Annotated in this window: 35 protein-coding genes (1 of these 35 running past the window's edge); 21 read left to right on the forward strand and 14 right to left on the reverse strand. The window is 72.9% G+C overall.

The annotated features are described in order from the left end of the window. The 3 genes in view from IEY86_RS24005 to IEY86_RS24015 are tightly spaced (each overlapping or abutting the next) and all read right to left on the reverse strand, a layout consistent with a single transcriptional unit that may run on beyond the window. Positions 1-226 carry the beginning of a phosphopantetheine-binding protein gene (locus IEY86_RS24005; protein WP_189133904.1) on the reverse strand. It extends 2,906 nt beyond the left edge of the window, so only the first 226 of its 3,132 coding nucleotides appear in the window; the start codon lies at positions 224-226; the stop codon falls past the left edge of the window. Beyond that, positions 223-1,632, reverse strand: coding sequence for a condensation domain-containing protein (locus IEY86_RS24010; RefSeq protein ID WP_189133905.1), 1,410 nt, complete (start codon positions 1,630-1,632; stop codon positions 223-225). The genes IEY86_RS24005 and IEY86_RS24010 overlap by 4 nt, the downstream gene beginning before the upstream one ends. After that, on the reverse strand, positions 1,629-2,723 hold the full coding sequence (locus IEY86_RS24015; protein WP_229698700.1) for a threonine aldolase family protein: 1,095 nt from the start codon (positions 2,721-2,723) through the stop codon (positions 1,629-1,631). The genes IEY86_RS24010 and IEY86_RS24015 overlap by 4 nt, the downstream gene beginning before the upstream one ends. Before the next feature lie 196 nt (positions 2,724-2,919). On the opposite strand from IEY86_RS24015, the gene IEY86_RS24020 reads away from it, so the two are divergent. Both IEY86_RS24020 and IEY86_RS24025 read left to right on the forward strand, forming a co-directional pair. Beyond that, complete coding sequence (locus tag IEY86_RS24020) at positions 2,920-3,126, forward strand: MbtH family protein (protein ID WP_189133906.1); 207 nt, start codon at positions 2,920-2,922, stop codon at positions 3,124-3,126. 10 nt (positions 3,127-3,136) lie between these two features. Then, the gene (locus IEY86_RS24025) at positions 3,137-6,355 is read left to right on the forward strand and encodes an amino acid adenylation domain-containing protein (RefSeq protein ID WP_189133907.1); all 3,219 of its coding nucleotides are present in this window, start codon (positions 3,137-3,139) and stop codon (positions 6,353-6,355) included. A gap of 88 nt (positions 6,356-6,443) precedes the next feature. Here the strand turns inward: IEY86_RS24025 and IEY86_RS24030 are convergent, their stop codons facing one another. Further along, on the reverse strand, positions 6,444-7,193 hold the full coding sequence (locus IEY86_RS24030; RefSeq protein ID WP_229698701.1) for a thioesterase II family protein: 750 nt from the start codon (positions 7,191-7,193) through the stop codon (positions 6,444-6,446). Between the two features lie 219 nt (positions 7,194-7,412). On the opposite strand from IEY86_RS24030, the gene IEY86_RS24035 reads away from it, so the two are divergent. From IEY86_RS24035 to IEY86_RS24060, 6 genes are read left to right on the forward strand one after another with little or no spacing between them, the layout of a single operon-like run. Then, entirely contained in the window at positions 7,413-8,735 is a 1,323-nt protein-coding gene (locus IEY86_RS24035; RefSeq protein ID WP_189133908.1) for a cytochrome P450, read from the forward strand. Next, complete coding sequence (locus IEY86_RS24040; RefSeq protein WP_189133909.1) at positions 8,732-12,079, forward strand: condensation domain-containing protein; 3,348 nt, start codon at positions 8,732-8,734, stop codon at positions 12,077-12,079. Before IEY86_RS24035 ends, IEY86_RS24040 begins: the two co-directional genes overlap by 4 nt. A gap of 1 nt (position 12,080) precedes the next feature. Then, positions 12,081-13,088: a GHMP family kinase ATP-binding protein gene (locus tag IEY86_RS24045; protein WP_189133910.1), complete on the forward strand. Its 1,008-nt coding sequence runs from the start codon at positions 12,081-12,083 to the stop codon at positions 13,086-13,088. Beyond that, positions 13,085-13,267, forward strand: coding sequence for a hypothetical protein (locus IEY86_RS24050; RefSeq protein ID WP_189133911.1), 183 nt, complete (start codon positions 13,085-13,087; stop codon positions 13,265-13,267). The genes IEY86_RS24045 and IEY86_RS24050 overlap by 4 nt, the downstream gene beginning before the upstream one ends. Then, the gene (locus tag IEY86_RS24055) at positions 13,264-14,442 is read left to right on the forward strand and encodes an SDR family oxidoreductase (RefSeq protein ID WP_189133912.1); all 1,179 of its coding nucleotides are present in this window, start codon (positions 13,264-13,266) and stop codon (positions 14,440-14,442) included. The genes IEY86_RS24050 and IEY86_RS24055 overlap by 4 nt, the downstream gene beginning before the upstream one ends. Positions 14,443-14,459: 17 nt before the next feature. Beyond that, on the forward strand, positions 14,460-15,194 hold the full coding sequence (locus IEY86_RS24060) for a class I SAM-dependent DNA methyltransferase (RefSeq protein WP_189133913.1): 735 nt from the start codon (positions 14,460-14,462) through the stop codon (positions 15,192-15,194). Between the two features lie 251 nt (positions 15,195-15,445). On the opposite strand, the gene IEY86_RS24065 is transcribed toward IEY86_RS24060, so the two are convergent. After that, positions 15,446-18,514 (reverse strand): non-ribosomal peptide synthetase, encoded by a 3,069-nt coding sequence (locus tag IEY86_RS24065; protein ID WP_189133914.1) that lies wholly within the window; start codon positions 18,512-18,514, stop codon positions 15,446-15,448. Between the two features lie 207 nt (positions 18,515-18,721). Here IEY86_RS24065 and IEY86_RS24070 point away from each other — a divergent pair, with 207 nt between their 5' ends. The 3 genes from IEY86_RS24070 (at position 18,722) to IEY86_RS24080 (ending at position 22,905) form a co-directional block, all read left to right on the forward strand. Continuing rightward, positions 18,722-19,876: a winged helix DNA-binding domain-containing protein gene (locus IEY86_RS24070; protein ID WP_189133915.1), complete on the forward strand. Its 1,155-nt coding sequence runs from the start codon at positions 18,722-18,724 to the stop codon at positions 19,874-19,876. Between the two features lie 288 nt (positions 19,877-20,164). Beyond that, on the forward strand, positions 20,165-21,664 hold the full coding sequence (locus tag IEY86_RS24075; RefSeq protein WP_189133916.1) for an alpha/beta hydrolase: 1,500 nt from the start codon (positions 20,165-20,167) through the stop codon (positions 21,662-21,664). Positions 21,665-21,678: 14 nt separating this feature from the next. Then, the gene (locus IEY86_RS24080; RefSeq protein ID WP_189133917.1) at positions 21,679-22,905 is read left to right on the forward strand and encodes a cytochrome P450 family protein; all 1,227 of its coding nucleotides are present in this window, start codon (positions 21,679-21,681) and stop codon (positions 22,903-22,905) included. A gap of 106 nt (positions 22,906-23,011) precedes the next feature. On the opposite strand, the gene IEY86_RS24085 is transcribed toward IEY86_RS24080, so the two are convergent. From IEY86_RS24085 to IEY86_RS24100, 4 genes are all read right to left on the reverse strand, one after another. Further along, complete coding sequence (locus IEY86_RS24085; protein WP_189133918.1) at positions 23,012-23,785, reverse strand: tryptophan 2,3-dioxygenase family protein; 774 nt, start codon at positions 23,783-23,785, stop codon at positions 23,012-23,014. A gap of 13 nt (positions 23,786-23,798) precedes the next feature. Further along, entirely contained in the window at positions 23,799-25,058 is a 1,260-nt protein-coding gene (locus IEY86_RS24090) for a pyridoxal phosphate-dependent aminotransferase (RefSeq protein WP_189133919.1), read from the reverse strand. 92 nt (positions 25,059-25,150) lie between these two features. Beyond that, positions 25,151-26,032, reverse strand: coding sequence for a class I SAM-dependent methyltransferase (locus IEY86_RS24095; protein ID WP_189133920.1), 882 nt, complete (start codon positions 26,030-26,032; stop codon positions 25,151-25,153). 58 nt (positions 26,033-26,090) lie between these two features. After that, positions 26,091-26,855 (reverse strand): SDR family NAD(P)-dependent oxidoreductase, encoded by a 765-nt coding sequence (locus IEY86_RS24100; protein ID WP_189133921.1) that lies wholly within the window; start codon positions 26,853-26,855, stop codon positions 26,091-26,093. 255 nt (positions 26,856-27,110) lie between these two features. Here IEY86_RS24100 and IEY86_RS24105 point away from each other — a divergent pair, with 255 nt between their 5' ends. From IEY86_RS24105 to IEY86_RS24140, 8 genes are all read left to right on the forward strand, one after another. After that, positions 27,111-28,925 carry a non-ribosomal peptide synthetase gene (locus IEY86_RS24105; RefSeq protein ID WP_189133922.1) on the forward strand — a complete coding sequence of 605 codons (1,815 nt, stop codon included), beginning with the start codon at positions 27,111-27,113 and terminating at the stop codon, positions 28,923-28,925. Next, on the forward strand, positions 28,925-30,178 hold the full coding sequence (locus IEY86_RS24110) for a cytochrome P450 (protein ID WP_189133923.1): 1,254 nt from the start codon (positions 28,925-28,927) through the stop codon (positions 30,176-30,178). Before IEY86_RS24105 ends, IEY86_RS24110 begins: the two co-directional genes overlap by 1 nt. Beyond that, positions 30,175-31,266 (forward strand): cysteine synthase family protein, encoded by a 1,092-nt coding sequence (locus tag IEY86_RS24115; protein ID WP_189133924.1) that lies wholly within the window; start codon positions 30,175-30,177, stop codon positions 31,264-31,266. Before IEY86_RS24110 ends, IEY86_RS24115 begins: the two co-directional genes overlap by 4 nt. Next, positions 31,263-32,489: an ATP-grasp domain-containing protein gene (locus IEY86_RS24120; RefSeq protein WP_189133925.1), complete on the forward strand. Its 1,227-nt coding sequence runs from the start codon at positions 31,263-31,265 to the stop codon at positions 32,487-32,489. The genes IEY86_RS24115 and IEY86_RS24120 overlap by 4 nt, the downstream gene beginning before the upstream one ends. Further along, positions 32,490-34,052, forward strand: a complete 1,563-nt coding sequence (locus tag IEY86_RS24125; protein WP_189133926.1) for a lyase family protein — start codon at positions 32,490-32,492, stop codon at positions 34,050-34,052. Further along, positions 34,049-34,816: a thioesterase II family protein gene (locus IEY86_RS24130; protein ID WP_189133927.1), complete on the forward strand. Its 768-nt coding sequence runs from the start codon at positions 34,049-34,051 to the stop codon at positions 34,814-34,816. The genes IEY86_RS24125 and IEY86_RS24130 overlap by 4 nt, the downstream gene beginning before the upstream one ends. A 61-nt stretch (positions 34,817-34,877) precedes the next feature. Then, the gene (locus IEY86_RS24135; protein ID WP_189133928.1) at positions 34,878-35,915 is read left to right on the forward strand and encodes an ATP-binding cassette domain-containing protein; all 1,038 of its coding nucleotides are present in this window, start codon (positions 34,878-34,880) and stop codon (positions 35,913-35,915) included. After that, positions 35,912-36,712: an ABC transporter permease gene (locus IEY86_RS24140; protein ID WP_189133929.1), complete on the forward strand. Its 801-nt coding sequence runs from the start codon at positions 35,912-35,914 to the stop codon at positions 36,710-36,712. Before IEY86_RS24135 ends, IEY86_RS24140 begins: the two co-directional genes overlap by 4 nt. Before the next feature lie 90 nt (positions 36,713-36,802). Here IEY86_RS24140 and IEY86_RS24145 read toward each other — a convergent pair whose 3' ends face one another. The 3 genes from IEY86_RS24145 to IEY86_RS24155 form a co-directional block, all read right to left on the reverse strand. After that, positions 36,803-38,041 carry a hypothetical protein gene (locus IEY86_RS24145; RefSeq protein WP_189133930.1) on the reverse strand — a complete coding sequence of 413 codons (1,239 nt, stop codon included), beginning with the start codon at positions 38,039-38,041 and terminating at the stop codon, positions 36,803-36,805. A 233-nt stretch (positions 38,042-38,274) separates the two neighbouring features. Next, positions 38,275-39,327 (reverse strand): trypsin-like serine peptidase, encoded by a 1,053-nt coding sequence (locus tag IEY86_RS24150; RefSeq protein ID WP_189133931.1) that lies wholly within the window; start codon positions 39,325-39,327, stop codon positions 38,275-38,277. A 216-nt stretch (positions 39,328-39,543) separates the two neighbouring features. Beyond that, positions 39,544-40,101, reverse strand: coding sequence for a hypothetical protein (locus tag IEY86_RS24155; RefSeq protein ID WP_229698702.1), 558 nt, complete (start codon positions 40,099-40,101; stop codon positions 39,544-39,546). 280 nt (positions 40,102-40,381) lie between these two features. Here IEY86_RS24155 and IEY86_RS24160 point away from each other — a divergent pair, with 280 nt between their 5' ends. Continuing rightward, positions 40,382-41,029: a ScbR family autoregulator-binding transcription factor gene (locus tag IEY86_RS24160; protein ID WP_189133932.1), complete on the forward strand. Its 648-nt coding sequence runs from the start codon at positions 40,382-40,384 to the stop codon at positions 41,027-41,029. Positions 41,030-41,056: 27 nt separating this feature from the next. Here IEY86_RS24160 and IEY86_RS24165 read toward each other — a convergent pair whose 3' ends face one another. Together IEY86_RS24165 and IEY86_RS24170 are read right to left on the reverse strand one after the other, a co-directional pair. Next, positions 41,057-42,040, reverse strand: a complete 984-nt coding sequence (locus tag IEY86_RS24165) for a CU044_5270 family protein (RefSeq protein WP_189133933.1) — start codon at positions 42,038-42,040, stop codon at positions 41,057-41,059. After that, positions 42,033-42,566, reverse strand: a complete 534-nt coding sequence (locus IEY86_RS24170) for an RNA polymerase sigma factor (protein WP_189133934.1) — start codon at positions 42,564-42,566, stop codon at positions 42,033-42,035. Before IEY86_RS24170 ends, IEY86_RS24165 begins: the two co-directional genes overlap by 8 nt. Before the next feature lie 104 nt (positions 42,567-42,670). On the opposite strand from IEY86_RS24170, the gene IEY86_RS24175 reads away from it, so the two are divergent. Next, the coding region (locus IEY86_RS24175; protein ID WP_189133935.1) for a cbb3-type cytochrome c oxidase subunit I at positions 42,671-43,182 on the forward strand (512 nt) is incomplete at its 3' end.

A 43,182-nucleotide genomic window follows, 5' to 3' on the forward strand; every position in this document is an offset into this window, starting at 1 on the left:
GCCTGCGTTCGCTCTCCATCACACCCGCCGTCGCCAGCCGCCCCAGGTCCGGCACCGCCGAGGCCGCCGTGAACAGCCACTCCTGCTCCAGCGTCAGCGGAACCTCGGCGCCGGAGGGCCGAGGCCCCACGAACTCCAGACCGGCGGCTTCACGCGCCCTGCGGTTGACCACGGAGCGCAGTGCCCTGCGCCGAGCGGCCGGGTCGAGGCCGCGCTGCCCGCTCACCGCCGGCCTCCCGAGGTGCCCGCGCCGCCGTTGAGCAGATCCAGGACCCCTCGCCGCTGCGCCGGGCTCATCCACGGGACGTCGGCGACCGCCCGGTCCGGCCGGGCGACCGCCCAGTCCAGGAAGACGCCCAGCCGGGCGGCGAAGCCCTCTCCGGTCGCGTCGTCGAAGATGGACCTGCTGTAGTCGATCTGGACCAGCGGGGACGACGGGTCGAGCACAAAGGTCGCGTTGATGTCGAACCTGCTCAACCCGTACTCGGGGGCGACGAGTTCGCACTCGATCCCGCCCAGCCGCACCGGCGGCGGCAGCCCGTCCACGGCCGAGCAGAACGCCCGGAAGAGCGGATTGCGGTCGCTGCGCCGATCGGGCCGTGCCCGGCGCACCAACTCCTCGAACGGCAGGGCCTGATGCGCCACCGCCCGGGCCAGCGTCCGGTGGGTGCGGCGCACCAGGTCGAGGAAGGACTCACGCGGCCGAACCGAGGCACGCAGGCACAGCGTATTGACGAAGCATCCGATCAGCGGCTCCAGCGACATGTCCGTGCGTCCGCTCACGGGCAGGCCCACCACGAAGTCCCGCTGCCCGCTGTACCGGCCGAGCACGGCGAAGTACGCGGCCAGGGCAACGGCGAACGGTGTCGCCCCCGCGCCGCGCGACACACTGCGCAGGCGCTCCCACGTGCCGGGGGACAGGGCATGGCGCACGGTCCCCATGGGCCCGCCCACGCCGTGTCCCGGCCGGTCGGCGGGCAGGTCCAGTTCCTCGGCGCCGTCCAGTTCCGCCAGCCAGTGCCGCAGCAGCTCCTCCCGCTCCCGTTCCAGGACCCGCCGCTCCCACCAGGCGTAGTCGCTGTACGACACCGGAAGCGGCTTGGCCTCGGCACCCGAGCACCCCTGGTCCAGTTCCTCCAGCAACAAGGCGGTGGACCAGCCGTCGAAAGCGAGATGGTGCAGGGTCAGCGCCAGCACCCACGCGTCGTCGGTGACGCGCGCCAGGCGCACCCGCAGCGGGGGTTCCCGTTCGAGATCGAAGACGGCGGCCAGTTCCTCGTCGGCGACCGCCACGGCCCGCGCCATGGTGTCGGCCCCCTCGGGAGCCGGCCGGCGGTCCACCGGTGGCCGCCGGCCGTCGAGTACGCGCTGCACGGGCAGGCCGTCCGGCCGGGGGGCGACGACCGTGCGCAGCGGCTCGTGCCGCTCCACCACGCGGTGGACGGACGCCAGGAGTGCCTCGGTGTCGGGCTCGCCGTGGAGCAGGAGCGCCACTTGGAGGTTGTACTCCGCCGTCGGCGGCCTGCTGCTGTGCACGAACCACAGCCGGGCCTGGGCGGTGGACAGCGGCGCGGGCCGCTCGGTGCCGGGTGTCACCGGGGGCCGCGCGGCGGTACCGGTCGGCCCGCTCACGCCCGTTCCCCCGCGGTGGCCAGGGGGGCGGCGAGCGTTTCGGGCGCGACCCGCGCGGCGGCGGCGACGGCCAGCTCCACCCCCGCGGAGTCGACGTCCCGGTGGGTCACAAAGCGCACCACGCCCGGGACGACCTCGGTCACCAGCACCCCGCGCTCGCGCAGGGCGGCGACGAACGGGGCGGCGCGCGGGCCGAGCCGCAGGGTCACGATGTTCGTGGAAGGCAGCGCGGGCGCGGCCCATTCGGGCAGCACATCGCGAAGACCGCGAGCGAGGCGGTGGGCGAGTTCGTGGTCCTCGGCCAGATGCTCGATCCCCTCCAGCGCGACCAGCCCGGCGGCGGCCATGGTGCCGATCTGCCGGAAGGTGCAGCCCAGTTGGCGCCGGGCCCGCGCGGCCGCGGTACGGACTTCCGCGCCGCAGCACAGCAGTGAGCCCATGGGCGCGCCCAGGCCCTTGTACAGGGAGAAGGTGACGGTGTCGCAGAGCGCGCCCACCTCATGGGCCGCGTAGCCGCCCGCCACGGCCGCGTTGAACAGCCGGGCTCCGTCGCAGTGCAGCGGCACCCCCGCGGCCCGGCACGCCGAGGCCACTTCCTCCAGGCGGTCCAGGGACCAGACCGAGCCGCCGCCGGCGCTGTGGGTGTTCTCCACGGCCACCATGCCCGTCTGCGGTGCCCGCCAGTCGTCGCGGGCCAGCAGCTCCTCCAGGTCGGCGGCGCCGAACATCCCGTCGGTGCCGTGCACGGCGGTCAGCTGCACTCCGGCCAGCCCGGCGACCGAGTGGGACTCCCAGCGCACCAGATCGGTGTCGGCCTCCGCGATCAACTCCCGTCCCCGGGGCACGAGCGCGAGGATCGCCACCAGGTTCGCCATGGTCCCGCTCACCACGAAGAGGGCGTCCTCGGTGCCCGCGAGTTCGGCCGCCCGCTCCTCCAGCGCGAGCACCGTGGGGTCCTCGCCGTAGAAGTCGTCGCCGACCCGCGCCGAGGCCATCGCCTCGAGCATCCGCCCGGTCGGCCGGGTCACCGTGTCGGACCGGAGATCGACCGGCGCCACGTCGCCCACAGATTCCTCCTCGCGCTCCAACACGCTTCGACCGTCGTGCCTGGCGGGGAAATAGTGGTACGGAATTGCATTCCGGAAAGGATTTCTGTCCCGAACCCGTCACCTCTTTCCGAAGTGTTTCGGCGCGGCTTCGCGACGGTGCCGGTCAGGACTACTTTGTGGACTCACCGCGCTGAATTCACACGGGAGAACCACGGGAACCACGGGAGAGGAGCCCCCGATGGACGAGCGGGAGGACGACCGCGAGTACAGCGTCGTGGTCAACGACGAGGAACAGTTCTCCATCTGGTTCGCCGACAGGCCGCTGCCCGACGGCTGGCGCGCCGAGGGGACCAGCGGGACCCGTCAGGAATGCCTGGACCACATCGAGCGGGTGTGGACCGACATGCGTCCGCGCAGCGTCCGCGAGCGCCTCGCGGCGGGCTGACGGCCGTCCCATGGGTGTGACCGCAACTCGGGCGCTGCCCGCGATCCAGGAGCGCCTGCGGCGCAGCGAGCGCTGGGCCCCCGGGCACGGCTCGCACACGGTCGCGGCGACCGTACCCCTGCCGCCGGGAGTCGGCCGCAGGGCCGTGGCCGCGGCTCTCGACGCGTGCACCGGCGCCCACCCGGCGCTGAGGACCCGCCTGGCCGGCGGTGACCAGGACGCGGTGCTGTCGTGGGACGGCCCCGGGCCGAGCCTCGAGCCGTTGGCGGCGGGGGAGGACGGGAGCGCTCTGACGGCGAAGCCGTTCGACCTCGAACGGGGGCCGCTCGTGCGCGCGGCACTGGTCGAGGGGAGTCCCTCGACGCTCCACCTGGCCGCACACCGCTGCGCACTGGACACCACGGCCCTGCGGCTGCTCGCCGCGGAGGTCGCGGCACGGGTGGAACCCGGGGCGCCCGGACCGTCCGGCCCGGGGCCCGCGCCGACGAGGCCGGCGACCGCACCGGCCGAAGCCGAAGCCGCCCCCGGCGCAAGCCGTGGGGCCGCAGCCCGTGAGTCCCGGGCGCCGCGGACGGCCGCGCGCACGCCTGCCGTAGCCCCCGGCGGCGGGTTCGTGCCTGCCGCGGCCCCCGACGCCCGGAACTCACCCATCACCGTGCCCGCGCGACCCCCCGCGCCCCTCACCGCGACAGCCGCCGAGGCGCAAGCCGCGCGGGAGGAGTTGGCGGGGGCGGCCGCCTTGCTGGACCTGCCGCTCGACGCGGCGCGCGGGGCCGGGGCCGCAGGGCCGGCGCGGACCGTCGCCGTGCCCGATCCGGACGGCGCACTCACCGGTCGTACCGAGCCGTCGGCCGTGCTCGCCGCCTACCTTGCCGTGCTTCACCGGTACACGGGCCGGGCCGATCTGCTCGTCGCCGTCGAGGTGGACCGGCGCCCCCACCCGGGTGCCATCGGCCAGTACACCGAACTGGTCCCCGTCCGCTTCCGGTTCGACGCCGCGGCCACCGCCTCCGACCTGCTGTCGGCCGTCGCCGACCGGCTGGCCGCGGTGAAGGGCGGCCCCGTGCTGCCCCACGACGTACTGGCGGAGCCCACGGAACAGCCGCCGCGCTTCTCGGCCGCGTTCGGGGTCCGCCGCCTCGGCCCCGCCGGGGTCACCGCTGTCCCTGCCGCGGCCGCGGAGTCCGAGCTGGCCCTCACCGTGGTGGAGGCCGCCGGCGGTCCCGGGCTGGAGCTCACCCATGACACCGAGCTGGTCGTCGAGGAGAGCGCCGACCGCATCGGCCGCCATGTCCTCACGATGCTCCGGCAGTTGCTCGACCATCCGGACACGGCCGTGGGCGACCTCGACTTCCTCGGGCCCGAGGACCACGAGCTGCTGCGCCGCTGGGGCCGGACCGACGACGTGGTCGATCGGCTCAGGACCGTTCCCGAACTGGTGGCGAGGCGGGCGCGGGTGACTCCGGACGCCGTCGCCGCCGTGCTCGGCGAGCGGACACTGACCTTCGCCGAGCTGGACCGGCGCGCCGACCGCCTCGCCCGTCACCTCGCCGCCGAGGGAATCGCACGGGGCGACGCGGTGGGGCTGTGCATGCCCCGCTGCCCCGAACTGCTGGTGGCCATGCTCGCGGTCCACCGGGCGGGCGCCGCCGCCCTGATGCTCGACCCCAAGGCGCCCGAGGCCTATCTGGGCCGGCTCCTCGCCCAGGCCGGGGTGTCGCTCGTGGTGACGACGGAACGCCTCCGGCGGGACTGGCCAGCCGAGGCCGCGCAGGTGCTCTGCCTGCTCGAATCGGGGGAGATCACCTCCGGCTCCGCCGACGCCGCCGACCCGCTGCCCGTCCCCGAACTCGACGACATCGCCTATCTGGTGCAGACCTCCGGCTCCACCGGCCTGCCCAAGCTCGTCGTCGTCACCCACCGCGGTGTCGCCCACTCCGCCCTCGCCCAGGTGCGCGCCCACCAAGTGCGGCGCGAGGAGCACGGCGGCTGGACCTTCCCCCCGCACACCAATGTCTCCGTCACCGTCGTCGTCTGGGCGTTCCTCGTGGTCGGCGCGCCGCTGCACATCGCCGCCGATGACGAACTGTCCTCGCCGGAACGGCTGCGGGACTGGCTCATCGACTCGGGTGTGACGCAGGTCTTCGTCGTGGCGCCGCTCGCCGAGGCGCTGGTGACCGCCGACTGGCCGGAGCGGGTGCCCCTGCGCAGCCTGCTGACCGGAAGCGACCGGGTCCGCCGCTGGGCCCCCGCCCACCTCCCGTTCGAGGTCGGCAACTGGTACGGCGCCAACGAGGTCAACATCGTCACCACCCCCCTCCTGCCGTGGGAGGAGAGGATCACCTCGCACACCGCCACGGAACGCGACCGGGGCACCCCGCCGCCGATCGGCCGCCCCTGGCCGGGCGTTCGGCTGCACATCCTGGACCACCGGATGCGCCCCGTCCCGCCGGGCGTGGTCGGGGAGCTCGCGGTCACCGGACCGGAGCAGACCCGCGGCTATCTGACGGCCGCCCAGACGGCGGAGCGCTTTGTGCCCGACCCGTTCGGCACCGAGCCGGGCGGACGGCTCTATCTGACCGGTGACCTGGTCAGATTCCGCCACGACGGGGCGCTGGAGCACCGCGGCAGGGCCGACCACCAGGTGAAGATCGCGGGTATGCGTGTGGAGGTCGCCGAGGTCGAGAACGCGCTCCTCGCCGCCCCCGGTGTGCGTGCGGCCGCGGTCACCGCACCCGACGACCCCTCGGGGACCCCGAGGCTCATCGCGTACCTCGTGGCCGACGACGGCCTGGACACGGCGGCGCTGCGCCGAGCGCTCGCCGGGCAGTTGCCGGACCACATGGTGCCCCAGGCGTTCATTCTCCTGGACGCGCTGCCGCTCAACTCCGGCGACAAGATCGACCGCCGTGCCCTTCCCGAGCCGGACTGGACGGCCCTGGCCTCGGCGTCCGCCCCGTCCTCCTCCGCCGACGGCGAAGAGGCGGTGGACAACGCTCCCCGTACCGAGCTCGAGGCCGCCCTCGTCAAGGTGTGGGAGGAGATCCTCGGCCTGTCCGACCTGGGGGTGCACGACAACTTCTTCCTGCTCGGCGGTGACTCCCTCAGCGCGAACAGGGCCGTGCGGCTCGTGGTCGAAAGGGTCGGCACACCGCTGAAAGTGCGCGACCTGATGCTCAACCCCACACCGGCGGAGCTGTCCGAGGTCCTGTCCGGGGGCGCCGTGTAGCCCCCGCACGACGGCGGGGCGCGCACCCCTGGTGCGCGCCCCCGTTCGCCCTCTCTGCCGGCCCGCTCCGCTCGGGCGGGGAATCGGTTCAGGCGGGGAAGTCGGCCGCGATGACGTCCTTCAGCGACTGCGGGCAGCTGAGGAAGTCCAGATGCTTGCCCTCCAGATGCTCGAAGCGGACCGGCGCGCACTCCTCCCATCCGGGCGGCACCGTGGCGGCGGGCACCACGTCGTCGTCCGACCACGACACCACCGTCACCGGGCAGGGCAGCCGCCGGCCGGCGTCGTAGCGGTAGGGGCGCTGCACCACCAGGTCCTCCTTGAGCACCCGGGCGGCTATCTCCGCCAGTTCGGGGGGTGGCTCGCCCTGCCCGGTGAGCAGGTACCGCTGCCGCACCTCGTGCACCAGATCGGCCGTGTCGAGGTCCACGAAGTTCAGCTCGCCGTAGAGCCCGCGGTGCGGCGCGCCCCAACTGGACGCGAACAGCCGCCGCGGCAACGGCAGTCCCCGGTCCTCCAGCGTCAGGATCGTCTCCAGGGCGAACGGCACCGCCCCGCAGTGCCCCGCGAACGCGAACGGCCGCTCCAGCAGTGGGGTGAGGAAGTCGACCAGGTCACGGGCGAAGGCCCCGTGGTCCGGATGCCCAGGTTCGCGGAAGCGGTTCTCCCGGCCCGGCGGTTGCAGCGCGCACACCGCGGTCCCGCCCGCCAGGGTCGGCGGCCAGTCCCGGTAGGACGACGCCCCGACTCCCGCGTAGGGGAAGCAGAACAGCAGCGAAGTGCTGTCCTGAGGCGGTTTTCTGAGCAGCCATTTTCCGGTCTGCGGAGTTGTTCTCATCCGTTTCACGGTAGTCGGCCGCACCGGCCCGGCAAGTGTTCACGCAGCTTCCGGAAAGACCTCGGAAAGACCCTTGAAAGATTGCGCGGCCGAGCCCGCTGCCGATTCCTTTCCGGGCGGCGAAAGAATGTTGCGCCGCTGTTCCGGGGACGAATAAATTCCGAACTGTGCGTCCGCCGCGCGAGGGGGCGCCAGGACGCAGGACGGGAGACCGCCGCGATGCTGATGACCGCCCCCGGGCCAGGCCAGCGGGTACCGCTGGACACGATCGACCTGTACGACCCGCGCCGTTTCCAGGAGTACCCGCAGCACGTCGCCTTCGCGACTTTGCGCGAGGAAGCACCGGTGTGGTCCCAGGAGGCGCCCAATGGCGCCCGGTTCTGGTCGGTGACCCGATACGCCGATGTGGTGCGCGTACTCAAGGACGTACGCCGCTACAGCTCCGAGCACGGAACCATCCTCGCCGTCACGGGCGGGGACAGCGCGGGCGGACGCACCATCAACCTGATGGACCGCCCCCGCCACACCTGGGTGCGTGTGCCCACCTTCCGCACCATGACCACCAACATCCTCCACCAGCGCGTCGACCGTGTGCGCGCCCATGTCCGCAGGATCATCGAGCCCTGCTTCGACGGCGGTGAGCACGACTTCGCACAGCTGATGTTCGATCTGCCGATGGCCGCGGTCGGGGAGATCCTGGGCATCCCGGAGCGCTACTGGCCCGACATCCCGCGCTGGACCATGGCCGGAGTCGCCCCGGACGACGAGGAGTTCACCAAGGGCGAGACCGCCGACACACTGCGGCAGGCGCACCACGACCTGTTCGCGATGTTCAGCGAGCTGATCGAGGCCCGCAGGGCCGAGCCCAAGGACGACCTGGTCTCGATGCTGGTCCACCTCGACTTCGGCGGGCAGCCGATGGAGGACAGCCAGATCCTGCTCAACTGCTACAGCTTCGTCATGGGCGCGACCACCACCACCCCGCACACCGCCTCGCACATGATGCTCGCGCTGATGGAGCGCCCCGATGTCTGGCAGGCGCTGCGCGACGCGCCGAACCGGGTCGGGGCCGCGATCCAGGAGTCCCTGCGCTGGTCCACCCCCACCAACCACCTCATGCGGCGCACCACCACCGATGTGGAGATCGCGGGCACCCGCATCGGGGCCGGAGAGCTCGTCGTCGCCTGGGTGGCCTCCGCCAACCGTGACGAGAAGGTCTTCCACGACCCGTACTCGTTCACTCTCGGCCGCTCGCCGAACCCCCACATCGCCTTCGGCACCGGCCCCCACTACTGCGTGGGCGGTCCGGCCGCACGCGTCGCGCTCACCGTCCTGCTCGAGGAACTGCTCGCCCGCTTCGACCGGTTCGAGCCCGCGGGCGACGCGGTGCACCTGCGGTCGAACTTCATCAACGGTCTGACCCGGCTGCCCGTCACGGCGCTACCGGCCTCCGGCCGCGGCCCGGCCGCCGCGGTGGGTGGGGCGGTGGGCGGCGCGGCGGCCGTGACGGCGGCCGTGGCCGCGAAGGAGGGGACCCGGTGACGAATGTGCCCCCGGCCGACCTGCTGCCGGCCGCGCCCGTGCAGGAGCAGATGTGGCTGGTCGACAAGCTCGACCCCGAGGCCGCCGTCTACAACGAGCACCTGGTCTTCCGCCTCACCGGCCCGCTGTCGGTCCCCGCGCTGGAAGCCGGATTCACCCTGCTGGTGAGCCGTCACACCGCGCTGCGCACCATCCTGCCGGTGCACCGGGGCGGCCTGCGCCAGTGCCTGGTCGACCCCTGGACCGTGCGGCTGGACGCCCCGCCCGACTTCTCCGGGCGCCTCGACGAGGCGGTCGAGTGGGCCCGCGCGCTCATCGAGGAGCCCTACAGCTCGACCGTCACCCCGCCGGTGCGCTTCGCCCTCGCCCGCCTGGGGCAGGACGACCATCTGCTCGTCCTCGGCTTCCACCACGCCGTCATGGACGCGGGCGCGGCCGCGCAACTCCTGGAGGAGCTCGCCGTCGCCATGCCCGCGATCCTGGAGGGCCGCGAGCCTCAACTGCCGCCCGTGACCGCCGACTACCTGGACTTCACCCGCTGGCACGGCAAGCTCCTGGACTCCGGTGAGCTGGACGGCGAACGGCACGCCTGGGTCGAGGAGCTGTCCGGCGCCCCGCACACCCTGCCGATACCCGAGGACCGGCCGCGCCCGGCCACCAAGGGCAGCAGGGGGAGCCTGGCCGTCCTGCCCTTCCCCGCCGGGATCGTGCCGCGGCTGCGCCGGTTCTCCGCGCGGCACCGGGTCACCCCGTTCCACACCCTGCTCGCCGCGGTCACCGCCGTGCTCCACCGGCACACCCGCGCCGACGACATGGTGGTGGGCATCTGCGGCGACGGGCGGCCGCAGGAGTACCGCGAGGTCGTCGGGCCGTTCTCCTGCATGATCCCGGTGCGGATGCGCGCCCCCGGCGACCTGCGCTTCGCCGATCTGCTGGCCGCGGCCAGGGATGTGACGCTCACCGCGTACGAGCGCCAGTTCATCCCCTTCCGCCAGGTGGTCAACGAGACGCTGGAGCGCCGTGACCCCAGCCGCAATCCGCTGGTGCAGGTGGTCTTCAACGCGCCTCCGCTGCACTTCCGCGAGGACACCCTGCCGGGGCTGGAGATGCGGACCGTGCATGTGCCGCGCGGGCGCTCCCGCTTCGACCTGCTGTTCAACCTCGAATGGCACGGCGACGACATCGTGGCGGCCGTCGAGTACGACAGCGAGATCTTCGAGGCCGGCACCGTACGGCGGTTCGTCGACCACTTCGTGTCCGCGATGGAGGCGGGCATGGCGGACCCCTCGGTGACTCTGGACGACATACGACTGACCGGCCGGGCGGACACCGGGCCGCCCCGCGTCACCGTGGAGGCGGCGGCCGCGGACGCCGCCCACCGGGTGCTGTCCACCCCGGCGGGCCCGGTCGTCCTGCGTGCCGACGACGGCGCGGGCGAGGACGGCGAGCGCGGCGAGGTGGTGTCCGTTCCCGCCCCGCCCGCGATCCGCGAGCCCAACGGAGCGGCGGCGCCACGCGGCCTGGAGGGCACCCTGTTCACCGGCCCGCACGAGGTGGCGCTGCCCGAGGGCGACGGCGCACTGCGGGTGCGGCTGATGGAGGACGGGCGCCTGCTGTGGCGGGTCCTGAACGAGCCCCAGGCGCGCGCGGGCGGTGCCGGGGCGTCGCGCAGCCCCGCGCTGGAGCGGCGGATCGTGGAGCTGTGCCGGGAACTGCTGGAGGACGACACCATCGTCGCCGAGGACGACTTCTTCGCCGTGGGCGGGCACTCGATGGTCGCGGCGCGGCTGGTGCAGACGCTCTCGGAGGAGTTCGAGGCCGAGATCCCGTTGCTCTTCGTCTTCGAGAACCCCGAACTGCACGAACTGAGCACGGCCATTGCCGGCCGCCACCCGGACGTCGCGGCAGCGCTGGAGGAGTTGGAGCGGCTCACCCCCGAGGAGCTGGCCGCGCTCGCCGAGGAGGAGCGGGAGCCCGAAGGCGCGGACGAGGACCCGGCGGCGCGGGACTCCTCGGCCGTGGACGGCCTCGGCGCCGCCGAGGAGCCGTTCTGGCTGATGGAGCAGTTCGCCCCGGGCAGCGCCGTCAACACCCTCACCCTCTCCTTCAGGATCGACGGACCGGTGGACCTGCCCTCGCTGGAATGGGCGCTCAACCAGGCCGTCGCCCGCCAGGAGATCCTGCGCACGACCTACCACCTCGGACCGGACCACACCCCGCACCGCGAGGTCCACGACGCCCACACCGTCACCGTCGAGGTGGCCGACCTGCGCGGTCTGGACCCCTCCGAGCGCACCGCCGCCCTGGAGCACCTGACCGCCGTACAGGCCGAGACCGGCTACGACGTCTCGGTGCTTCCGCTGATCAGAACGACCGTGGTCCGCCTCGCCGACGAGGAACAGCAGCTGCTGCTGTCCTGCCACCACCTGGTCATGGACTACTGGGCCGTCACCCGCGTGCTCTTCCCCGAGATCAGCGCCTTCTACCGGGTGCGCAGCACGGGGCAGGGGCAACCGCCGGACAAGGAGCCGGTGTCCTTCCGCGACGTGATGGCGGCGGAGCGGCGCTGGAGGGCGACCCCGGCCGCCGAGGCCCAGGAACGGTACTGGCGGCGCAGGCTCACGGGCCTGACCGAACTGACCCTGCCCACCGACTTCCCCCGCCCCGCGGCGCCCTCCTTCGACGGAGCCGCCGTCCACCGGCTGGCCCCCGAGGCGGTGCGGGACGCCGTGCACCGCTTCGCCGCAGAGCGGCGGGTCACCCCGTTCATCGTCGTGGCCACGGCCCTGTCCGCCGTGCTGCACCAGTGGTCGGGGCACGAGGACGTCCAACTGCTGACGCCGTGCGAGAACCGCCTGGACCTGGCGGCCGCGGACGTCATGGGCGCCATGGTCAATCTGCTCGTCCTGCGGCTGGACCTCGGCGAGGGCCGGGTGCGGACCTGGGCCGATCTGCTCGGCCAGGCCAGGGACGTCGTCGCCGGCGCCTACGCCAACCAGTCCTATCCGGCGGGCGAGGCGCTGCGGGCCGCGGGCCTGGACGCGCTGATCGCGAGCGGCCGCGGCTCGTACGTCACCCTCAACGTGTTCCAGGCCGACTCCGGGTTCACGCTCGAGGGATGCCGTGTCCACCAGGGGCGCATCGTCGCCGACCCGTCGGCGAGCACCGACCTGGAGGTGTCCACCCTCATCGTGGAGGACGGGCTGCTGTTCGATGTGAAGTACCGCACCGCGCTGTGGGAGCGGAGCACCGTCGAACGGTTCGCCGCCGCCTGCGAATCGGCCGTCACCGCCCTGATCACCGATCCCGACGCCGAGCTGCCCCGGGTGCGAGGGCTGCTCTGACATGGCGATGCCCGTCGGCTCCGGCGCCCCGGAGCAGCACTCCCGGCCGCATCCGGCGGCCGTCGGCGCCGTGGCCGTCCCCGCCCTGGAAACCGCCATCGCGCACCACGGCGAGCTGTTGCAGGGCGTCTTCGACCGGGGCGACGGGGAGCTGACCCACGCCGTGGTCTCCCTGCCCTACCCGTCGCTGCGCGCCTCGGCGGTGTTCGTGCCGAACGGCACACCGCGGGTGCGGGTCAGCCCGGCGTGGAAGGTCAAGGCAGGACGTGCGGCCGAGGAGACGCTGCACAGGCTGCGCGTCGGCGGGGGCGGCCTGCTGTCCGTACACAGCGCCATCCCCACCGAACGCGGCTTGGGCTCCTCCACCGCCGACGTGGTCAGCACCATCCGCGCCGTCGCCAGCGCCCACGGCCGCCGCCTGCCCGCCGAGGAGGTGGCCAGGATCGCCGTGCTGGCCGAAGGCGCCGCCGACGGCATCATGTTCGGCCACCGGGCCGTGCTCTACGCCAACCGGGACGGCACCGTCCTGGAGGACCTGGGCGGTCCGCTGCCCTCGCTGGAGGTGCTGGGCCTGGACGCGGGCGGACCCGGCGTCGACACCCTGGAACTGCCCGCTTTCGACTACTCCCCGGACCAGATCGAGTCCCTGCGGGTGCTGCGTGCGACCATGCGCCGCGCGGTGGCGGGCGGCGACTGCGCCCTGCTGGCCGAGGTCGCCACCGCCAGTGCCCGGATCAACCAGCGGTTCCTGCCCCAGGAGGGGCTGCCGCTCGTCGAGGCCGTGTGCCGGGACAGCGGAGGCGTCGGCGTCCAGGCCGCGCACAGCGGCCGGGTGCTCGCCGTGCTGTTCGACCCCGCCGCCCCCGGCCTGGAGAGCCGGATCGACCATGCCCGTGCCCGGCTGGCACGCAATGGAGTGGACCGAACCTGGCGGTTCCGGCTGGAGTCCCCGAACCCCCGGGGAACGACCGCGCCGCTGTGCCAAGAATGCTGCGAGGAGCCGCTGTGAGAACGCTGTTCCCTTCCCTGTTCACCCAGGACGACCTGGCCGTGCCGGCTCCGCGACCCGCCGAGCCCGCTCCCATCGGCTCGCCCGGCGCGGTCCCCGCCGCCGGTCCCGGCTCCGTCGCGGCGCCCGGTGACGACTGGGACGACGAGGGCACCTCACCGCTGTGGGTGTGGCGATGAGCGTCCCCGCGGAGGACCTGGTCCTGCCCGCCGACGTGCGCCCGCTCGACGGAGCCGCCGACGTCGACGCCCCCGCCCTGGTCACCGGAGCCTCCGGCTTCCTCGGCGCCGCCGTCGCCGCCGATCTGCTCGAACACACCGACGAGGACGTGTACTGCCTGGTGCGTCCCGCGGGCGGCACCGCGCAGGAACGCGTGGAGGGAGCGCTGCGCTACTACGACCTGTGGCGCGAGGAGTGGGCCGGACGGGTCATCGGCGTGGCCGGCGACCTCGCCCGCCCCCGCTGCGGACTCGACGACGCCGACCACCGCACGCTCGCCACCCGGACCGGCGCCATCTACCACTGCGGCGCCGGGGTCAATGTCAGCTTCCCCTACGACGCCCTGCGCGGCGCCAATGTCTCGGGGACCGTCGAGATCCTCCGCCTGGCGAGCACCGCCCGCCCCAAGCGGCTGGCCCATGTCTCCACCGTCTCGGTGCTCTACGGCAGGGGCGGGACCGACCGGGTGGAGGACTTCACCGAACTGGGCCCGGCCGGCGCCCTCGGCGGCTACGCGCTCAGCAAATGGGCCGCCGAAGCACTGGTGGCCCAGGCCCGCGATCGGGGCTTCGACGCCCTCGTCCTGCGCTCCGGCACCCTGGCCGGGCACGCCCGCACCGGGGTGTCCAACCCCAATGACTACGCCTGGCTGTTCCTGCGCACCTGCGCCGCCATGGGCGCCGCCCCGCTGGCCGACTCGCCGCTGCAGTGGGCCCCCGTGGACTACGCCGCCCGCGCCGTCACCGAACTGACGCGCCGCAAGAACGGCGGCCCCGAGCCCGCCGCCTACCACCTGATCGCCCCCGAGCGCACCAGGTACACCACGCTCTTCTCCTGGATGCGCAGGTTCGGGTACACCCTGCGCACCGCCGACTTCGCCCTGTGGCGCAAGCGCGTGCTGGACGCGGCGGTGGAGTCCTCCCACGACGGCGTGCGCCAGATCGCCGCCACCTTGCCGGAGGCCGACCGCGACGGCGGCACGGTCCCTCCCGACGTGGCCTCCGACCGCACCGACGCGGTCCTGGCGGCGGCCGGGATCGTCTGCCCGCCCCTGGACGAGGCACTGGCCCGCACCTATTTCGCCGCAGGCGTGCGCCGCGCGGAGCTGCGCCCGCCGGACCGGCCCGAGGCTTGAGCGTCAAGGAGACCACCATGTCCGAAACGAGCGTCAACGCCTACAACGCCGTCGCCGACGTCTACGACGAGTGGACCGGAAGCCTGCCCGACACCCCGGCCACCGTCGACTTCCTGGCCAAGCACGCCGGTGGCGGCGCCGTCCTCGAACTCGGCGTCGGCACCGGCCGGGTCGCCCTTCCGCTCGCCGCCCGCGGTATCGACGTCGCCGGGGTCGAGGGCGCCGAGGGCATGATCGCCAAGCTGCGGCTGAGGCCCGGCGGGGCGTCGTTCCCCGTGGTGTGCGGCAATATGGCCGACGTGCCCGTGGACGGCACCTTCTCGATGATCTACGCCGTCTTCAACACCTTCCTGTGCCTGCTCTCCCAGGAGGAGCAGGTCCGGTGCCTGCGCAACGTGGTGGACCACCTGGAGCCGGACGGAACGGTCGTGCTGGAGATGTACGTGCCCGACGTGCGCCGCACCGACGCGGACGGGCAGCGCCTGGCGACGGGCAGCGTGGAGCGCAACCGCGTCTTCCTCGAGGCGACCATGCACGACTCGCTGCGCCAGCGCATCCGCACCCAGGTCGTCGTCCTCAGTGAGACCGGTATCCGCCTCTACCCCAGCCAGATCCGCTATGTGTGGCCCAGTGAGCTCGATCTGATGGCGCAGCTGGCCGGGCTTCGGCTCGTGGAGCGGCACAGCGGCTGGAACGGCGAGCCGTTCACCGGCCAGAGCACCCGCCATGTCTCGGTCTTCCGCCGCGCCTGACCGCCGACTCCCGACCGGCGGCGCGTGAGCCCGCCCCGTACCTCGACGACCAACGGCGGCGGCTTCCAGAAGCCGCCGCCGTTCGCCGCGGGGGGAGTTCGCGGACCAGCCCTGTGCTTTCGAGTGCTGTGCTTTCGATTGCCGCGTCTTCCGGGGCTGTGCCTTCGAAGGCCGCCCTTGCGAAGGCCGTGCTTGCGAAGGCTGAGCCTGGGGCTCAGCCTTCCGGGGCTGTGCCTCCCGGTGGGTGACGGCTACCGCGGATCCAGGGCCGCCGTGAACCGGGCCGCCAGGTCCTGTGCCGCCTCGGGGGACAGCAGGTCGAGGCGGTGCTGGAGGTAGCCGGTCAGCTCCTCGCCGTGTCCCCACAGCTCCACCGCAACGGGCAGCGCCGTGCGGTGCCCGCTCTCGGCCGACGCGGCCGGGACACTGGGCTCCAGGGGCTCCACACGGACATCGGACGCCACCCGCCGGGGTGCGGGAAGCGGCTTGCGCAGGGCGAGCGCCGCCCAGGGCAGCGCCCGGCGCAGGTCCGGCTCGCCCGAGGCCGCGAAGGCGTCCAGCAGCGCCTGAGCCGGCATCGGGTGGTCGGCGCTCCAGCGCCGCGCCGCGCCGACACGGGAGGCCAGCTCGGACGGGTCGGGTGCCCCCGAGCGGTCCACGACGTGCAGCGCCAGTGTGGACAGCGGTGCGACGACGCCCCTCGTGTCCGCCGAGCGTCCCGGCTCCTGGCGGGCCACCACCACGGCCGCGCCCCACTCGTCCGGCAGCGCCGAGACCAGCGCCGCGGTGAGCGCGCACTCCACGGTGACATTGCGGGCCAAAGCGGTGTCCGAGGCGGCGTTCACCGCCTGCTCGGGCAGACGCAGCGGCACCACTGCCGTGCCGTACTCCCCGGTGGGCACCGGCACCGCCTCCGTGAGCAGGCCGCGGTGGGCGGTGACGGCTTCCGCCAGGGGCAGACCGGACGACGCCTCCCGGCGGGCCTGCGTCAGGGCGGCGAAGGGCACACCGGGCGCGGTCTCGTCCAGCACCCCCTCGTAGGCGTCCGCGAAGTCCCGCAGGAGCAGGCTCAGGGACGGGCCGTCGGCCACCGCGTCGTGCACGGCCAGGGTCAAGCGGAAGCGGTCGTCGTCCAGTTGGAGAAGGACGGCCCGCAGCAACGGTCCGGCACCGAGGTCGAACGGGGCCGAGGCCGGCGCCTCGACGGCCTTCGCCTCGAGCTCCGGGCGCCCGCGCAGATCCTCCTCGTAGAGGTCGAACTCCACATGCGGGGACACCACCTGGCTGCCGTACTCGGCCACCGGCTCGAACCGGGTGCGCAGGCAGTCGTGGCGCCGCACCACGGCGGCCAGGGACTCCGCCACCCGTCCGGCGTCCACGGCGCCGACCAGGTCCGCCCGCACCCGAAGACCCGGCGAGGTGCTGCCCGGCGCCAGACGCTCGGCGCGGCACAGGGCCCGCTGCTCGACCGACAGCGGGGCTCGCGCGTCCTGGTCCCCGGGACCGCTCGCCGGGGCCTGCGCCGCGCGGTCGAGCACGGCGGCCCAGGCCCGCACGGTGGGGTCCGCGAACAGCTCCCACACCGGCAGTTCGAGCTCGTACTCCGTGCGCAGCCTGGCGACGACCTCCATCGCGAGCAGCGAGTGGCCGCCCAGGTCGAAGAAGCTCTCCTCGGCGCCCACCTCGGCGCGCCCCAGCACCTCGGCCCACAGGCGGGCGACCGCCTTCTCGCTGGGGGTGCCCGGCAGCTTCCGGTCCTTGGGTGCGGCCGGTTCGGCCGGCCGGTGCCAGGCGGTCAGAGCCGCCCGGTCCACCTTGCCGTTGCCGGTGACCGGCAGCGCGGGCAGGATCCCGACAGTCGAGGGGACCATCGCCTCGGGCAGCAGGCGGCGGGTGTGGGCGAGAAGTTCCTCCGCCGCCGGGGAGGCTCCGGACGCCGGGACGACATACGCCGCCAGGGTGTCCTCCCGGGCGACCACTGCCGCCTGGCGCACCGACGGATGCCGCTCAAGCGCGGCCTCGACCTCGCCGGGCTCCACCCGGTGGCCGCGGATCTTCACCTGGTCGTCGGTGCGGCCGAGGAAGTCCAGCGAGCCGTCGGCGGCCATCCGCACCAGATCGCCCGTCCGGTACATCCGCGCCCCGGGGACGTCGGAGTACGGGTCGGGCACGAACCGCCGCGCGGTCAGCGCCGGTCGGCGGTGGTAGCCGGAGGAGACCTGGAGCCCGCCGATGCACAACTCGCCGCGCGGGCCGGGCGGCAGGAGCTCCCCGTCCTCGTCCAGGACGTACAGCCGGGTGCCCGCTATCGGCCGGCCCAGCGGCAGCCGTGAGGGGTCCGAGATCGGCTCGAACGTGGCGTACACCGTCGTCTCGGTCGGCCCGTAGCCGTTGAACAGCGCCGTGGTGCGCGCCAGCAGCTCGGTGGCCAGCTGTTCGGTGAGCTTCTCCCCGCCGCCGAACGCCCGTACCCTGCGCCGCCCGTCCGTGCCGAGACCGGCCAGGACGAGCATGCGCCACAGCGAGGGCGTGGCGAGTACGGCGGTGACCGCGTGACGTTCGATCAGGTCCAGCAGGACATCGGGGTCACGGGTCGTGCCGTCGGCGGGGAGCACCACCGAGGCGCCCGCCGCCAGCGGGACGAAGATGTCGGTGATCGACATGTCGAAGGCGATCGAGGCCACCGACAGCACCACGTCCGCCTCGGACAGCGCCGGGCCCTCCCGGCGCAGCGCGTCGACGAGCGCGGCGAGCCCGCCGTGCGTCGCCACCACGCCCTTGGGGACTCCCGTCGAGCCCGAGGTGTAGATGACATAGGCCGGATCGGACTCCGCCAGGACCGGCAGTCCGGACACCGCCGCGGGCGGGCCTTCCTCCAGCACGAGGACGGGCGCCGAGGCCCTCACGGCGTCCGGGGCATGGCCGTCCACCACCGCCAGCAGCGGCCGGGCGTCCCCCAGGGTGAGCGCGATCCGCTCCGCCGGGTGCGCGGGGTCCAGGGGAACGTAGACCCGCCCGGCGCGCAGGCAGCCCAGCGCCACCGCCACCAGCGCCGCCGAGCGGCTCCCGCACACGGCGACCCAGCCGCCGCGCGGCACCCGCTCCGCTATCGCCGCGGCCCAGCCGTCCGCCAGGGCGTCCAGCGCCGCGAACGACGTCGGGCCCTCGGGGCCGGACACGGCGGTGCGCTCCGGTGAGCGCCGGGCGGCCCGCGCCACCAGATCGGGGAGCGTCACCGGATCGGGGAGCGGCGGCCCGGCGCTCACTTCATTCACCGCTTCGGGGCCGCTGCCGGCACGTTCGAGACCTGGAACAGACATGGGCCATCCGTTCTGCTGAGTGGGCGCGCCCGGCGTATTCGCATTGCTTGCACGTTTACGCGACCGCGGGAAAGCGGTCAATTTTTCTGTCCGGTGTCTGTAAGGCAATGCCGCCGTCGACCCGTTGACGAGAAACGGCCGGGGAAATCCCCGTAGCATCACGTGCAGGACCCGAGTTACGCCCCGAGACGCGGGAGAGGCACTGCCGTGGCCGATATCAGCAGGGATCAGGTCGTCGCGTTCAGGCTGGCCAACCAGCACTTGTCGGACGGGCTGCCGGCCCCCGGCCTGCTGGAGGCGGCGGCCGCCTGCGGCGCCCAGAACACTCCGCCCGGCAACGGCCTGCTGGCCCTGCTCGCCCGTACCGGCGAGCTGACCTCGAAGGAGTTCGACCGGGCGCTGGAGGAGGACAAGACGCTCCTGCAGAGCTGGACCGTCCGGCAGTCGCCGTACTTCGTGCCCACGGCCGACCTGCCGGTGTTCACCACACCCATGCTGCCGGAGGACGAGGAGTCCTGGCGGGTGGCCGTCCAGGGCTTCGTGCCCATGCTGGACGGCATGAAGCGGTCGGTCACCGAGGTGGTGCGGATGACCGCCGAGGCGCTCGAGGACGCCCTGGACGGCGAGGTGCTGACCAAGCGGGAGATGGGGGTGGCGCTGGGGGAGCGGCTGCCCGAGGAGTTCTCCGGCTGGTTCGAGCCCGACACCTTCAGCAGCTTCACCGCCGTCCTGGTGCGGCCCATCGCCCTGACCGGACTGTTCGTCATCGCGCCCCGCGAGGGCCGGGAGGCGTCCTTCGTACGCACCGACCAGTGGCTGGGCAAGAAGCCGCCGAAGGCGCCCGCGGACAGGGCCCGCAAGGAGTTCGTACGCCGGTATCTGCGGGCCTACGGTCCCTCGACACCCGAGCATCTCGCCGAGTGGGGCGGCACCTCGCAGACGGTCGCGGCCAAGGCGTGGAAGGCGGCGGCGGACGAGCTGGAGGAGGTGCGGTACGACGGGCGGCAGGCGTGGATCCACCGGGACGACGCCGAGCTGCTGAAGTCCCCGCCCGAGGCCAAGGGACTGCGGGTGCTGCCGCCCTACGACCCGTGGCTGCAACTGCGCGACCGCGCCACGGCGGTCGCGGACACCAAACTGCACAAGCAGGTCTGGAAGCACACGGGCAACCCGGGCATGATCCTGCGGGACGGTGAGCCGGCCGCCCTGTGGCGGGCGCAGAAGAAGGGGCGCAAGCTCCGGCTGGCCGTCGAGCCCGTACACGCGCTGCGCAAGGCCGACCGTGAGGCGATCGAGGCGCACGGAGCGAGAATGGCCCCGCTGCGCGGCTGCGCCACCTTCGAGGCCGAGTACGGGGACTGACCGCCGCGGGGCGAGGGACCGGTCGGCGCGGGGGTGAGCGACCGGTCGGCGCGGGGCGAGGGACCGACCGGCACCTGACTGGGCAGACCGGCGCAGGGGAACGGGTCTGCGTATGGCCGGGCCCGACCGGCTCAGGGGGATCGACCCGCCGCCTCGAGGATCGCCGGAGCGGCCGACAGATCCGGCACAGAGATCCGTCGGCCCCACCGTGATTCGGCCAGCATGTCGGGGTGCCTGGCCGCGCTCCGCTGCCCGTGGAGCGCGGCGAACGACCGCGAGGAGGCCCCAGTGCTGTCGCGACCAACCACCCCCGCCCGCCGCAGGCTCAGGTTCGCGGCCGTGCTGACAGCGCTGACGGCGCTCGCCGCAGTGTTCACCGCCCCGTCCGCGAGCTCCACGCCCCAGGCCGGTCACCGCACCCGTGTTCCCCGACTGGCCTGGGCCGACTGCGGCGACGGCTTCGAATGCGCCACCGCCCGGGTCCCGCTGGGCAGGACGGGGGAGAGCGCCGAGCTCGCCCTCACGCGCATCCCCGCCCGGGACCGCGCCCACCGCGTCGGCACGCTCTTCGTCAACGGCGGCCTGCACGCCGGCAACGGGGGCGACCTGCTGAGGTACCGCCTCGCGGCCTTCACCGCGCTCGCCGATCGCTTCGACGTGGTCGGCGTCGATCCTCGCGGCCAGTCCCACAGCACTCCCAGCGCGCACTGCATGACGTTCGAGGAGGAACGGGGCATCGAGGCGCCCCTGGCGGCCTACCCCACCGTCGCCGACCGGCCCGACAAGGTCACCGAGGCCGACGCCCTCACCTCCGCCTGCGCCCGCAACTCCAGCCGGGCGCTGCTGGAGCACATGAGCACCTCCGACGCCGCCGACGACCTCGATCTGCTGCGGCGGGCCGTCGGCGACGACAAGCTCAGCTACCTGGGCATGTCCTACGGCACGGTGCTCGGCCAGATGTACGCCGCCCGCTACCCCGGCAAGGTGCGGGCCATGGTCCTCGACGGCGCCATCCACGCCTCCGGATACGTCTCCAGGCCCCTGCGCTTCGACCGTGAACAGCTCGCCGCCAGCGAGCGCTCACTGAGCCGCTTCTTCGGCTGGTGCGAGCGCACGCCGTCCCTGTGCGCCTTCGGAGGCGGGCATCCCGCGCAGGCCTTCGACCGGCTGATCGACAAGCTGGAGGACAACCGCCGAGCCCACCCCGGGCGCCATGACGTCCTCACCGGCGGCCTCCTGCTCACCCAGGCCATCGGCGGCATGATCGACCCCCAGGGGTGGCCGGGCTTCTCCCAGTACCTGGCCCACCTCGACAGCCAGACCCTGCCGACCGTCGAGCCCCCGACCGGTGAGGACTACCTGACGGCCCAGCAGCTCGCCTTCTCCTGCCTGGACCGCGAGATCCCCACCGACCTGCGCACGCACGACCGGCACTTCGAGGCGGCCGCCCGGGTCTCCCCGCACTTCGGCCGGGTCTACGGGTACGGCGAGCTCAAGTGCGCCCGCTGGCCCGTCCGGCCCACCGAGCGCTTCGACGGGCCCTGGCGCTACACCGGATCCGGACGGGTCCTCGTGATCGGCGTCGACGGCGACCCGCTCACCCCGCTCACGTGGGCCGAGCGCGTCACCCACGAGATGGGACGGGCCCGGCTGCTGAGCGTGGACGGCAACGGGCACACCGCCTTCGGCCGGGGCGGCACCTGCGTCGACGCGGCGATCACCGACTACCTGACCTCCGGCCTACTGCCCCGGGTGGGCGCCCACTGCGCCCTTCCCGACCCTGCCTGAGGAGGCGGACACCGATGACGGAGACCTCGGCGGCACAGGAGGCACTCCCGGTACCCCCGCTGTTCAGCCCGGCCTGCCTGGCCGACCCCTATCCCACCTACGCGTACCTGCGCCGGACCTCTCCCGTGCACCGCATCGCGACCCCGCAGGGGTTCGACATGTGGCTGCTGACCCGGTACGACCATGTGCGCGCCAGCGTCACCGACCCCCGCTTCAGCCGGGATCTGCACCTGGCTCCCCCCGAGGCGACCGCGCTGACCGGAGACCCCGACAGCCCCGTCAACCGCAATCTGCTGACCCTGGACCCGCCGGACCACACCCGTGTGCGCAAGCTCGTCCAGAGCGCCTTCACCGGACACCGGGTCAAGGAGCTGACCGGCAGGGTGCACTCGGTACTCGACGGGGTGCTCGCGGCGGCTCCTCGCCATGAGCCCTTCGACCTGATCACCGCCGTGGCCTATCCGCTGCCCATCACGATCATCTGCGAGCTCCTCGGAGTGCCGGCCACCGACCGGGACGATTTCCGGGAGTGGACCGACGGCCTGGTCTCCGTGGCGGGCCCGGACTCGCTGCGCAGGCTCCGCCAGTCCCAGGAGGACCTGCTCGCCTACTTCCTGGACCTCATCCGGCGCAAGCGGGCGCGCCCCGGCGCCGACCTGCTCAGCGCGCTGATCGACGCGCGCGACGGCGGGGAGCGGCTGTCCGAGAGCGAGCTGGTCGGCATGGCCTTCATGCTCCTCGTCGCCGGGCACGAGACGACGGTGAACCTGATCGCGACCGGAACGAAGCTGCTGCTCACCCACCCCGGACAACGCGCCCTGCTGGAGCGGGACCCAGAGCTGCTGTCCTCGGCGGTGGACGAGATCCTGCGCTACGACGGGCCCGCGGGGATCGCCTTCATGGTGGCCAAGGAGGATGTCGAGCTCTCCGGTGCGACCGTGCCCAAGGGCGCGGTCACCGCCGCCCTGTGGCACGCGGCCAACCGCGACCCGGACCGTTTCGAGGACCCCGACAGCTTTCTCATCGAGCGCTCCGACCGGGCGCATCTGGGCTTCGGCCATGGCATACACCGGTGCATAGGGGCGCCGCTGGCCTCCCTCGAGGCGCGGATCGCGCTGCGGGAGATGCTGACCCGCTTCCCCCGGATGCGGCTGGCCGTGGAGCCGGCCGGGCTGCGGTGGCGGCCCGCGCCGTTCTTCCGCGGCCTGGAGGAGCTTCCGGTCGTGCTGGAGCCGCGCTGAGGACGGCGGGCCCCGGCCCGGCTCGGTCGGCGCGGCCGTCGTCCGCGCGGCCGGGCCGCGCGGGCCGGGCAACCCTCCGTGCGGCAGCCCCGCGCGGGGGCCGCCTTCAGCTCGCCTGAGCCTCGTGCAACTGCGCCCGTGCCTGCCACAGTTCGGGGAAGGGCGCCGCCATCCGCCGGGCCAGGAAGTCCACTCCTTCGCTGCCGCCCGTGCCGGGGGAGGGGCCGATCTGCCGGATCGCCGCCCCCAGGTGCACCAGCTGCCAGCGGCGGACCGCCTGGGACAGATCCACGAGCCCCTCCGCGAGCCGGTAGACCGCGCCGATCTGCGGCGCCCTGCGGTACATCTCCACCGGGGTCAGGGCGCGCTCGTCGAGCGTGTCGAGGAAGCCCTGGTACAGCGCGCTCTTGTCGCCGTACAGGCCCAGCGCCCGGTTCAGCGCCCGGAACTGCTCGGAGGCCGCCCCGCTGGCCGTGCCCAGTCTGCGGCGGAAGCGGGCGAAGCACGACAGCGACAGCCGGTCGAGCACCGCGAAGTGCTCGGCCAGAAGCTCCACGATGCGGGCGGCCCGCTGGACATGGTCCAGGCACAGCTCCAGGTCGCGCGCGGGCGCGGCGACCGCGTGCGCCGCCAGCTCCAGATCGAGCAGGACCTGTTTGAGCCACAGCTCCGAGCTCTGGTGGGCGACGATGAAGAAGTGCTCGGACGCGTGCGTGAACGCCTCGCTGTCCGGTGTGGTCGGCCGCTGGGACGACAGCAGCGCCTCGAGGTCCAGATAGCTGTCGTAGCCGATGTCGTCGTCGCCCTCGGCGGCCGAGGGGGGCACCGCGGCCGAGGGGGGAACCGGGGCGGAGGGAGTCACTGCGGCGGTGCGGTCCACGGCGCCGCCCTCCTCACCGGCCGCCGGTGGCCAGCGCCACCAGCCGGTCCACACCGGTCTCCAACTGGTCCCCGTCCCCGCAGAACGCCACCCGCACCAGCGTGCTCAGCCGCGGGTCCTCGGTCACCGCGACCACCCGCCCGTCGGCGTCGAGTTCGGGCCGCAGGGCGAAACCGCGGGCCGGAGCGATCGCCGTGCCGTGCTCGGCCAGCAGCCGGGCGGAGAACTCCTCGGCGTCCAGGCCGGTCGGGGCCAGGTCCAGCAGGGCGTACCAGCCGCCCTCGGGCACCCGGCGCAACAGCCCCGCCTCGACCAGCCGCGGCAGCGAACGGTCCCGGCAGGCACGCACCGCCTCGTGGTTGCGCGCGGTCGCGTCGGGGTCGGACAGCGCCGCCAGCGCCGCGTACTGCACGGGCGTCGGGGGCGAGACGATGCTCGCCTCCTGCACCACCCTCAGGGCGTCGCCGGCGGCGGCGTTGGGCACGGCCACGTAGCCGAGCCGGTAGCCGGTCATGGCGTAGCTCTTGGAGAAGCTGTAGGTGGAGTACACCAGCCGCTCCTCCTCCGGAACGTCCCGCTCCAGGGACGCCATGGAGACATGCTCGCCCTCGAACACGAAGTGCTCGTACGCCTCGTCGCTGAGCACCTGCCAGCCGCGGCGGCGCGCCACGTCCAGCACGGCCTCCAGGAACGGCCGCTCGAGGACGGCCCCGGTCGGGTTGGACGGGGTGTTGACGAGGATCATCCGGGTCCGCTCGCTCCCGGCATCCTCCAACGCCTCCAGGTCCGGCCGGAAGTCGGCGTCGAGCCGGTAGAAGCGCGGCCGCAGTCCCGCCAGCAGCGCCTGCTGGAGGTGGATGGGCCAGTGGATCCTCGGTAGCAGGATCTCGTCACCGGGATTGGCCACCGACTGCATGAGAGCGGCCAGACCCTGGCAGGAACCCGGGGTGATGAAGATCCGGTCGTAGCGGGTGCGGTGGCCGTTCTCCCGCTCCAGCTTCTCGGCCAGGGCCTCGCGCAGCGGGTCCATCCCCTCGGCGGAGGTGTACGCCGTGCGGCCCTCGCGCGCCGCCGCGCCCAGTGCCTCGACGGCCGCGGGCGGCGGCGCGAACGCCGGCTCGCCCACGTGCAGCCGGATCGAGGGGCGGCCGTTGGCCAGCTCCCACGCCTGCGCGGACCGGAAGGCGTCGTGCAGGCAGGAGGGCGGGATGGACCCGGCCCGGGAGACGGACGCCGGCGGGCGCGCGCCCCCCACTTCGAGGGTCGATGTCATGGCTCTCCTTCGCGTGGCGCACACCTGGCACGACGGCCTGGGGGCTTGCGGACCGGGAACTGGTGGCCGAGAACTCGGGGCGTGGTGGGTCGTCAGTCGCGCGGCGTGGGCGCGAACTCCCACAGGTAGAAGCTCTGCAGGTCCACCGGCCGGTTGCCGATGACATTGGCGGTCAGGCAGCGGAAGCCGTTGAGTTCGAGGTCGCGCTGGACGATGACCGGGGAGAGCTTGTGCTCCTCGTGGAAGGTCGTGGTGAGGTCGTCCAGGGTGATCTGGAGCTCGGCCAGGACCACGGTCCAGTTGTCCTTGTCCATCGCGTAGTCGATCACGAACTTGTACCAGTGCCACAGCGCCCTGCGGCGCTTGTCCTCCAGGTCGCGCGACCACTGGGGCACAGTGCCGTCCGCCTCGTACGCCGCCACCTCCTCGCGCGTGGTGAGCACCAGGCCGTCCGCGAGGTGGATCACATCGGCGGCGGCGACCTTCGCCGTATCCGCCTCGTCGCAGTACTCCGGGCAGAACTCGTCACCGATGATGAGCACGCCCTCCTCGCCCAGCAGGGAGCGCACATGGTCGAGGTAGGTGTTGGGCAGGTGGTGGTGCGAGCCCCAGGAGATCACCACGTCCAGCGGTTCGCTCCACTCCTGGAACGGGCGGTCGAACACCTCCCCGTTGGGCACGGCCGCCATGCGGGCCCGAGCCTGCGCGATCAGGTGCGGCTCGACCTCGTTGGCGATGACGCGGTGTCCGGGAAGGCCCCGGGCGAGCAGCTCCGAGACCACGCCGGAGCCCGAGCCCACGTCCATGACGGTCAGCGCGCGGCCCAGGGCCTCGGCGCGCTTGCGCACCAGGTCGACGATCAGAAGGTCCCCGTCGGTGATGTCGGGGTGGCCGTCGCGCATCGTGTCGCCGATGTCGACGTTCTCGAACTCCGGACGCCCGTAGACGGTCGTCGCCTCTGTTGTGGTGGTCACGCGACTCTCCTTCGTGCTTCTGGCTCTTGGGCGGCCCGGGGACGGCGGGACGCGCTCGCTAGGCGGTGCGCCCGCCGTCCACGGGGAGCAGGGCTCCGGTGACCCACGCCGACGACTCCTCGTCGAGCAGCAGGCACACCCATTCGGCGATCTCCTCCGGGCGGCCGAACCGCCCCATCGGGGTGGCCGACAGCAGACCCTCGCGCAGTTCGTCGACCCCGTCCGCGTCGAGCCCGAGGTCGTCGTACATGGGGGTCTCGACCGGTCCCGGCAGCACGGCGTTCACCCGGACCGCGGGGGCCAGTTCACGGGCGAGGGAGCGGGTCAGGTGGTTCAGCGCCGCCTTGCTCGCGCCGTACAGGGAGCGTCCCGGCAGGGACAGGACACCGCCGACGGAGGAGACGTTGACCACGCTGCCCCCGCTTCGGCGCAAGTGCGGCAGGCAGGCCTGGATCAGCAGGACGGGGCCGCGCAGATGGGTGTCGAGCATGGTGTCCAGCTCGTCGATCCTCGCGTCCTCCAGCGCGCTGAACCGCGCCGTCCCCGCGTTGTTGACCAGGCCGTCGATGCGTCCGAAGTGCTCGGCCGCTGCCGCGACCACCCGTTCGACCTCGGGGGCCTTGCCGACATCACCCGCGAGGACGGCCACACGGGAGCCCTCACCGACCGCCTCGCGCACCTGCGCGGCGGTGTGCTCCAGGGCTTCGGCGCGGCGGCCGACCAGGGCGACCGCGGCGCCGCGGCGCGCGGCACGCACCGCGGTCGCGGAGCCGATGCCCGAGCCGGCCCCGGTGATCAGCACTGCCTTGCCCGCCAACGTCATCGATTCCCCACAGGGGCCGTGCCTGCGGATGCCCACAGGTGCCTACAGTGCAGGTCATGTTTCCCGATGGCTTTGCGGGACCGCCAGGATTCTTTCCCGGATACTTCCCCGGCCTTATTCGGGCGGTGGAACGCCTTCCGAATTCCTTCGCGCCGTTTGACGGCCGACACCGCGTCACCTATTTCTCGAAAGGATATTCCTTTGTCGGCTCCGGCAGGGCGAGGCGGGCGCGAAGAGATGACAACGACGAATGTGATGGCTTCCCAAGCGACTGCGCGGCACGGTGGCGCCTGCGTCATCCACGAACTCGTGGAGCGGCGGGCGGACGCCGACCCCGATGCCGTGGCCGTGGTCTCCATCGAGGGAGACAAGGTCACCTACGGCGCGCTGGTGTCGGAGGCGGCGGCGATCGCCGCCCGGCTGCGCGGAGCGGGGGTGCGCCCGGAGGACCGCGTGGCGGTGACCGCACCGCGCTCCCCGAGGGCCGTGGCCGCGTTCCTCGGAGTGCTCAAGGCCGGGGCCGCGTATGTGCCGGTGGACCCCGACTTCCCGGTGGAGCGGCAGCGGTTCATGATCCGCGACTGCGAGGTCGCCGCCGTCGTGGCCCCGAGCGGGCGCACCCCCGACTTCGTGGACGAGGGCGTACCGGTGGTCTTCGTCGACACCGACGGCACGGTCACCGGTGGCGAGGCGGACGGCGTGGACGAGGGACCGCCGACGCAGGTCCGCCCGGACCAGGCCGCCTACGTGATCTACACCTCCGGTTCGACCGGCGTCCCCAAGGGTGTCGTGGTCGACCACGCCGGGGTCGTCGCCCTGGTCCTGGACGAGGAACGGCTCGCCGTGCGGCCGGGCGAGTCGGTGGCGCAGTACGCCCCGACCGCGTTCGACGCCTCGACGTTCGAGATCTGGGCCGCGCTGTGCCGCGGCGCCCGGGTGGACATCCTTCCCGGGGGGCCGGTCTCGGTGGACGCGCTGGCCGCCGAACTGGGGCGCCGCCGCCCCGACTGGCTGTTCCTGACCACGGGTCTGTTCCATGTGATCGCCGACCACGCCCCCGAGGCGCTGTCCGCGGTCGGCACCCTCATCACCGGTGGCGATGTGCTCTCGCCGCAGCATGTGCGCACCGTGGCGGGCGTGTCCGGGGTGCGGGTGTTCGCGGCCTACGGTCCCACCGAGACCACCGTGTTCGCCTCCCTGCACCGCGCCGACGCCGATGCCGAACTGGACAGGGTGCCCATCGGCTCCCCGCTGCGCGGCCGGTCGATGTACGTGCTCGACGCCGACCTGCGTGAGGTTCCGGTGGGCGAGACGGGCGAGCTGTACATCGGGGGGGTCGGCGTGGCCCGCGGCTATCTGCGGCGCCCGGCGCTGACCGCCGAGCGGTTCCTGCCGGACCCGTTCACCGCCGCGCCCGGCGCCCGGATGTACCGCACCGGTGACCTGGCGCGGCGCAGGTCCGACGGCGAGTTCGAGTTCTGGGGCCGCACCGACCGGCAGGTCAAGATCCGCGGCTACCGCATCGAGCTCGGCGAGATCGAGTCGGTGCTCAGCGCCCGGCCCGAGGTGGCGGGAGCCGCCGTGGTCGCCTTCGACGGCGGAGACGGCGGGAAGCGCCTGGCCGCATACGCCGTGCCCGCCGCCGGGTCCCGGGTGACCGCCTCGCTGATGCGGTCCTGGCTGCGCGTCAAGGTCCCGGCGCACATGGTGCCGGGCACCTGCCTCGTACTCGACGAGATGCCGCGCGACCCCAACGGCAAGCCCGACCGCTCCGCCCTGCCGTATCCCTGGTCCTCCCGCGAGGACCGCGGCGACCTGCCCGAGTACGTGGCCCCGGCCGGCGAACAGCAGTCGCTGATGGCCGAGGTGTGGGCGGAGGTCCTCGGCCTGGACCGGGTGGGCATCGACGACAACTTCTACGAGCTCGGCGGCGACTCGATCCTGAGCGTCGACATCATCCAGCGGCTGCGCCTGGTCGGGCTGGAGTGCTCGGCAGGGGACTTCTTCCGCTACCAGACCATCGCGGAGCTGTCCGCGGTGGTCGGGATGCGGTCCGGTGGCGAGGCCTGATGGAGATCACCGCCCCCGATCCCGGCCTGATCGTCCCGTACGAGGGCGTCGACGTCAGCGATCCGCTGCTCTACCAGCACTGCCAGCACGCCATGTGGCGCACGATGCGCGACAAGGCCCCGGTCAGCCGGCACCGGATGCCCTCGGGGGACGGGTTCTGGGGATTCAGCCGGTACGCGGAGTGCGAGCGCATCGTCAAGGACCACCGGGTCTTCGGCTCCGAGGAGGGCACGATCCTGGCATCGGTGGGGGTCGGCGACAGCGCGGGCGGCCAGACCATCACGCTGATGGACCCGCCCAAGCACGGCGACATCCGCAGGCCCACGATGAAGGCGCTCAGCCACTCGGTGGTCCGCAGGCGCGCCCCAGGGATCCGCAGGCGTGTCCGCGAATTGGTGGAGCCCTGCCTGGAAGGCGGGGTGCACGACTTCGCCAAGCTGATGCGCCGCCTTCCCATGGTGGTGATCGGCGATCTGATGGGCATCCCGGACCGCTACTGGGACACCATCGCCTACTACACCACCGCCAGCATCGCCCCGGACGACCCGGAGTACGCCTGCGGAGCCACCACCCGCGAGACGCTGCGCCGGGCGCACCACGAGCTGTTCACCTGCTTCACGGAGATCATCGACGCCAAGCGGGCCGAGCCGGGTGAAGATCTGATCACCGCGCTGCTCACCCTGGAGACCGACGGCGCTCCGCTGGAGGACTTCCGGGTGGCGCTGAACTGCTACAGCTTCCTGCTCGGCGCCAACTCCACCACGGCGCACGTCGCCTCGCACACCCTGCTCGCCCTCGCCCAGCGGCCGCACCTGTGGGACGCCGCCCTCGCCGACCCCCGCTCCACGGAGCTGCTGATCGAGGAGGGGGCGCGCTGGACCTCCCCGACCAACCACTTGGTGCGACGCGTCCGGGAGGACACCGAATTCGCCGGGGTCACCCTCGCCAAGGGCGACTGGGTGTGCGCCTGGGTGGCCTCCGCCAACCGTGACGAGAGCGTCTTCGCCGACCCCTACTCCTTCGACCCCGGCCGCTCACCGAATCCGCACCTGTCGTTCGGCGCGGGCCCCCACTACTGCATCGGAGCGCCGTCCTCGCGCATGGCGCTCGGCGCCCTCTTCCAGGAGATCGGCACCGCGCTGGCGGGCGCCGAACCCGCCGGGGAGCCCAGCCATCTGCACTCCAACTGGATCAACGGACTGACCAGCATGCCGATGACCTTCCACCCGCGTGCCGAGCGGAGCAGCCGATGACCGCCGACTCCGCCACCGCCCGGGACGCCGCAGCCGCCTCCCACCGCAGCGCGGCCGTCCGCGACGCCGTCGCCGCGGCCGAACTGCCCCGCCTGGTGCGGCTCGAGCACAATCTGTACGCCGCGTGCTTCACCGTGATGAAGCTGCTCCCGGCACGCTTCATCATCGACACCGCCATCCGGCGCGGTGAACTGCGGCCGGGCATGACCGTCGTCGAGACCAGCTCCGGCACCTTCGGGCTGGGCCTCGCCATGGTGTGCGCCCTGCGCGGCTACCCGCTCGTGCTCGTCAGCGACCCGGTGCTGGACGACCCGCTGCGGATCCGGCTGGAGGAGCTCGGCGCCACCGTGGAGATCGTCACCGAGCCCGCCCCCGTCGGCGGCCACCAGAGGGCAAGACTGGACCGGCTGGCCGAGGTCTGCGAGAGCTACGACCCGGTCTTCGTGCCCTCCCAGTACGACAACCCCCTCAACCCGGCGGCGTACGCGGGTGTCGCCGGACTGGTGCTGGAGACCATCGGCGAGATCGACACCCTCGTCGGCTGTGTGGGCTCCGGCGGATCCATGTGCGGCACGGCCTCCTATCTGCGGCAGGCCAACCCGGCGATGCGGGCGGTGGCCGTGGACACCCACGACAGCGTCCTGTTCGGCCTCCCCGACGGACCCAGGACGCTGCGGGGCCTCGGCAACAGCCTGATGCCGGGCAATCTGGACCACTCCACGTTCGACGAGGTGCACTGGGTCGGCGCCGCCGAGGCGTTCTCGGCCACCCGTGAACTCCACCGCGAGCACGCCGTGTTCATGGGTCCCACCAGCGGAGCGTCGTTCCTGGTCGCCCGGTGGGCCGCCCGCAGCTACCCCGACCGCACGGTCCTGGCCCTGTTCGCCGACGAGGGCCACCGCTACCAGTCCACCTCCGGCAGCGAGTTGTGGCTGCGCGAACGCGGCCTGCACCTGCCCGTGCTCCCCGAAGGGCCCGTCACGGTCTCCGACGGCGCACAGGTCAAGGGCCGCTGGGACCGGCTGGCCTGGGGCCGCCGTGAGCGGCCCGGCACCAGCGGGCCGGCCGTGCGGGAGCGCGCCTCATGACGGGCACGGTCGTGCTGGTCGAGAGCAACACCACGGGCAACGGCCGTGAACTGGCTCGTGCCGCCCGCCGGTCGGGACTGAGCCCCCTGCTGCTGACCACCGACGCGAGCCGCTACGGCTATGTCCGGGAGGACGGCGTACCGGTCCGCTCGGCCGACACCGCGAACGTGGACGCGCTCCTCGAGGCGGTTCACACCGTCACGGATGTGGCCGCCGTCGCCAGCACCTCCGAGTACTACATCGACACCGCCGCCGCCCTCGCCCGGAAGCTGGGGCTGCCCGGACCCGACCCCGAGGCGGTGCGCGCCTGCCGCGACAAGGGACAGCAGCGCCGGTCACTGGCCGCCACCGGCGTCCCCGTGCCCGCCAACGCGCGGGTCCACGACCCCGCCGAGGTCGCCCGGGCGTGGAACGCGCTCGGCGGCGGCCCCCTCGTCGTCAAACCCGTCGCCGGAAGCGGCAGCGTCGGCGTCCGGCTGTGCCACACCGCCGAGGAGGCCACCGAGCACGCCCGCCCGCTGCTGGCCCACGCCGTCAACGAGCGTGGAACGGCCATGCCGCACGGTGTGCTGCTGGAGGCCTATGTGGACGGTCCCGAGTTCTCCGTGGAGGCCGTCGCGGGCCAGGTCGTCGGTGTCACCGCCAAACACCTCGGCCCCCACCCCGGCTTCGTCGAGACCGGCCACGACTTCCCCGCGGACGGCCCCCCGGACGTCGCGGAGGCGCTGCGCCGCACCGCCTCCGAGGCCGTGGACGCCCTCGGGCTGCGTGACCACCTCGCCCATGTCGAGCTGAGGCTGGGAGCCCATGGGCCGGTCGTCATCGAGGTCAACCCCCGCCTCGCGGGAGGGTGCATCCCCGAACTCGTGCGCGAGGCCCTCGGCGTCGACCTGGTCGCCGCCGCCCTCGACCAGGCGCTGGGCCGAACTCCGCGCCTGGCCCCCTCGACCGAGGGTGCCGCGGCCGTGCGCTTCCTGCTGGCCCCTGGCGACGGCACCGTCCATGCCGTCGAAGGACTGGAGCGGGCCCGCCGCATGCCCGGAGTACGACGCGCCGACGTCACCGTGGGGCCGCACGACCGCCTGCGCAGGCACGGCGACTTCCGGGACCGCATCGGCTCCGTGGTGACCCGGGCGGACACTCCCGGCAGTGCGGCCCGGCAGGCGGTCGGCGCGCTGGACGCGATCCGTGTCCGACTCGGGCAGCCGGGGGAGGAGGAGTAGATGGCCCAGAGCCCGACGGGCGGGCGCACCCCGATGCACCCCCGCGTCCAGGCCCTCACCCAACGCCCGGGAGTGGACGCGGCGTTCGCCTCCGACCTGGCCCTGGCCACCCAGATCGACCGCGCGCACATCGTCATGCTGACCGAGCAGGGTGTGCTGCCGCCCGCCACCGCCGCCGCCCTGCTGACCGCCGTGGACCGGCTGCGCGCCCTGGACTTCGCCCCGCTGCGGGAGCGGCCCGCGCCCCGCGGCTGGTACCTGATGTACGAGACCTACCTGGTCGACACGCTCGGTCCCGACATCGGCGGCTCCCTGCACATCGGCCGCTCCCGCAACGACCTGACCGCCACCTTGCACCAGCTGAAGCTGCGTGAGCCCTTCCTCGGCCTGCTGTGGGAGTGTCTGCGGCTGCTCGGCGCGCTCGCCCGCCAGGCCCGCCGCCACGCCCGGGTCGTCATGCCCGCGTTCACCCACTACCAGCCCGCCGTCCCCATCACCTACGGGCACTACCTCAATGGGGTCGCGGTCGCCCTGGCGGCCGACATCGAGGCGCTGCTGGGCGTGGCCGACGACCTCGACCGCTGCCCTCTCGGCGCGGGAGGCGTGGGCGGCACCACCGTGCCCGTCGACTCCGGACGCACCGCCCGGCTGCTCGGCTTCGGCCGGGCCTGCCCCAACTCCGTGGAGGCCGTGGCCACGAGGGATGCCGCCCTGCGCCTGCTGTCCTCGGCCGCGGTCATCGGCGTCCTGCTGAGCCGGGTCAGCGCCGACCTGCTGCTGTGGACCACCGCCGACCTGGGGCTGCTCACCGTGCCGGACAGCCTCACCGGTGGCAGCTCGATGATGCCGCAGAAGCGGAACGTCTTCGTGCTCGAACACGTCAGCGGCAAGGCCGCGGCCCCGCTCGGCGCGTTCGCGACCGCGGCCGCCGCGATGCAGAAGACGCCGTTCAGCAACGCGATCGCGGTCCACGCCGAGGGCACCCGCCCGGTCGCCGACGCGGTCGACCAGCTCACCCAGGCGGCAGAACTGCTCCGCCTGGTGGTGGGCGCCGCCCGTCCCGACCCCGAGCGGATGCTCGCCCGCGCCGAATCCGGCTACACCGCCGCCACCGAGGCGGCCAACCGGCTCGCCCTCGAGGGAGGGCTCGGCTTCCGCGACGCCCATGCCGCCGTGGCCCGCGCCGTGCAGCAGGCCCTCGGCAACGGCGGCGAACCGCTGTCCGAAGCGGTCTCCCGTATCCCCGAGGCGCGTGGCCTGCCCGACCTGGCCGCGTCGCCGAAGAGCGTCGCCGCGCTGGCGGAGTACGGCGGCGGGCCGGGGCCACTGTCCCTGGACGACTGCCTGGAGAGCACGCGGGAACGCCTCGGCGGACAACTGGCCCGGCTGCGTGCGCTGCGTGAGCGCTGGCGCGGCTATCCGGACGCACTCGACACGGCGGCGAAGGCCGTCGCCGCCGAAGGCGTCACGGCGGCGGGGCGCTCGACGGCGGACTCGGCGGACGGGAGCCCGGCGGTGGACGCGGCCGAGTCCGTGGAGGCGGGGAGAGGACGGGAGCGATGACCGACGGACGGCGCAGGCTCTGGGTGACATTCCCCCGGCCGAGACCCGACGCCCAGGTGCGCCTGTACTGCCTGCCGTACGCGGGCGCCGGCGCCTCCGCCTACCGCGACTGGCCGCGCCGCCTCGCCGACCTCGGGCCGTACGAGGTGGCCGCCGTGCAGTATCCCGGCCGCGAGAACCGGCTGCGCGAGGACCCGGCCATCGACCTCGACGCCATGGCCGGGGAGGTGCTGTCCACCATCGACCGCCCCTACGCGGTCTTCGGCCACAGCATCGGCGCCCGCCTCGCCTTCGAGCTGTGCCGGCGGCTCAGGCGCGACGGCGCCCCGCCCCCGCTGCGCCTGTTCGCCGCGGGCTGCCCCTCGCCCCAGTACCCGCCCTCGCCGGTCCGCGACAGCGACCTGCCCGACGACGAGTTCGCTGCCCGTGTGGACGGTATGGGCGGGCTGCCCGCCGAGGTCCTGGCCGACCCCGAGCTACGGGAGATGGTCCTGCCCGTGCTGCGCTCGGACTTCAAGATGGTGGACGACTACGTGTACGTGCCCGAGCCGCCGCTGCCGTGCCCCATCACCGCGTTCGTGGGGGATGTCGACCCCGAGGCAACCGAGGAGAGCGCCCGGGGCTGGGAGGAGCAGGCCACGGGCTCGTTCTCCCTGCACGTCCTGCCCGGCGACCACTTCTTCCTGCACAGCTCCCGCTCCCGGCTGCTGAACCTGCTGGCGGCGGACCTGTCCGCGGCCACCGCGACCGCCGACTCGGTCTGAGGCACGCCCCGCGAGAGAGCACGGCCCCCGCACGACCCGGCACGATCCAAGGAGGAGCGACATGGCCGACGCCATCGTCGTCGACGCACTGCGCAAGGACTACGGCGACGTCCGGGCCCTCGACGGCCTCTCCCTGACCGTCGCCGAGGGCTCCGTCCTCGGCCTGCTCGGGCCCAACGGGGCGGGCAAGACCACCGCCGTACGCATCCTCGCCACGCTGCTGCGGCCCGACGCCGGAACCGTCGAGGTCTGCGGCATCGACGCCCTGCGCTCGCCCCAGCGGGTGCGTCCCCTGATCGGCCTCACCGGGCAGTACGCCGCCGTGGACGAGAAGCTGACGGGGTTCGAGAACCTGCGGATGCTCGGACGGCTGTTCAGACTCGGCCGGACGCAGGCCCGGCAGCGCGCCGACGAACTGCTGGAGGGATTCGGGCTCGCCGAAGCGGCCGGACGGCCGGTGCGCACCTACTCCGGCGGTATGCGGCGGCGCCTGGACCTCGCCGCCAGCCTCATCGCCCGCCCCAGGGTCGTCTTCCTCGACGAGCCGACCACCGGCCTCGACCCGCGCAGCCGTGCCGCCATCTGGCGGATCACCGAGGACCTCGTCGCCGAGGGCACCACCGTCCTGCTGACGACGCAGTACCTGGAGGAGGCCGACCGGCTCGCCGAAGCGGTGGCCGTCATCGACCAGGGCCGCGTCATCGCCCGGGGCACCCCCGACGAGCTCAAGAACCGGGTGGGCGGCGAACGGGTGGAGATCGGGCTCACCGACCCCGGCGACGCCGAACGCGCCCAGCGGGCCGTGCGTGCCGTCACCGCCGGAGCGCCCTGCTCGTACGACGGTGAAGGACGGCTGGTGGTCCAGGTCGCCGGGGGCGCCTCCTTGATGCCGGAGCTCATGCGCGAGTTCGACACCGCCGGTGTGGCCGTGGCCGATCTGGCGGTTCGCCGCCCGACCCTGGACGACGTCTTCCTCTCCCTCACCGGTCGGCCGTCTCCGGCACCCGGCCAGGACACCCGGAAGGAGCAGGAGGAGCGGGAGGCGCCACCGCCCGACCGGGTGGCGGCCGCGACCGGCGGAAGGGCGGACGGACGATGAGCACCACGGTCGAGCACGCGGGCGCCCACGGCTACCGCTGGTGGATCTCGGACGCCTGGGAGATGGCGCTGCGCAACCTCAAGCACATCCAGCGCACCCCCGACCTGCTGATGTACGCGCTGATCCAGCCGGTGATGTTCATCGTGCTCTTCCGCTATGTGCTGGGCGGGGCGATCGATGTGCCCGGCGGCGACTACAGCCAGTTCCTGCTGCCGGGCATCTTTGTGCAGATGGTGCTGTTCGGCTCGGTCGCGGGCACCGCCGTGGGCGTGGCCGACGACATGGGCAGGGGCATCATGGACCGCTTCCGCTCGATGCCGGTCAGCCGTTCGGCGGTCCTGGTCGGGCGGACCCTCTCCGAGATCGCCCGCAACCTCGTCGCCGTCGTCGTGATGATCGCGGCCGGACTGCTGGTGGGCTTCCGCTTCGACGGCGACCCGCTGCCGATGACCGCGGCCTTCGCCCTCCTGCTGGCCTTCGGCTACGCCTTCTCCTGGCTGGCGGCCCTCATCGGGATGGCCGTCAGCGGAGCGGAGGCCGCCCAGGCCGGTGGCACGGTGTGGCTGTTCCCGTTCACATTCATCAGCTCCACCTTCGTGCCGGTCTCCTCGATGCCCGGCTGGCTCCAGGCCTATGCGGAGCACAGCCCGGTCACCGTACTGGTGGACACCCTGCGGGCCTGGTTCGGCGGCCACGACGCGGGCTCCTCCGCTTGGCAGTCCCTGGCGTGGACGGTGGGGGTCCTGGCCGTCTGCGCCCCGGCCGCGGTGGCGCGCTACCGGGGCAAGTCCGCCTGACGGCCCGTCCGGCCCACGCCGACCTGCCCCCGCCCGGTGGGGGCCGGGGGGCAGGAGGAGTCTTCGAAGGTCCCGTGCGGCGGTGGGCCGTCAGCCCACGCAGCCGGCAGGAACGACCGGGCTGCCCGTGCAGTTGGTCGGCGTGTTCCCGACGATGGCGGAGGTGGCGAGGGTGATGGCCACATCGGTGCGCAGACCACCCGGCGCGGTCGCGGAGCGGTTCCCCGTCACGGTGCTGCTGGTCAGGGTGACCGTGCCGCTGCTGTTGTAGAGGCCGCCGGTCTGGGAGGCGGTGCCGGTGGCCCGGTTGTCGGTGACAGCGGTCCTGTCCAGCGTGAGTGTGCCCTCGTTGAAGACGCCGGCTCCCTTGGCGTTCGTGCCGGTGAGGGTGCTGCCGGTGACGGTCGAGCTGTTGAGCGTCGCCTTCTCACCGGAGACGTTGTAGAGGCCGCCGCCCAGGGCGTTGGTGCCCGGAGAGGTGTTGGTGCTCACGTTCGTGCTGTTCAGGGTCAGGTCGGCGGCGTTGTAGATGCCCGCGCCCAGGCCGGCCGTGGTGCTGGTGCTGGAGTTGTCGGTCAGGGTGCTGGTGTCGAGGGTGTTCACCCCGTTGTCGTACTCGATGCCGCCGCCGTCCCTGGCGGAGACATTGCCGCTCACGACGGTGCTGGTGATCCGGGAGAGGGCGCCGACGGCGTCCAGCGCCCCTCCGTCACGGGTGGCGTGGTTGGAGGTGACGCGGGAGCCGGTCACTGTCAGCGACGCCGCCGCGTTGGTGAAGAGCCCGCCGCCGTCCCGGCCCGTGTTGCCGGTGACGGTGGTGCCGGTGAGTGTGGCGGTGCCGTTGACGCTGATGCCGCCGCCGTCGGAGGCGGCGGTGCTGCCGGAGACCGTGCTGGTCGCCGCGGTCAGGAAGCCGCCGGCCTGGACGAGGATGCCGGCGCCCGTGTCGCTCGCCGCGCTGAGCAGGCCGTCCTTGACGGTGAGCACGCGCAGGGTGAGGTCGCCGGTCGGGGCGACGTCGAAGATGCGGAAGGGGCCGGAGGCGGTGGCGTCGCGGACGACGGTGGCGCCGTTGCCCTGGATGACGATCGGCTTGGTGATGGGAGGCAGCCCGTCCACGCCCGAGAACGGGGCGGCGAGGTGGTAGGTGCATCCGGCGGCCAGGCTGAGGGTGTCACCGGTGCCGGAGTTCGCGGTCTGGATGGCGGAGACGAGTTGAGCCGTGTCGCAGGGCACGGGTGCCACGGCATGGCTGACGGCGGGGAAACCGGCCACCAGGAACACACTGGCGCCGGCCGCGGAGGCCAGCGCCATCGGGTAACGCGTCACAGGACTCTCCTCAGGGAAACGGCGCACGCCGGTCAGGGCCGCGTGTGCCACTGGTGTGGCCGTGAGGCAGCCGGGGGCCGGACCGGTGGTGATCGGACGATTCAAGTACCTGTCAGGCGGTCGGCGGCAGCAACCGCAGCGATGGCGCCCGCCGCCATAAGAGCACGTGATTCCACCGATCGGGCATGCGAGTGCCCCGGCCGGAGGCATCCGGCCGGGGCACTCCTTGGTGGTCAGGCCGCCTGCGCCTGGTCGTAGAGGGCCTTGACCTCGGTTCCGAAGTACGGGCCGAACATCCAGTTGGGCAGGAAGGTGTAGCCGAAGCTGTTGACGGAGGCCTGCAGGCCCTTGCCGGTGGCCTCGTTGAACGAGGCGAGCCACGGACCGCCGCTCGAGCCGCCCGTCATATTGCAGGACAGGCTGTGGTCCTTGGTGAAGAGGAAGTCCTTGGAGGTGGTCCCGCTGCAGTAGATGAGCCTGGTGCCGTCGTACGGGGCCGCGGCGGGGAAGCCGAAGGCATACATCGCCTTGTTGTAGCCGCCGTTGAACTGCAGGCCCTGGGCTCCGACGACATCGGTGAGCTTCTTGCCGCCCAGCGGGCCGACGACGGCGGCGCCGACGTCGTAGTTGATGTCCTCGCTCGCCACCCACTGGGGAGTGGACATCGTCTTGGCCGCCGTCCAGGTGCCGTAGGGCGTCTGGCCGTCGTGGTAGCCCGGCGCGAAGGTCCAGTTGGTGTGCCAGGCGCCCTGGTACTTGACGCAGTGCCCCGCGGTGATCACGGTGCCGGCGTTCGCACTGGTCACGGCGTCGCCGGAACAGGAGGCGTTACGGCCCTGGAAGGTGAAGAACACCCGGCCGGAGGTGGTGACGACGGAGCCGCCGCCGGTCCATGGTCCACCGGCCTGCGGGAACGCCCTGGGTGCTGCCGCCTTCGGTGCCGCGGACGCGGCGGTGGGCGCGACGGTCGATGGCTTGCCGGGCTTCGGGGCCTTGAGGGCGCCCGGGGCGACGTCGAGCAGGTCGAGCGGAATGGCGCTCCGCATGCGCTCGGGGGTCCAGTAGCCGCTGATCTTCTTCCGCGCGGCGGCGGAGGCCGCGGCGGTGTGGACCGTCGCCGCAGTCGCAGTCGCAGTCGCAGTCGCAGTCGGAGTCGGAGTCGGAGTGGCAGTCGCAGTCGGGGCCGGGGCCGGGGCTGCGCTTGCGGTGGCGGACTGAAGCCCCGCGGTGAGCAGGGCGCCGACGGCGAGCACTATGCCGGCGGCGGTACGACGAGGACGTCTCACGCGTACTCCTTCTGCCCAGGCCGCGCGAGGTGTCGCGCGGACAGTGTGGGGCCGGACCACGGTGTGTGCGGTCCGGGCAGACGAGAGGTGCGGATTCGAGGTGCGTCAGGCAGCGTGCCACGAGAGCCGATGATTTGGCAGGGGCGCGTCAATGGCATGGCCGAATGTCGCCCACAGCGCGTGGACGACTCTCAGCGGACCACCGTCGGGGGATGGTCAGAAGAGGAGCTCGTACGGGTCGCCCCAGGGGTTGATGGGCAGGTGGTCGGGGCCGGTGCGGGACGCCGTGTCGTACAGGCGCTCGAGCAGATCGACGGCGGGCGGCAGCCGAAGTCCGAGGGCCGCCGCCGCGTAGGCCCGCTGTTCGGCCAGGTCGGGGATGTCCTCGCCGACCTCCTCCTCCACCTCTTCCACCGCCGCGGCCAACTCCTCCTCGCTGCCGTCGCTCCTGGCGGCCAGGTTCAGGCAGTCCCGCCAGGACGGCAGACCGAGCACGGTCTCGACGGCGTGGGTGAGGCTGTCGGCGACGAGCGCGGCACCGCCTTCGGAGTCGGCGTAGAGAACCGGCCTGTGCTCGCCGACGCTGTCGCCGACGAGGAAGTAGGTGCCCCCGCCCGCGTCCCCGGCGACGGGTTCGAGCGCGTCGCCGCCGGGAAGAGCGAGGTCCTCGACCGGCTCGCGGCGCTCGATGTCGAAGTCGGCGATATCCGCCAGCAACCGGGCGACTTCGGGATTGCCGCCGATCCGGTCGAGGAGTGTCTGGGCGTAGGTCACAGCCGAGACCCTACGGCGCCCGCCGCGTTGGTCGCGCAGCGGTGCCGCGCGTGCGTGGCCCCGACGGTTCCCGGGGCGACGGTCCAGCTCCGGGCGCGGGGCGCGATCGTCGCCACGCACCCATTGTTCCCGGCGGTTTCGGTCACCCGTGTACGGGGGACGGTCCCGTACAGATCATGTCCATACCCATCCAGCGATTCTTCTTCGTGTGATGAGTGTCATAGTGTCCGTGGCCGCCGGCCGCGGCGGTCGGCCGCGCGCCGAAGGCAGGAGGCGTCTGATGGCGCAGCAGGAGCGTGCGATCAGAACGCGCCGCGCGATTCTCGAGGCCGCCGGCTCGGTCTTCGACGAAAGCGGCTACGACAGCGCCACGCTGTCCACCATCCTCGAGCGCGCCGGAGTCACCAAGGGCGCCCTGTACTTCCACTTCCCGTCCAAGGAGAAGCTGGCGCTGGCCGTGCTCAACGAGCATGTGGACGAGGTCCAGGCCCCATCGCAGCCCACCAAGCTGCAGGAACTGGTCGACGCGGGGATGATCCTCGCCCACCGGCTGTCCTGCGACCCCATCCTGCGCGGGGGGACCCGGTTGACCATCGAGCAGGGGGTCGCCAAGCACCAGCGGCGCGGTCCGCTGCTCGCCTGGCGTGATCACAACCTCCAGCTCCTCACCGAGGCGAAGGAACGCGGAGAGCTGCTGCCGCATGTGGTGCTGGAGGACACCGCGGCGCTGTTCGTCGGGGCCTTCACCGGCCTTCAGCTGATGTCGCAGATCCTGTCCGACCGCGCTGACCTCGAGGACCGGGTCGTGGTCATGTTCAACCACATACTGCCGAGCATCGCCGTGCCGGCGCTGCTGGGAACGCTGGACATCTCCGCCGACCGGGCGCGCGACCTCATGGGCAAGACGCTGACCACGCACGGCGGTTGATCATCCCGGGGCACCACTGACCTTACGTCAGATCCATGCCTGGTAGGAGAGGACATCTCCAGCCTTCACCCGGTACTCCTTGACGTCCTTGACGAAGCTCAGTTCGAGGCCGAGCACCTTGCCGCTCCCCGGATCAAGGATGACCATCCGCTGGTCGGGGGCGCCCCTGCCCCCGAATGTGTACGCCTGCCCTCGCCGCCCGAGCCGGTCGGTCACCGCTCCGGCCGGTCGCAGACCGCGGGTACGAGCGAGCATCCCGACGACGGCCGCCGTCTCGCGGGTCCCCGGCGTCCATTGGGTCAGGAGCTCGGACAGGGCGTCGAGCAGGGGTTCCGTATCGCTCCCGGCGCCGCGGTACCGCTGCGCCAGGTAGTCGCGCAGCGCGCCCGGCGTGGACGGCGGCGGCATGCGGTACATGGACTCGCCGCCCCAGGAGCCCGGGGGATACCGCTTCCGGCTGAGGATCTCCCCGTCCGTGACCACCCGGTTCCTCAGCCCGCTCCCGTCGATCACGGGCCTGCCGGGATGCCGGGGGTCGGTGGCCACCACCAGGAGCGAGCCGCTTCCGTCCGCGTTCCAGCGCGACCAGCGCTCCTCGGGCAGGGACACCGGTTCCCGCGCTCCCGGACCGGTCTCCATGCTCAACGACCATTCCTGTACATGGCAGCCGCGTCGGGCCCGCGTCGGACGGTGCGCCGCCACGGCCCGCGCCGTGCGGGCGATCCGCTCCAGTGGGACGGTGGTGGAGACGCCGTCCGGTCGCAGGGGAGCCGGGGCCGCCGCCGCGGGGGAGGAACCCGTCCCCGTGATCACGGCGCCCAGCCCGCCGGCCACGGCGAGGCCCGCCGCGGCCACCCCGATGAGGAGCCGGCGCGACATATGGCGCGGGCGCTCACCGAGGAGTTCCTCGAGCCGCCGCTCGGCGTGGAAGTCCAGCGGCCCGTCGGGCCAGCGCTTGTCATCGGCACGTACGGGGTTCGCGGCACGCAGCAGTTCCAGATCGTCAGTCATCGCAGGCCCTCCGTGCCGTCACCGTCATGTGCATGCGGTCGATCCGGGTGCGAAGTCTTCGCCGTGCCCGGTGCAGGCGCATCCCCGCCGCCGCCGTGCTGCACCCGAGGGCCAAGCCGACCTCCTCCAATGTCAGTTCCTCCCACGTGGTGAGCCTCAGTACCTCCTGATCGGACTCGGAGAGCGAGGCGAGCGCTTCGCGTACCCAGGCGCCGGGCGGCTCGGCCTCGGGGCCGTGCGCTGTCCACTGGCCGTGCGCCGCACCATGGTTGCCGATCCGCAGCAGAAGGCGCCGGTAGCGGCTTCGCCCGCGCACGGTGTTCGCCAGGCAGTTGCGGGCCACCCCGTACAGCCACGGCAGGACGTCGTCGGGCACCTCGCCGCGGCGGCGCCAGGCCACGGAGAAGACCTCCGCGACGACCTCGTCGACCTCCCAGGACTGACCGTCCAGCCGACGGGCCACGTAGCGGCCGACCGCCCCGTAGTGCTCGCGGTAGGCGTCGGCGAAGAAGTCGTCCCTGCTCATGATCTGTTCATGTCCGGCACAGTCCAGGTCCTCACACCCCCGGATGTGAGGACCGTCACCGGCAGGGGTGTCAGGAAGCCGGCGCCGCCGGACACCAACAGATCATGAGCAACAGAAAATCGGTCACGGCGCCCGCCCGGGCCAGGGGCGGCGTTGCGGTGAAGTGGCTGACGACCACCGACCACAAGACGATCGGCTCCCTGTACCTGATCACGGCCTTCGGGTTCTTTCTCCTCGGCGGGGTGCTGGCGCTGATCATGCGCGCCGAGCTCGCCCGCCCCGGTTCGCAGATGATGTCGAACGAGCAGTTCAACCAGGCGTTCACGATGCACGGCACGATCATGCTGCTGATGTTCGCGACGCCGCTGTTCGCCGGTTTCGCGAACTGGATCATGCCGTTGCAGATCGGTGCGCCGGATGTGGCGTTCCCGCGGCTGAACATGTTCGCGTACTGGCTGTACCTGTTCGGGTCGCTGATCGCGGTGGCGGGGTTCCTGACCCCGCAGGGCGCCGCCGACTTCGGCTGGTTCGCCTATGCGCCGCTGTCGGACGCGGTGCGCTCGCCGGGTGTGGGCGCGGACATGTGGATCATGGGTCTGGCGTTCTCCGGTTTCGG

It is taken from the genome of Wenjunlia tyrosinilytica (assembly GCF_014646055.1).
Lineage (GTDB): Bacteria > Actinomycetota > Actinomycetes > Streptomycetales > Streptomycetaceae > Wenjunlia > Wenjunlia tyrosinilytica.

Excerpts from the sequence above, each read along its gene's own strand:
- IEY86_RS24100 (WP_189133921.1), bottom strand. The coding sequence starts at position 26,855 with ATGACGTTGGCGGGCAAGGCAGTGCTGATCACCGGGGCCGGCTCGGGC.
- IEY86_RS24020 (WP_189133906.1), top strand. The coding sequence starts at position 2,920 with ATGGACGAGCGGGAGGACGACCGCGAGTACAGCGTCGTGGTCAACGAC.
- IEY86_RS24065 (WP_189133914.1), bottom strand. The coding sequence starts at position 18,514 with ATGTCTGTTCCAGGTCTCGAACGTGCCGGCAGCGGCCCCGAAGCGGTG.
- IEY86_RS24045 (WP_189133910.1), top strand. The coding sequence starts at position 12,081 with ATGGCGATGCCCGTCGGCTCCGGCGCCCCGGAGCAGCACTCCCGGCCG.
- IEY86_RS24105 (WP_189133922.1), top strand. The coding sequence starts at position 27,111 with ATGGCTTCCCAAGCGACTGCGCGGCACGGTGGCGCCTGCGTCATCCAC.
- IEY86_RS24060 (WP_189133913.1), top strand. The coding sequence starts at position 14,460 with ATGTCCGAAACGAGCGTCAACGCCTACAACGCCGTCGCCGACGTCTAC.
- IEY86_RS24170 (WP_189133934.1), bottom strand. The coding sequence starts at position 42,566 with ATGAGCAGGGACGACTTCTTCGCCGACGCCTACCGCGAGCACTACGGG.
- IEY86_RS24055 (WP_189133912.1), top strand. The coding sequence starts at position 13,264 with ATGAGCGTCCCCGCGGAGGACCTGGTCCTGCCCGCCGACGTGCGCCCG.
- IEY86_RS24140 (WP_189133929.1), top strand. The coding sequence starts at position 35,912 with ATGAGCACCACGGTCGAGCACGCGGGCGCCCACGGCTACCGCTGGTGG.
- IEY86_RS24080 (WP_189133917.1), top strand. The coding sequence starts at position 21,679 with ATGACGGAGACCTCGGCGGCACAGGAGGCACTCCCGGTACCCCCGCTG.
- IEY86_RS24120 (WP_189133925.1), top strand. The coding sequence starts at position 31,263 with ATGACGGGCACGGTCGTGCTGGTCGAGAGCAACACCACGGGCAACGGC.
- IEY86_RS24160 (WP_189133932.1), top strand. The coding sequence starts at position 40,382 with ATGGCGCAGCAGGAGCGTGCGATCAGAACGCGCCGCGCGATTCTCGAG.
- IEY86_RS24030 (WP_229698701.1), bottom strand. The coding sequence starts at position 7,193 with ATGAGAACAACTCCGCAGACCGGAAAATGGCTGCTCAGAAAACCGCCT.
- IEY86_RS24115 (WP_189133924.1), top strand. The coding sequence starts at position 30,175 with ATGACCGCCGACTCCGCCACCGCCCGGGACGCCGCAGCCGCCTCCCAC.
- IEY86_RS24025 (WP_189133907.1), top strand. The coding sequence starts at position 3,137 with ATGGGTGTGACCGCAACTCGGGCGCTGCCCGCGATCCAGGAGCGCCTG.
- IEY86_RS24035 (WP_189133908.1), top strand. The coding sequence starts at position 7,413 with ATGCTGATGACCGCCCCCGGGCCAGGCCAGCGGGTACCGCTGGACACG.
- IEY86_RS24110 (WP_189133923.1), top strand. The coding sequence starts at position 28,925 with ATGGAGATCACCGCCCCCGATCCCGGCCTGATCGTCCCGTACGAGGGC.
- IEY86_RS24125 (WP_189133926.1), top strand. The coding sequence starts at position 32,490 with ATGGCCCAGAGCCCGACGGGCGGGCGCACCCCGATGCACCCCCGCGTC.
- IEY86_RS24090 (WP_189133919.1), bottom strand. The coding sequence starts at position 25,058 with ATGACATCGACCCTCGAAGTGGGGGGCGCGCGCCCGCCGGCGTCCGTC.
- IEY86_RS24130 (WP_189133927.1), top strand. The coding sequence starts at position 34,049 with ATGACCGACGGACGGCGCAGGCTCTGGGTGACATTCCCCCGGCCGAGA.
- IEY86_RS24135 (WP_189133928.1), top strand. The coding sequence starts at position 34,878 with ATGGCCGACGCCATCGTCGTCGACGCACTGCGCAAGGACTACGGCGAC.
- IEY86_RS24165 (WP_189133933.1), bottom strand. The coding sequence starts at position 42,040 with ATGACTGACGATCTGGAACTGCTGCGTGCCGCGAACCCCGTACGTGCC.